Origin of the sequence: Vibrio sp. 10N.247.310.98 (genome assembly GCF_041467395.1) — a bacterium.
GTDB classification, from domain to species: Bacteria; Pseudomonadota; Gammaproteobacteria; order Enterobacterales; family Vibrionaceae; genus Vibrio; species Vibrio crassostreae_C.
The window spans coordinates 1-45,274 of record NZ_JBFSUL010000041.1 but is presented as its reverse complement, the minus strand read 5'-3'; the positions used below and the strand labels follow the sequence as shown (position 1 = coordinate 45,274).

Sequence of the window (45,274 nt, the reverse complement as noted above, 5' to 3'; positions counted from 1 at the left end):
TGAAGCCTTTTTTCTATCTAAATAAACAAGTTAGCTCTTAAGATCCTGTCTATGATGGTCGGCACGGGTTCAAGTATGGGCGCGGTTGGCTTCGGCTACGCAAATGGCTGGGCAGGTGCTCTGTACGGAATTGGCGGTGCTGTGGGCATCCTATTGCTTGCACTTTGGTTTGCTCCGGTTCGTAAACTGAACTTCATGACCATGAGTGAAGAGCTGGCTTATTACGTTGGCGCTAACCGAATCGTAAAAAACGTGGTTGGCCTACTTATCTTTATCGCGTCAATCGGTTGGTTAGGTGCGCACATTCTAGGTGGCGGCATGTACCTAGCGTGGATTGCAGACATCGACCTTAACCTTGCGAAAATTATTATTGCTGCAGCTTTCACTATCTACGTTGTTATCGGTGGTTACACAGCAGTTGTATGGACCGATACGATTCAAGCAATCATCCTTTTTGCTGGCTTCATCCTAATGGCGGTAATGTCTGTTGATCACATTGGTGGCATGGACAACCTTTACGCTGCGATGGACCCTGCTGCTACAAGCTTTTTAGCAATCGATAAACTGGGCATTCTGCCTGCTGTTTCTCTGGCTGTGGTTATCGGTGTGGGCGTACTTGCAACACCTTCATTCCGTCAGCGTATCTACTCTGGTAAAGATGTTTCAACTATCCGTCGCTCATTTGTCGCTTCTGGTGTGTTGTACCTTTTCTTCTCTATTATTCCAGCAATCATTGGTATGGCTGCGCACGCAATCGACCCATCATTGGATAACCCGAACTACTCGTTCCCATACGTAGCTGCAACGGTTCTTCCAGTTGGCGTAGGCATGATTGTTCTTATCGCAGGTCTATCTGCAACCATGTCGAGTGCAAGCTCAGATGCGATTGCCGGTGTATCTATCCTACTGCGTGACGTGTACGTGATGTTCACAGGCCGCGTACCAAACAAAGAATCAATGTTGAACTACTCTCGTCTAGCTTTGGTTGTGGTGATTGGCTTCGCACTACTGTTCGCACTGACGTCAAACGACATCATTGGCTACATCACTAAGATGATTTCAACGGTTATGTCGGGCATGTTTGTGTGCGGTATGTTGGGTAAATTCTGGAAACGCTACAACTGGCAAGGTGCGCTTGCAACACTAGCGGGTGCTTCTGTAGCTTCATTCGTAGTAATGTTAAACGCTGACTACACAGCCTTCTGGGGCAACCCAGTTATCCCATCATGTCTGTTTGCTCTAACGGCAGGTGTGGTTGTGAGCCTAGTGACTCCGGCTAACCAAGTAACACCTGAAATGGCAAAAGCGATTCTTGATGACGAGCGTGCTCTGATGGAGATGGAAATGTCTGAGACTGGCGTACTTGAAGAAGAAGCGGCACCTCAACGTCCTGCAAATCAAACAAGCTAAACCTAGTCTCCACAACTGGTTTGCTTAATTCAGGCCCTGCTTAGTGGCAGGGCCTTCTCCCACATATATCTCTCTATTTTAGGATCGGCTATGCCTGCATCTTCTCATTTCAATATTGCTTTCTTTGGCGAATGTATGGTCGAAATCAGCGGCTCTCCATTAACCAAAAAGTTTGGCGGTGACACACTTAATACCGCACTTTACCTTTCTCGCTTAACTCAACATCAAAACCTCTCTGTGCACTATGCGACAGGGCTTGGCAGTGATGAGCTGTCTCAAAATATGATTGATAGCTGGCAACTAGAAGGCATTCAAACCAATTTCGTCGAACGCATTGCGAACAAGCTTCCTGGACTCTACATGGTTGAAACCGACGAGACAGGCGAGCGACACTTTCATTACTGGCGCAACGACGCGGCAGTCAAATCTTACTTTCAAGCTAGTGATCTGAATAAGCTTGAAATCGCCCTGACCGAGAAACAAGTCGATGCGGTTTACATCAGCGGTATCAGTATCGCGATTTTAGATGACGCCTATCGTGAGCGCTTATTCAAAGCTATTAGCGTGTTCTCAAATCAAGGCGGCAAGCTGATTTTTGATAACAACTATCGCCCGCAACTTTGGACGACTGAACAAGCTCAGCATTGGTACGCCAAGTTACTACCATTGGTCGACATTGCACTGATTACCGAAGACGACGACCTGCTGGTTTGGGGCAATGGCGAGAGCGTTCAACAACGCTGCCTTCGCTTAGGCTGCCAAGAGGTCGTCATCAAACGTGGCTGTGAGCCATGCAAGATTGTTCAAGTTGAACAAGGCGATGTTGTTGAGAGTTATGTATCCGCGACTCGTGTTTCTAACGTGGTCGACACCTGCGCTGCGGGCGATTCATTCGCTGCGGGTTATTTAGCTGCGCGTCTTACTGGCGAGAGCGCCACCGACGCAGCCGAATTTGGCCACCAACTGGCTTCCATCGCTATTCAATACTCTGGCGCAATAATCCCTATGATCGCTATGAGCCAACTGATTAAAAAATAAAAAGCGGAACTATTATGTCTCAAGAAATGATCAACACACTTAAGCAGTTCAAAGTTATCCCTGTTATCCAAATCAACAAGGTGGAACATGCGATTCCACTAGCAAAAGTGTTGGTAGAAAACGGCCTGCCAGTAGCAGAAGTGACGTTCCGTACCGAAGCGGCAGCGGATTCGATTCGTGCGATGCGTGATGCCTACCCAGAGATGTGTATCGGTGCAGGTACAGTACTCACACCTGCGCAGATCGACCTTGCGAAAGAGGCGGGCAGCGAATTCATCGTAGCACCGGGCTTGAATCCCAACACAGTAAAACGTTGCCAAGAGATCGGTATGCCAATCGTTCCTGGCGTAAACAACCCAAGCCAAGTAGAGCAAGCGTTGGAGCTAGGTCTTAACTTTTTGAAGTTCTTCCCAGCAGAAGCGTCTGGTGGGATCAATATGGTGAAATCTCTGTTAGCGCCATACGTTGATGTGTCTTTAATGCCAACGGGCGGTATCGGCAAACACAACGTGAATGATTACTTAGCCGTTGATCGCGTCGTATGTTGCGGTGGCACGTGGATGGTTTCTCCAAAGATGATCGAGAACGAACAGTGGGATGAGATCGCGGTGTTGGTTCGTGAAGCGGTTGAGTTGGTTAGCTAATCATAAGTTTGTGAGCTCATTCGTTTTTCACAGACGATAGGCTTTGAGCTCACGATAAACAACAGCAGTGGTTGATGGTTCTGTTTTGTGAATTGCCTCCGATAAACAAAACAGAACGCCCGTTATATAGGAAAACTAATAATGAAAAAAACTATATTATCCCTATTGATTTCAGGTTCAGTAGTGTCCCCAATGGCGTTAGCAATGGCTCCAAGTACCGATCTAAATTTAATGCCGTACCCGCAAACAGTCGAGCTGAAAGCTGGGCAGGTTAAGGTTGATGGCAACTTCAAGGTTTACATCAAAGGCTTTAACTCTGACCGTGTTGAATACACGGCGAAACGCTTTATTGACCGCCTTGAGCGCCAGACTGGTGTACCTATTCTAAACTGGCAGGTTGATAGCGCCGACCAAGCGAACCTGATCATTGATATCGACGCGGCGCCAAAATCTGAAGTACAAAACATTGATTCTGTGGAGTCCTACAAAATTACGACTCAGGGCGAACAAATCACGCTGAGCTCTCCAAGTCCATACGGCACAATTCACGGCATCGAAACCCTTTTACAGCTCGTTGAAACCACAGCGACTGGCTACCACATTCCTGCTGTCACGATTGTCGATGAGCCTCGCTTCCGCTGGCGTGGTGTCTCTTACGATACCTCTCGTCACTTTATCGAATTCGATGTGCTGATTCGTCAGTTAGATGCGATGGCATCGGCGAAGATGAACGTTTTCCATTGGCACTTCTGGGACGACCAAGGTATTCGCATTCAAACCGAATCATGGCCACGTTTGTGGTCTGAAACCGCTGATGGTAACTACTACACCAAAGACCAAGTCCGTTACTTAGTGGAATACGCGCGTAATCTTGGTATTCGTGTGATTCCAGAGGTGTCTCTTCCGGGTCACTCTTCTGCGGTTGCTTATGCTTACCCGCGCCTGATGTCGGGTGGTGAAGGTCAAAGCTATGAGCAAGAGCGTGGTTGGGGCGTGTTTGAACCATTAATGGACCCATTGAATCCAGAGCTCTATGAAATGCTGGGCGACGTATTTGATGAAGTGACCGAGCTGTTCCCAGACGAGTATTTCCACATCGGTGGCGATGAGCCGAACTATGCGCAGTGGAAAAACAGCGAAAAGCACCAACAGTTCATTGAAGAGAATAATATCGATGGTGAGCGTGGCCTGCAGTCTTACCTCAATGTAAAAGTTGAGAAGATGCTCGAAGAGCGCGGTAAGAAGATGACGGGTTGGGATGAGATCTGGCATAAAGATCTGCCAACTTCTATCGTGATTCAAAGCTGGCAAGGGCACGATAGTATCGGTCGTGCAGCGAAAGAGGGCTACCCAGGTATTCTTTCTACGGGTTACTACCTAGATCAACCTCAGCCAACTAGTTACCATTATCGCAACGATCCAATGCCAAGCGGCATCACGGTTGACGATAAGCTGCACAGTGGCGAAAAATTCGTGACTTACCAATGGCAGAAACCTCGTTCTAAAGGCAGCCCACGTAAGGGAACACTGACCATGATTGAAGCAAAAGACGGCACGTTCCGCGCATTCAGTGATTACAGCGGCAAGTCTCGTGAAGAGATCTACATCCTTGATTACGTGCCGGGCAAAACCTTTGTCGGCCACTTCGATAACTTCATGTCGTACACCGAGTTCAACCTGAACCTAAATCCAAATGGGTTTGCGGAAGGCAGCTATCAGTTAATTGGTAACGTGCGCTGGCCAACCACAGGTGAAGTGATTGCGAGCAGTGATGTTGAAGGCAGCGTGATCCCTGAGCCAAATGGTGGCTACCCTGCAGAGTTAACCGACAAAGAAAAAGAGCTGATTTTAGGCGGCGAGATCACCATGTGGCTAGAAAACAAAGACAGCCTCACGGTTGAAAACTACCTATGGCCACGTAGCTATGCAATTGCAGAGCGTTTCTGGTCGGATGCAGAACTGACCGACGAACGAAGCATGTATAAGCGCATGAAAGCGATGGATACATGGTCGGAAGTGTCGGTTGGGTTACGTCACCACGCCGATGCTGACATGTTGTTGAAGCGCATTGCAAAAGGCCAAGATATTCACGACCTGCGCGTGCTAGCTAAATACACCGAGCCTGCTCAATACTACGCTCGCAACTGGGAGAAGTGGAATTCTACGGAACCTAAGGGCACTTTATACAGCCAATACGAGCGCTTAAACCGCTTCGTTGATGCGCTGCCTGTGGAAAGCTACGCCGTGTATGAGATGCAAGACTTGGTCAATGACATGGCGACAGGCAATCAACAAGTGCTTGAGCAACTTGCTGAGCATTATCAGCAAGCAAAATCGGCTGCACTAGCGGCTAAAACTGTCTTCGTTGGCAACGTATCTTCGGTAGAGACTGTGGTGGTTGCAGAGAAAACCGTTGAAGTGGCAGACTTGGCGTTAACCTTGATTGCTAAAGCACAAGCAGGCGAGAAAGTAAGAGAAGCAGACGTGAATGCCTACCAAGCGATACTGTCTGATTCGGCGAAAATCTATGATGAATCAATCATCGCGATTGTTCGCCCGACTGAGTTACTGTTAAAGCAGCTAGCTGAGTAAGTCGCGAACTGATTAACTGATAAGTCATACGCTAATAAGTGAATCAAAACCGCCCTCTGTGGGCGGTTTTTTAGTTCTGTCTTCTTTATGTGGTGCGATTTAATGCTTTTTGTTAGTAACTACTCACTATCTATATTCTTCAGCGTTAATGTGAATGTCATGCCTTGGTCTGGGTTGTTCTTTGCTATCAAGGTGCCTTGCATATCCCGTACATTGTTGGCTGTAATAGCTAACCCCAGCCCCAAACCTTCGCCCATCTTTTTGTTGGTATGAAATGGTTCGAAAATGGTTTCGAGTTGGTCTTCTGATACACCGCAGCCATTGTCTTGCACCTTGATGATCACACGTTGTTGATCGGTATGTGCACTGATAACAATGGTCGCGGGTGTTTGATTCTGAGTAGCATCGACAGCGTTTCTAAGCAGGTTACCAAGCACTTGACGAAGTCGCGCCTCTTCTCCCATTACCATCGAAATATTGGAAGCGACACGCACGCGAATATCGACGTTTTCCAGTTCGGCTTGATGAATTCGCAGGGTTTCTTGCAGTGCGTCTGTCAGTGAAACTGGGTAAGGCTTTTCAAGTCTTTGGAAGGCGAACGACTTCAATTGGCTGGTCATGTTAGCCATTCTGTCGATCAGGCTCATGACTAAGTCCATGTTCGCTTTCAGCATCTTAGTCTCGCCTCTTTCCATCAATAGCTGGTTACTTGAAAGTAGCGTTTTTAGGCCAGTAAGCGGCTGATTGAGTTCATGAGTAATCGCACTCGACATCCGCCCTAGTGCAGCCAGTTTGCTAGATTCGACAAGTTCTTGCTGCGCATCTTTTAGATCTTGAGTTCGCTCTTCGACCCGCAGTTGTAGCGTTTTATTGGCGTTTTGCACCGCAATTTCGGCTTTCTTACGTTTGCTGATATCGATTACGGTACACAGGTAGTAAGTCGTCGCATGCCAAGGAAAGGCGCTAATAGAGAATAAAACAGGGAAGTAGCTGCCATCGCTGCGTCTTGCCATGGTTTCGACGCTAGTTATCTCGGCCAGCTCTTGATGCTGCTTTAAGTTTTTGAGCAGTTGCAAGGTGGTTGAATTCGGATTACCTGCCTCAAATAACTGCCACGCCTTGATGTTATTGATCATTGAATCAGATAGTGAAAAGTAGTTCTTCGCCATCAGGTTGATATCGTGAATGCGTCCGTGTTTATCGATCAGTATTAACCCAACATGGGTTTTATTGATCATCCCAGACAGTCGTTTCTCAGACTCTTCGATAAGCTTTTGGATTCTCAGATTGCTGAGCTTTTTCTGGCGTCTTTGGTAAAGAATAACCAACAGTAACAGAATGAAAAGACAGCCAACCGCCACACTCCAGCTGATCCAGTTCGTGGTCTGGTTGAGGCTGGTTAATGGCGTTAGGTAGGTTAAACGCCAATTCAGATCGTCTAACTTGATGGACTGAATTAGGTAATCTTTATCTTGCAATCGCCACACGCGAATATGGGTTTGGTCATACAGCTCACGTTTTGTCGCTGTGGGCTGAGAATTGAAGGTGTCATTGAACCAATCGGCACTCAACCTGTTGTCACTGGAGAGAAAGAACTGATCGCGAGGGTTCTGAAACAGTATCGCCTCACCATCGGCAAACCATTGATCGGTTAACAATGACAAATCGATTTGCACCGCGACAATGCCAACCACATCAGAGGCTCGATATACGGGTGCGGCAATGAAGTAATCGGGCGTCACGCCTTTGTTTTTTGTTACCACTGAAATCGCACCACCTTGTTGGTGGATCTTCGAAACAATTGTACTGGCGTTCTTATTGCTCAGTTTGCTTCTTTCAACACTCGATACCAACAAGTCCCCTTCGCCAGAAAGCAGATACCAGCCCTTGGTGTTGGCGGCTTTATCCAATTGAATCAGCTGCTTCTTAATGCGTTTTTCTAGGCGGGCTTCACCATCAATGAAGCGCACACTGGTTTCATCATTGGTTACTAGGTAGGGCAGATAATAGAAACGCTTAAGGGTTCGCCTTGCTTCGGCAATGTAGCCAAGGAAGCGCTGTTCGGCATAGCGTTGGGCTTGTTCAAGCTTCCACTGGCTGATGCCATTCTTGGTGGTGACCTGCACCAAACCAATCAATAAACAGGTACACAGGAATAACCAATATCGATTGTTATTCATCATTGCTGATCAAATCCCTTTAAAATTAGTGGCTTGCCTCTTTGAGCTAGTGGTTTGACAAGGTTTTATGTTTGCTTTTTAAGCGAATGGAGAGTGAGACAAATCGAAGCTAACAAACATTATTAAACTGTTAAAGGAGTGTTATTCAAAGTGGGAGCTAGCTCCTTTTCGTCTGAGGTTTTTTTACATACCGTGGACGATATTAATCAGATGTAGAGTGGCGGAACCAAACTATGCAGCGTATTGCTTTAATTGAAGATGACGCGATTGTGCGTCAAGCAACCAGCCAATGGTTGCAGCTGGCGGGCTTCGATGTCACCGCATTTGAAGTAGGACAAGATGCGTTAAACGCCGTAGAGCAGGGTGATTTTCAAACCATTATCACCGATGTTCGTTTACCTGATATTGATGGTGTTGATCTGCTAGGGCGTTTCAAAGGTCTTGTGCCAGATGTGCCTGTTATTTTGATTACTGGGCATGGTGATGTCGATATGGCGGTGAAAGCCTTACAGCAAGGTGCCTATGACTTCATTGAGAAGCCATTCGACCCAGAGCGTCTGTCTCAAACGGTATCGGAAGCGGTAGATAAACATCAAAGTGGCCAAGACAGAAACAGTCGTCAGAACTATCTGGATAACCTTAAGGGCATTGAACAGGTGCTGATCGGTCGCAGTAAAGTGATGTGTGAACTGCGCGAGCAAATCCAGAAAGTCGCTTCCATAGACACCAACGTGATCATCTATGGTGAAACGGGTTGTGGTAAAGAGCTGGTCGCCTCTTGCTTACATGAATTCAGCCAACGTAAAACCCATCCGTTTGTTCCGCTCAACTGTGGCGCAATCCCAGAAAATCTCTTTGAAAGCGAGCTGTTTGGACACGAAGCCGGAGCGTTTACTGGTGCGGCCAAACGACGCATTGGTAAGCTGGAATTTGCCGACAAAGGCACAGTGTTCCTTGATGAAATAGAGAGTATGCCGCTGTCGATGCAGGTAAAAGTGCTGCGCACCTTGCAAGATAATGTCGTCGAACGCGTGGGGGGGAATCAGCAACAACATGTTGATCTACGAGTGGTCTCTGCCTCGAAAAGCGATCTACTGAATCACCCCGACTTTCGCCAAGATCTATTCTATCGTTTGAATGTTGCCCAGCTGCATTTGCCTCCACTCAGTGAGCGTGAAGAAGATGCCTTACTTTTGTTTGAACACTTCACCCAAGAAGCCAATTCCGAAACACGTATAGCCAGTGAGGCTGATCGCTATGCACTGCTCTCGTATGCGTGGCCGGGCAATGTGCGTGAACTGCGTAATGTTGCGATTCGTTTTGCATTGGATGAAAGCTTGACCGTTGGGGATATTTTGGCGTGTCGTCCCAATTCTGTCACAGAGTCCACAACGGCGGGCATCCCTTTGGCGGTTCAAGTACAGAGCTTTGAAAGGAAAGTGATTCATGATGCCTTAGTTCGTTATAAAGGGCGTATCAATGACGTGATGCAAGATTTGGATTTACCTCGTCGAACATTGAACCAAAAGATGGTGCGTTATGGGTTAAATCGAAGTGACTATGTTGACCCTTAGAGAGCGGCTTCATCGCAGTGCTTGTTGATTTTTAATGAGCAATAAATGGCTCATTGCATATTTATCAATTTACATACATTGATCACACAACTGCAACATGGTGTGACTTGCTTCCCGATCTACAGGTGTTAATTCCGGTAGCCGATAAGCCAAAAATGGCTTACTTAATAACAGGGGAATAAGCAAAAAACGGCTTATTTTGAATAGGTTTTAAAATAAAAGTAAATTAAAACAAATAGTTAAAAACTGGCATTACGCTTGCTATCTATTGTTGTTAACAAAAATATAACGTAAATAACCCTACATGGAGAGTAACAATGAAATACAACAAGCTGGTTAAAACTTTAGCGCTAGCAATGGCTTCTCTTGGCCTTATCAGTAATGCGTCAGCTGAAGAAGATCGCAGCTATATTTTAGCGACGGCTTCAACGGGTGGTACCTATTATCCAGTGGGTGTGGCCTTAGCGACATTGAGTAAAGTTAAGCTTGCGCCTAAGCAGCATTTTTCTTTAGCGGCTATCAGCTCTGCGGGCTCGGGTGAGAACGTAAAGTTGTTGAACGAGAACGAAGCTCAGTTCGCAATTCTACAAGGTTTGTATGGTGCTTGGGCTTGGCAGGGTTTGGGGCCATATGAGAAATCTGGCAGACAAACTCAACTGCGTTCAGTTTCCATGTTATGGCAAAATGTAGAACACTTTATTGTGCGTTCAGATCTAGCAAAAACAGGTACGGTAAGCGATCTAGAGAACCTAAACGGTAAGAAATTCTCTATCGGTAAGAAGAACTCAGGCACTGAGAATTCAGGACGCCAGATCATGCAGGGCCTATCGGTTAACCCAGAACAATTTAAACTCGCCTTTATGGGTTACGGTGGCAGTGCTAGTGCACTACAAAACGGCACGATTGATGGCATGAATACGCCTGCTGGTGTGCCTGTTGGTGCGGTAACACAAGCCTTTGCTGCCTTGGGTGAAGATATTCAAATCCTGTCGTTTACCGATGCGCAGATCAAACAAGCGAATGGCGATTACAATATCTGGACCAAGTACGAGATCCCAGCAAACACTTATCCAGGTGTCGACAAACCAATTACTACGATTGCCCAACCTAACTTCCTAGCGGTTCGTGAAGACATCTCTGAAGAAGATGTGTACCAGCTGACCAAAGCTATCTATGAAAACCTACCTTTCCTACAAGGTATCCATAAAGCAACCAAAGCAATGGCACTCGAGAAAGGGATCGCAGGTCTGCCTGTTCCTCTTCACCCAGGCGCTGCTCGTTATTATCGAGAGATGGGCATCGAGATCCCTTCTGAGTTGATCGTTAACTAGCTTATCTGTTGTCAGGTAACTATTGGTTTATGAGCTGCTGGCCTGTGAACTAAATACTGGCCTATGAACTAACGGTTTGTTACGAACTACTATTTGCCATCAACTAACCCCTTCGTGACTTAATTGCTTGGTGCGCGCTCGCTCAAAAATGTGTTCGTGCACCTCCTCACTTTATGGATTTTCTCTGCGCGTTTGCTGTGGAGAGCAGGAGTTTTCTATGAGCGATTCGCTGCAGCAGGAACTGAAAAAATTTGAATTACCGACCCGGACGGATTTCCCGTGGGTGGGTAAAGCTATAACAACAATGGGCGTGATTCTCTCTTTATTACACATTTGGTTTAACACCTTATCTACCTTACCGGAACTTTGGATCTCGGCGACCCACTTCGCTGGCTTTGCGATCATTTGTGCACTCTGGTATCCCGCTCATATCTCGCTGAAAAATAGCAAGATAGCGCTGGCTGTCGACATCGGAATTGCCTTGGCGGCTCTGGCTTGTCTTATCTATATCCCCTTCGCAGAAGACGCCCTTTATGACCGAGGCGTAAAATTTATCGCCAGTGATTGGTTTTTCTCTATCTTGGCGATTGCCATCGTCATCGAGCTGATTAGACGCACTATGGGCTGGTTCATTCCAGTGCTTATCTTAGTGTGTTTAAGCTATGTAGTGCTTTGGGGACAATGGACCAGCGGTATCTTTCACTTTCCAGGCCTGAGCCTTGAAACATTGCTTTATCGAAGCTTTTATTCATCAGAAGGGATGTTTGGTTCGATCTCAAGAATCAGTTGGACCTTCGTGTTCATGTTCATCTTATTTGGCGCATTTTTAGTTCGATCTGGTGTCGGCGACTACATTATTGATGTATCCCGTGCCGCGGCGGGCAAAGTGATTGGTGGCCCTGGTTTCATTGCCGTTATTGGCTCCGGCTTGATGGGCTCAGTCTCCGGGTCGAGCGTAGCAAACACAGTATCGACGGGCGTGATCAGTATTCCCTTGATGCAAAAGGCAGGTTTCCCTTCGCGCTTCGCGGCAGGTGTTGAAGCGGCTGCATCTACTGGCGGGCAGCTGATGCCACCTGTGATGGGTGCGGGCGCGTTCATCATGGCCTCTTACACGCAAATTCCTTATGTCGATATTATTGCGGTTTCCTTCGTTCCTGCGCTTATCTACTTTTTGTCTGTGGCATTCTTCGTGCGCATCGAAGCAAAACGCAGTGGTGTGCAAAAGGTGACTTCTGGCTGTGAGCCTCTATTGAAAGTATTGCTGTCGGGTTGGCACAACCTGATCCCATTAGCGGTGTTAGTGACTCTGTTGGTGAAGGGCTTTACGCCGACTTACGCTGCGGGCATCTCGATTCTGTCTGTCGTGGTGGCTTCATGGTTCTCTAAAAATCACAAAATGGGTCCAAAGGCGATCATCGAAGCGCTTTCTCAAGGCGCAAAAAACATGGCGACCACGGCTGTGTTGCTAGTGGGCATTGGTCTGGTGATCAACGTGATCAGCACGACTGGTATTGGTAACACCTTCTCGTTGATGATCAATAGCTGGGCGAACGGCGATTTGTTGGTGATGATCGCCTTAATTGCACTGGCGTCTTTGATTCTGGGCATGGGGTTACCAGTAACCGCGGCTTATATCGTGTTGGGTACTCTGTCTGCACCAGCTTTGTATAAACTGATTGCTGAAAGTCAGTTGCTCGACCTGTTGGTTTCGGGACAGTTACCGGAACAGGCGAAAGCTATCTTCATGTTGGCTGCGCCAGATAAGCTTGATTTGCTGAACGCGCCAATGGCACTCGAAACAGCCAAAGAGATGATTGCGTTAGTCCCTGCTGATTTTGTGGAAACTCTGCTTGAGCAAAGCTTGGGGTTAAAAGCGATCAGTCTTGCACTGCTTTCGGCTCACTTAATTATTTTCTGGTTGTCGCAAGACAGTAACGTAACACCGCCTGTTTGTTTAACTGCGTTTGCCGCAGCGACTATCGCTAAAACACCACCAATGAGAACCGGTTTAATGGCTTGGAAGATAGCAAAAGGTTTATACCTAGTGCCGTTGTTGATTGCCTACACTAACTTGGTGAGTTGGGATATTACCTCGGTATTGGTCACTGGTGGTTTTGCTATTATTGGCACTTACGCATTTATCGCGGCGATTGAAGGCTATCTAGAGAGCGAAATTAATGTCATTACTCGAGTAGTGTTGGTAGTAATAGGTGCAGCTTTAGTATGGCCTGATGTTTCAGTCGTGATTCGCTTGGTATGTGTCGCCATTTTTGTTGGCATCTTCATCTACAGCGGTCGTAAATACGATGCAAATCAAGTTAAAAAAGAATCAGAAAGTGAGGAACAAAAGTTACCTCAAACTGGGTCTAACACTGTCGCGTCTTCCCTATAATTAAAAGGATTGAATGTAGGAATATTATGAACTCAACATACGACTATATTATCGTTGGTGGTGGCATTGTTGGTGTGTCGACGGCATGGCAATTACAGCAAGCTCACCCTGATAAAAGTATCCTTTTAGTCGAAAAGGAGCGTGGCTTCGCGCAGCACCAAACTGGCCATAACAGTGGTGTGATTCACGCTGGCGTTTACTACGCTCCGGGCAGTTTAAAGGCGGATTTTTGTAAGCGTGGCGTAGAGCGCACCATCGCCTTTTGCAGTCAACACGATATCCCTGTCGAAAACTGTGGCAAGCTGTTGGTCGCGACCAATGAGCAGGAAGTGGAGCGCATGAACGCGCTCTATCAACGTTGTCATGATAACGATATTGATGTCGACCTCTTAGATCAAGCGCAACTGAAACTTGCAGAGCCTAACATCACCGGTTTGGGCGCGATTTATGTCAAAACCACCAGTATCGTGGACTACAAAAAAGTCACCGAAGTGATGGCTCAAGAGTTTGTTGAAGCGGGTGGTAAGCTCAGTCTAGGCACGGAAGTGATTATGGCGGATGAGCAAGAAGATGAGGTGCAGTTAACGTGCAAAGTCGATGGTCAGACTCTTCAACTAAATAGTCGATTCTTGATCACTTGCTCTGGTTTGATGGCCGACAGAATGACCAGCATGCTTGGCATTGAAACCGACTTCCAAATCGTCCCTTATCGCGGTGAATATTATCAGTTAGACGCTAAGCACAACCAAGTGGTGAATCACCTTATCTATCCTATCCCTGACCCAGAACTGCCTTTCTTGGGCGTGCATTTAACACGCATGATTGATGGCTCCGTAACAGTAGGGCCAAATGCAGTTCAAGGTTGGAAGCGAGAAGGCTATGGCAAGCTTAACTTTAGTTTCAAAGACACTTGGCAGATGCTGAGCTTTGCGGGCTTTTGGAAGGTGACTGCGAATAATCTGAAAACCGGTTTGGTCGAGTTTAAGAACTCGTGGTGGAAACCGGGCTATCTAAAGCTAGTGAATAAATATTGCCCGAGCATTACGGTGTCAGATTTCAAACCTTACCCAGCAGGCATTCGCGCCCAAGCGGTCCTCAAGGATGGCACCTTAGTTCATGATTTTCTGTTTGCCGAAAGCCCAAGAAGCTTGCATGTATGTAACGCGCCATCGCCGGCAGCGACTTCGGCAATGCCGATTGGCGAATACATTTGTGGCAAGGTGATGAAAAAAACGTCTTAACTGTTAATTGAACTAATGGCTTGTTTGTTCGAACAGAGCTTTTCATAGCAAGTGAAGAACGTAGACAATAAAAAATCCGCAAGCTCCAATCTATTTATGATCGTGGGCTTGCGGATTTTTAGTTTTAGCCGTGTTTACTCGGTTAAACGTTAGTCAATTAACTAATCTTACAGCTAATCAGGCACGAAGTTAGCGACGATGGTGACATCGTTAAAGTTACGGTAGCCGCGTACCATGATGTTGAATTCCCCCGCAGGCTTGTTCAATACACACTGTTCGTTGCTGCTGTTCTGGTATGGACGGCAGTCGTAGTTCGCTTTCGATACGGTGCCGTTGTGTTTCACGTAAAGGTCGGCATCGCCACTACGAGGGCCTGTTAATGTGACCGTTAACTGACCTGCACTTTCCGTTGTAAATGTGAAGAACTGCTCTTCACCATATCCTGCAGTAAGTCCTTCAACAGGCACGCCATTTTGCAGCTCTTTAGGGCCTGCAACGGGTGAATCAAGGCTGGTTTCGACAAGGTAAGCAATGGCTAGTTTGGCGAACTTGGTCGCGTGTGTCGCCGTAGGGTCGGAGTTCTCAAGCGTGTCGTGCTGGGTATGAATACTTGGGTTGTAATCATTGAACATGCTCTCGAATGGCATGGCAGCTGGGTAGCCAACATTGTGCCAAGAGGCGTGGTCAGAACAGGCATAGCCACAATCATCGAAACCGTAACTGATCTCACTAGCGTAAGTGTCGATCAGCTCGCTTAAGTAGGTGGTTAAGTTACTGTCGGTATAGTCTGTGATGAAGGTGATATCGTGCGCCGAACCGTTGTAGTTGGTCATGTCTAATTGCAGTACCGATACAACGTTGGCTTGCTCATCTCTTAAAGCGTTAGCGACATCTTGAGAACCACGTAGGCCCACTTCTTCTGCCGCATAACCATAAAACTTGATGGTCTTATCTGGTTGAATACCGCTGGCGATCATCAGGCGAAGCGACTCTGTTACCGTTGCAATGCCAGACGCATCATCATCGGCTCCCGGTGAGATGGTACCTTCGCTTGTCCAAGATCCTACCGTTGAATCAAGGTGTCCACCCACAACGACGATCTCTTCAGGATATTTAGCGCCAAGCAGTGTCACTTCAACGGATTTTTGAGGATACTCGGCATGCGTGATCTGGCGTGCAGACGCATACGGCACATCCTTAATTTCTGTTTCCCAACGTTCTAAAAGCCAATCTGAAGCAGCGACACCAGTAGAAGTAGTATAAAAACGGTTGGTGAAGTTGGTTAGATTTTCAATGGTCGTGACCATGTTGTTTGGCTCGACCTGAGCGAGTAGGTCATTCACCGTATCTTGATGGCTGATCACCGGCTTTTCGAAGCTGCTCATTGTCAATGGCATAGCCGCCGCTTTGAGAGCACTTGCTTTGTCTTCGTGCACCATGTAGCCACCACAACGGTGAGTTTCTTCGTGCATGTGGCTGGATAGTTTCGCCAGCTCTTTCTGGTTGATTTTCGCGACGATGGAATGCTTGTTTCCAGTCACGCTTGGATAAACCGTTGCGCCATGCTGAGTCATTATATGCTGTGCGTCAGCATCGGTGGTGATCCAAACTTCTTGGTTCGCTGGTGGTGTGATGCCTAGGGATGCGTAAGCCGAAGTACTGTTGATTAAGGCTAAAGAACCTCCGAGTACAGCCAAAGCTAGCATGCTTTTTTGAATAGCCATTTGTCGTCCTTTTTATGGTGAGTATTGTTATGTTGATGGGGGTGATTTTTGTGTAATGCGTGGTTTTTTCATGTAGGCGTTTCATTAGCTCATTAGCTCATTAGCTCATTAGCCAAGTAGCTCAATCGCGAAAAGGGCTCCCATAAGGAGCCCTGAATCTACTTTCGATTATTGAGTTTTAATGAAACGGTAGTGCTTGGTTTCTGAACAGATATCGCTTGAGGTACATACTTGGTACTCAACATCTACTGTGCCGTTGTGACGGAACTTGTCGACGTATGAGTTGAAGTCTGTAGCACCAACATTTTTGCCATTACGCTTAATCACGAAGTAGTCGTTGGTGTTGTAATCCCATGCCAGCTTAACGCGAGCTTTGCCATTCGGGTTTTTGTTACCAAACTTCAGTTTTAGTGGGAAGCCTTCCGCTGAGTCACCTTCAATCGTAATAGATTTGCTTGTTGATGTTGCAACGCCTGCATCGTCAGTCACGGTTAGGGTAATCACGTAGTCGCCAGCTTCAGCGTAGGTATAGCGAGTCACTTCACCTGTTTGTGTGTTGCCATTGCCTAGGTTCCATTGGTAAGAGACGATCTGACCATCGCTGTCCGAACTTGTGCTGCGCAGCTCTACTTCTTTGCCTACGACCGTGTGTTCGAAAGAAGAAACTGGCGGTACGTTAGCATTGCCTGATTCGTACGATGCTTTCAGATTCGCACCTGCGTAATCTGAGTAACCCAGAATGTTCACCGTGTAGCGACCGGCCGTTGGGTTTTCAATCACACACACTTCATCGGTTACACTTTCACTCTTACAGATATTCTCTTGAGAGCTTGGCGCATAATCTAGACCGACATACATATCTGGGTCACCAGTAGAGACAGCAAGATCAATTGTTAGCTTGTCTTGGCCTTCTGGTACTTCGATATCGAAGTAAGTTTTTGAGCCGGTTTCACCAGCAACCGCAGCTTCAACACCGTTTTCAAGGCGTTGATATTCCGGTTCTGGCGGCAGTGGTGGCTCGGCACATGGGGTAACACCCACAAGAGCGAACGCAGAAACAACGTCATCGGCATTGTAGCCAAGGTCGGTTGCTGAGTTTTTCACGCCACATGCACCTTGCCAGAAGTCACTGTTTTCCGACCAGTAGATTTGGTTAGATAACACGAAAAGCTCGAATGCTTTTTTGGTATCCCAACCTTGCGTGGTTGCAAGATGGTAGAAGGCTTTGTTAAACACACCAGAGCTGTAGTGAACATTCAAACCATCGTAGTACTCGGATGCATTATTGATTGAAGAACCATCTCGTGATGGATCGTCCATGTAACGCAGAGCGCCGTCGCCTTTAAAGATATTACGGCCGACCATCCAGTCGTTGGTGCCTTTCATGTAGTATTCTGCCGCTTCACCTGCCATATCAGAGAAAGCTTCGTTCATACCACCGGATTGGTTCGCGTAAACCAAACCTGAGTTTTGCTCAGTGAAACCGTGGCTCACTTCGTGGGCTGATACGTCTAGGCTAACAAGTGGATAGAAGAAGCTTTCACCATCGCCAAAGGTCATTGCCTTGCCGTCCCAAAATGCATTCTCGTAGTTGTTACCGTAGTGAACACGCATCATGAGTTTGAAAGAGAGTGGCGCAGTGTCGAACCAGTTCTTATACATGTCGAATACGATGTTACCGAAGTAGTGCGCATCGTTGAGTGGTGAGAATGCGCCGTTGACTTCTTTGTACTCGTTACGAGGACATTCGTAGCTGTAAGTGGTGTCGCCGTCTGTCGCACCGTTTAGGTCAACGGTAACGACATTTTCAGACTCCATCACACACTCTGTGCCATTTTCTACCACATCAAGGTAGTGGTAGTCGGTGCCGTATTCGTACATGCCTGTTTTTTCGTTGCCACCGGGGCCTGTACCGATCTGTGCGTGAGCAATACCTTCCCAGCGGTCGATAACTTCGCCGGTGTGCGCGTCTAGCATGGTGAATGGTCGAGTCGGCTGTTCGCTGCCTTCGACAAGATAAGAGATAACGTACACTAGGCGTGTTTTATCTGCACCTTGTGAGCCAATGCCTTGTTTATCAGCTCCTTGCTTAGATGCGCCCTGATAAATAAACAGCTCATGTTGTACGTTGTCTAAAGATTTGCTGGTTAAGCCCTGAACTTTGAGATCTTTACTCGCAAGCTCAACCGCTTGAGAGCTGTTGATCGATGGCTTAACAAAAGATCGCTCTAGGGTTGTCGTTTTAAGGTAGCTGCCTTGAACAGACTTAAGTGCGCCACCTTGTACACTTTGGGTGGCATTTAGGTAATGCCCCCAAACGGGTGTTCCCCAGATGTTCTGTTGGATCTTAACTTTGTAGACACCACGCTTTTTGAGGTTAACTTCCTTTACCATCTTAAAGCTAGAGGCGTTACTGACACCTAACTGAGAGTTCAACCCAGAAAAGCTAGTAAAGTTGATCGGTTGATCGATGTTAACGGATTCACTTGCATGTACTGATAAAGACATAGCACTCGCTATAGCAACGGCAACTAAACGCTTTTTCATTTTCATTGTTATTTTCTCTTTCCATGTAAAATCCATGAAAAAGTAACAAAATCATCACAACGAATTTACATCATTCGATCTGATTAATTAGTAGCATGGCAATGATCTCTTTTATTCATGAAACTTATATTTCTCGTATTTACAGATAGTTATCGTTTCTGTTTATTTTTGAACGCACTCATAGGTTTTATTTATAAAATTATGACAATTTTATTAGGTGTTGTTTTTTATTGGAAATTAAGATTTCTAGGTAAATAGATCTGTGCCTCAATTAGCGGGCTCTGGGTTGATAGAAGGATCAACGATTTGGAAATGTCAGTTTGAGCGAAAGACGATTATGCGAATTTAAAGGCAATTTTGATAAGAAATTGACGATTTTTGGGCTTATTTTCTGAATTGTTAGTTACAAGAGAGTTAGCCAAATGGGGATTTATTTGGCACAGAGCACAAAAACTGCTGGATGGAAAAAGCCAGCGACGGGTCACTGGCTTAGATTAACTTAGTTTGTGCAGGCTACTGATTAAAGGTACGTAACTAGTACACTTAGCTATGGTTTGCGACTAAAGCGAATTACTGCTTTTTACCGCCAACTTGAACATATTCAATACCAATAATACGGTTGATAACACCCAAAACAGAGGTCGTATCAGAATTTGTTGATGTAACGGTATCGACGGTTGCGCCTTCAGGAACCAATTCCATTGCACGATCTTGAGTGTTGCCCGGAACTTGGAAGCCTACAATGTTGAAGCTCTCAGCGTGCGCTGTGTAAACTTCTTCATTGTGGTTAATACCTGAACAACCTGCTAGAGAAACAATGCCTAAAACAACTAATAACTTTTTCATAAAAATACCTTAAGAATGATTGGAACCGAGATGGCAAGCCACAAAAGCAGTGTCGTGATTATCAAGATTCAATAAGTTCATGGGAGACAGCATCTCCCGACCGATGTTGAACATTATTCCAGAGGTGTTTTGTAGTTACTGTATGGGTTTGTCAGCTGAATCATTACACAGCTGAATGGTAATGGTGAATACCGCACCCTTTAAGGCTTGGCTCTGACCTACCTCCACGGTAGCGCCGTGTTGAGCACAGATCTTCTCGACGATAGACAGCCCTAAACCATGGCCGCTCTTGGCTTTGTTACGCGCTTTGTCGCCAACGTAAAAGGGTTCGAACAGGCGAGCTTGATGTTCTTGAGCCACACCATCACCGTCATCGTGTACCGCAATCTGTAGCTGATCTTGATGCACGGTCGCTGCAATCGACACTTGTGAGCGTGCGAATTTCATTGCGTTACGCACTAGGTTATCTAGTGCTCGGTTAAATAGCGTTTCATTCGCCATTATTGAGCTAGGTTGCTCTGGTAGCGATAGGTCGATGTTGAGCTGAGTGTCTTTGTTCCAACGCGCCATTGCGTGGTCGAGAAAGTCTCGAATCTCTAATGGCTTTTTTAAGTTTTCTAGGTCAGTGCTATCGAGTTTGGCGTAATACAATAGTTCATCGACCATCTTTTCCATCTCTTCCGTGTCTTCGACAATACTCTCAATCGTGCTTTCTTGCTCTGCGTTTAGCTGGGTGTCTTTCAACATTTCAGCTTGCCACTGAATACGGAATATTGGCGTGCGCAGTTCATGAGCGACAGCATTAGTGAGTGAGCGATTACTTTCTACCAAGCGATGAATTCGGTCGGCCATTAGGTTGAAGGATTTGTTCAGTGAACCAATCGCAATACCACTTGAAGTCTCGGCTCGTGTCGAGAGATCGCCCTCCGCAAAACGCAGAGTGGCAGACTCAAGCTTTTTGACTCGGCGGAAGATAATAAATAGATGACACAAGCCATATAAGATAAAGCTCGCTAAAAAGAACAACCAAATGAGGTCATCCTCCAACTCAATTTTTTGCCTAACGAACGCTTCACTGTTGGGAAGGTAGTGATAGGTATTGTCGCTGCTTGCTAAGCGAAACCATAGGTCACGCTCATCATCGTGAAAGATAAAGGTATTCGGATTGGTACTGAAGAACTCTGAAACGGGGCCTGGTATTTCATCGTCTGGGCTGAACGTAACCAGTTTATTTCGTGTGGTTTCTACAAATTGGTTTATCGCTTGATGAGCAGCTTCAAGACCCTGATTTTTAGCGATATTTTCGATCAATTGCTGGTGGGCAGTCGCTTCGTAATCTTCCAGTACATATTCGTAGTCGGTATTGAGCTGATAGACGCTAATCTCGTAGGCGACAAGGCCGGCCATGAAGCAAACTAACAGCCCTAATAGGGACTCCAAAAAGATACGTCGCATAATCGCTCTCTCTATTACGCTCGTATTGAGCGAGGTTAACGCCAGGCGGTCGAAACAAATAAGTAGCCTTTACCGCGAATGGTCTGAATTTTCTCTGCTGGTGTGTGGTCGTCGCCCAAAATCTTCCTTAGACGTACAACCTTGTTGTCAATCGTCCGGTCTATTCCGTCGTACTCAATCCCGCGCAATGTTTGCGTCAAGTAGTCACGAGATAACGGCGTGTCTGGGTTGCTTGCCAATAACCAAAGTAGGTCAAACTCGCTGTCAGTGAGTGATAAAACCGCACCATAAAGTTCACACTTCTTATAAGTGTTTTTCAGAACGAGTTGATCGAACTGAAGGGTGTCTGAGTCATCGACTGAAGCGGTATTGGTGTCTTGGCGGCGTAATAGCGAACGAACTCTGGCCAGCAGAACTCTTGGTTTGATTGGCTTGGTGACATAGTCATCAGCCCCTGTCTCTAAACCAGCGACGTGGTCAAAGTCGTCATCGCTAGCAGTGAGCATCAAGATTTTACCTTTATAGTGCGTACGCGTCTGTCGGCAGATTGTAAGTCCATCAGTTACAGGAAGCATCAAATCCAGCAGTACGATGTCAGGTTGCTCCGTGAGGATGGTGTGTGCGGCATCACTGCCATCGTCCAACACCGTGACATCAAAATCTTGCGCGACGAAGTAGTCCTGCAACATTTTCTGAAGTTTCAAATCGTCTTCCACGATGATCATTTTAGGTTTTGTCATTCCATTATCAGCCTTGTCGTGCGTTTCACTTATTGAGATTAGGTGAGCGAGTCTTCGTCGTGATGAACCATTACGATTATACGCTGTTGCATATAAGTTCAGATGCTTCGCCAAATACCTAAAGCGAATGATTAAACACTTTATAAGTTAGTTCAATGATGAATTGGCATTTATAGGAAAATAAAAAACATCGTTCAAATAGGCTCGACATTCTCATACATTCCCACGACAGATAAATTCAGCGCTAAACAATAGAATTTTCTCATCAAACATTTTGGGAATAACGGTATGAACGACTATAGAAATGCATTACTGGCGTTACCTTTGATTCTGTTAGCGGGCTGTAATTCAAGCTCTAACTCAGGTAAAGCTGCCACCAAAGTGCAAGCAAAACCTCAAGCAGATTACGTATTTTCATCAGCGAAACTGGGTGAGTTGTATAAAGAGCGACAAGAGGTCCAAGAATCCATAAAACTTGATTACAACGGTGTGCAGTATGAAATCGTTCTGTTTGCGGAAGATATTAGTGATAAGCAAAAAGTGGTTAGGCTTGCGGATAGTTTAGGTCAGAGTGTGGATCTGTACCTCCCTGATGCAGGGGCTGACGATTGTGCGATTTACAGTGAGGGTAAGTTTTTTGATTCATTTGATTGTGGTGTTGCTCAACGTTCAATCGGCAATGACACCACGTTAATTAACACGACGACGAATACTCATAAACCCGTCGAGCTTGAGTATCACAATGAACTGGTTCAATACGTGACTAGCCTTGGGTCTACCATTCTGAGTAACACTAAAAGTGGGAACAAGGTAACGATAACCACCTCGTTTGCTTTCAACGCTTTTTACCGTGATGTGCTCAACGAGACTGGCGCTGTTGATCGCATTACTTCCACTCTAGGCGCATCAACCTATTCTCAGCTTTTTGATATCGTGAAATTGTATCAAGGCAGTGAGATGACGTTGAAGTTTACCAACCATATTGGTGGAAGTGCCGACGATGATATCAATATGTACACCGGTCGCATGATCCACAGTAACAACATGACGACGATCGTAACGCCTACGGGGTCGGTGTTCTCTGGCGGCACGGATCTTTTCGCTGCGGGTAACCCACGAGTTTTGCAACGAGCAGATACCACTAAAGCCATTGAGCTTAATAAGCAGGTTGGTGTGCACAGTTGGGCTGAGGATGATAAAACAGCCAAAGACTTCCCATACACCAACGAAAGCCATCGCAAGCAAGCGACCTACTTTAAAAAGGTAATGGGAGACAAAGGAATCGACTTCTATATCTTTACGTTAGATTCTGCTCCGGCTTCTGGTGAACACTGGGTGACTAAGGCTGAGTCAGATAAATACGACTTCATCACTCGCATTGAGTAGCTTAGGCTTGCAATAACATTAGAAACGACTGAGAAGGTTGGTGATGACGCTGTTGTCGCCAACCTTTTTTGTTCATTTTTTGATTCGTTACCTGTGTTGATTGTGGATTTCCTTGTCTTAAATTTCAGTATGAAAATTCCTTGATACTTCCTTTCCACTCCCTCCCCAAAAAGTTTCTACAAGGACTCTCACTGATTGATTCTTGAACTTTCTAAGCAAAAACATTTGACCAATAACTATCACACCTCAAATCTTTAATTGTTTTCGTTAGTGCTCTAAATGATATTTAAGTTGTTGTTCCATAATGATTTTTGTTGTTTTGAATGTTGTGTTGTTACGAGTTTGTTTTAAATAATCATTTGAACCCTAACTAAATTTCTGTCATTTTATATTTAACTGAACGTTCAATATAAAATAAAAGGACTGAGAAATGCCGAAGGTTGGGATGCCTGATATACGTAAACCACAGCTTGTTCAAGCCACCATGACGGTGATTGATCGAGTGGGTTTGCATGCCGCGAGTATTGCGTTGATCAGCAAAGAAGCGGGAGTCTCCACTGGCATTATTAATCACTATTTTGGCGGGAAGCATGGGCTGCTCGAAGAGACCATGCGTGAAATCCTTCGCCAACTTTCTAATACCATCACGACTTCACTAAAAGCGCTTCCTGTTGATGCTCACCAACAGAGAATCAACGCGATCATCGATGGTAACTTCGAAGGTTACCAAGCAGAAAATAAGGTCGCGAAGGCGTGGTTGGCATTTTGGTCATATTCAATGCATGACGAACAGCTGAAAAGACTGCAGCGTGTGAATGAAAAACGTTTGATTTCACACTTACGTCTTGAGTTGAAAGGTATTTTGAATCATGAACAAGCGGATCTCGTTGCTCACGGGATTGCGTCTCTGATTGATGGTTTATGGCTGAGAGGCACACTAAACCCAGATGGTATCGATGCTCAAAAGGCGCGTGCCATTATCAATGATTATCTAGATAAACAACTTACGTTCTATTCGTGTCACAGCAAATAGATCGCAGTGGTAGCGTTAGACCTTGAGCTAGACCTAGAGCAAGAGCAAGAGCTAGAACGACCACTATTCGCACCCAATACTCACATATAGACCAGTAGAGTCTAATAACAATAATTAAGTCAGAATCTCAAATGGAAATGAACTCGTTATACATCGATGGCGCAGCGGTTAAAGCAACCTCTGGTGAAACCTTTGATAGCATTAACCCTGCCAACGGTGAACCTATCGCGACGCTAGGCCAAGCATCTTCAGCGGATGTCGACAGTGCTATTGAATCTGCGAAACGCGGATTTGCGGTATGGTCTGCAATGACCGCTGTGGAACGCAGCCGCATTCTTTTGAAGGCAGTGGAAATACTTAGAGCTCGAAATAATGACCTTGCAAACCTTGAGGTTGTTGATACGGGCAAGCCGCTGCAAGAAGCAATTGAAGTGGATGTGGCGTCTGGTGCTGATGTTATTGAATACTTTGCTGGCTTGGCACCAACGCTACAAGGCGACCAACAGCCGCTGAGTGAATCTCAATTTTTCTACACACGCCGCGAACCGCTAGGTATCTGTGCGGGCATCGGCGCGTGGAACTACCCTATCCAAATTGCGATGTGGAAATCGGCTCCAGCACTCGCTGCGGGTAATGCGATGATTTTCAAGCCTTCAGAAGAGACGCCGCTCACAGCTCTAAAGCTTGCAGAGATCTTTACTGAAGCTGGTCTTCCTGATGGCGTGTTTAACGTGGTTCAGGGCGATTACCGAGTAGGTCAAATGCTAACGGCGCACCCAGATATCGCGAAAGTATCGTTCACGGGCGAAACCGGTACCGGTAAAGCGGTAATGTCGGATAGCGCTAAGACACTGAAATCAGTCACCATGGAACTTGGCGGCAAGTCACCAATGATCGTGTTTGATGATGCGAAATTGGATGATGCAGTTTCGGCTTCGATGGTCGCAAACTTCTACACTCAAGGCGAAGTGTGTACTAACGGTACCCGTGTTTATGTACACAAAAATATCTACAACGCATTCATCGATCAACTTAAAACACGCACTGAGAAGCTGATCATTGGTAACCCAATGGACATGGAGACTCAGATCGGCGCGTTGATTTCTAAAGAACACCTTTCAAAAGTCCTTGAAGCAATTGAGCTAGCAAAACAGTCGGGTGCAACCCTGCTGACGGGCGGCTATCAAGTGACAGATAACGGCCTCGAAAACGGCAACTTTGTTATCCCAACCGTGTTTGTGGATTGCGAAGACAACATGCCTCACGTTCAGCAAGAAATTTTCGGCCCTGTGATGTCAGTGTTGAAGTTTACGGACGAAGACGATGTGATTCGCCGCGCTAACGACACCAAATATGGCCTTGCGGCTGGTGTGTTCACGCAAAACCTTTCTCGTGCGCACCGTGTTATTCATCAAATGCAGGCAGGTATTTGTTGGGTTAATACGTGGGGCGACTCACCAGCAGAAATGCCAGTTGGGGGTTACAAGCTTTCGGGTGTTGGCCGTGAAAATGGACCAGAAACCCTACTTCACTATACGCAGACTAAGAGCATTCTTATTGAACTTGGCGACTACGCCTGCCCTTATGCCTAACGCGTAACACTCAATTTTATGGGTTAGCTTAACAGAGCTAGCCCTACTGACTCATCTCAGGGAAATCAAAACATGGAACAACGCTACGATTATATTATCGTCGGCGCGGGTTCGGCCGGCTGTGTGTTAGCGGATAGGCTAACGGAAAGCGGTGAACATAGCGTTTTATTACTGGAAGCTGGTGGCACGGATAAGAGTATTTTTATCCAGATGCCAACCGCGCTTTCTTACCCAATGAATACTGAAAAGTACGCTTGGCAATTTGAAACAGAGCAAGAACCGGGCCTTGATGGACGCGAACTGCACTGCCCACGTGGCAAAGTGTTAGGCGGCAGCTCATCAATTAACGGCATGGTTTATGTTCGTGGCCACGCGTGTGATTTTGACCAATGGGAAGAAGAGGGCGCAGCGGGTTGGAACTACCAAGCATGCTTACCTTATTTCCGCCGTGCTGAATCATGGAACAAAGGCGGTGATGAATACCGTGGCGACAATGGCCCTGTCGGCACTTGTAACGGTAACGATATGGAGCTCAACCCGCTTTACCAAGCGTTCATCGATGCAGGTAAAGACGCCGGTTATCCAGAAACCAACGATTATAACGGCTACCAGCAAGAAGGCTTCGGCACCATGCACATGACGGTAGACAAGGGTGTTAGAGCCTCAACCTCTAACGCTTATCTACGCCGTGCATTGAAGCGTTCAAACCTGACCTTAAAGAAAGGCATCGTGGCGCGTCGTTTCCTACTTGAAGCACAAGACTCAAATGGCCAATCGGGCTTGAAAGCGGTTGGTGTCGAGTTTGAAAAGTCAGGCAATACCCAGGTGGCTGTGGCGAACAAAGAAGTGATCTCTTCTGCGGGTTCTATTGGCTCGGTTCAACTGCTGCAGCTTTCTGGTATCGGCCCGAAAGCCGTGCTTGAAAAGGCCGGCGTTGAAGTTAAACACGAACTAAGCGGTGTCGGTGAAAACCTTCAAGATCACCTAGAAGTGTACTTCCAATATCACTGCAACGAACCGATCACACTCAACAGCAAGCTTGGCTTGGTGAGCAAAGGCATGATTGGCGCGGAATGGATTCTGACTCGCAAAGGTCTGGGTGCTACTAACCACTTTGAATCGTGTGCGTTCATTCGCTCTCGTAAAGGATTGAAGTGGCCAAACATTCAATATCACTTCCTGCCAGCAGCGATGCGTTACGACGGACAAGCGGCCTTTGATGGTCACGGTTTCCAAGTACACGTTGGGCCTAATAAGCCAGAAAGTCGCGGTACGGTTGCGATCACTTCTGCTGATCCGCATGCCAAGCCAGAGATCATTTTCAACTACATCTCGACTGAGCAAGACCGCCAAGATTGGCGCGATTGTATTCGTCTAACGCGTGAGATTTTGTCTCAACCAGCAATGGATGCTTACCGAGGTGAAGAGATTCAGCCGGGTCTAAGTGTGACTTCCGATGAAGCAATCGACGAATGGGTTAAACAGAACGTGGAAAGTGCGTACCACCCTTCATGTGGCTGCAAAATGGGCGCTGATGATGATCCAATGGCAGTGCTTGATGAAGAGTGTCGCGTTCGCGGCATTGATAATCTGCGCGTTGTTGACTCATCTGTTTTCCCTGTTATTCCGAACGGAAACTTGAACGCCCCGACCATTATGGTGGCTGAGCGTGCTTCCGATTTGATTTTGGGTAAGCCAATGCTCAAAGAGCAGGACGTTCCAGTGTGGATTGCACCTGAATGGCAAGAGAAGCAAAGAATCAATAAACCAGTAAGAGAAGCGTAAGCCTCTGTTATTGAGATAAAAATAATAAAAAGTAACAACCAAAATTAGTCAAAAGTCAGCAAAACTGCCCTGATTAGTATGAGTTAGGGCAGAAAAAGGAAAGATAAAAAGGAATCATTATGACGACTCAACATAAACAAACCGCTACAAAAAAGGTATTAGCAACATTAGCCATCAGTTCATTTGCATTTGGTGCTAACGCTTCTATTGAACCACAGCAATGTGAAAACGTCCGCTTCGCTGATGTAGGCTGGACTGACATTACCGCAACAACCGCCGTTACTTCTGAACTATTAAAAGGCCTTGGTTACAAAACCAAAACCGACCTACTTTCAGTACCGGTGACATACTCTTCAATGGCGAACGGCGATATTGACGTATTCCTAGGCAACTGGATGCCAACCATGGAAGGCGATATTGCTAAGTACCGTGAAGAGGGCACGGTTGAAACCGTTCGTGCCAACCTTGAAGGCGCAAAATACACGCTAGCCGTACCAAAATACGTGTACGACTCAGGTGTAAAAAGCTTCGCCGACCTAGCAAAACATGCCGACAAATTTAAAGACCGCATCTATGGCATCGAGCCGGGTAACGACGGTAACCGCCTAATACAATCAATGATTGATTCAGACGCGTTTGGCTTGAAAGATTTCAGCCTAGTGGAATCAAGCGAAGCGGGCATGGTGTCGCAAGTATCTCGCGCTGCTCGTCGTAGCCAGTGGATCGTTTATCTAGGTTGGGCTCCGCACCCAATGAACAGCAATGTTGAAATGGAATACCTATCAGGTGGTGACGACTTCTTTGGCCCTAACTACGGTGGCGCGAATGTTTACACTAACGTTCGTTCAAACTACCTGTCTGAGTGTGCAAATGTCGGTCAACTTCTACAAAACCTAGAATTCACTCTAGAGATGGAAAACCAGTTGATGGAAGAGATTCTTAACCAAAAAGTGAAGCCAGAAAAAGCGGCTCAACAATGGTTGAACAATAACCCTCAACAAGTTGAAGCTTGGTTAGACAACGTAAAAACGCATAAAGGTGAATCAGCGACTCAAGCGGTTACTGAATACCTAAAACAAGTTAAAGCTTAGTTTTACCTACCTATCGTTCTATTTATCAAAGCTCTATAAATAAAAAAGGTGGGCTTGCCAATTGTCTATTGGTTTGAAGTAGCCCACCCATAATAAAAGGCAATATTGTGAATTTTATTACGGAAAACAAAATCCCTGTTGGTCAATGGATGGAAGCGGGTGTTGATTGGCTAACAATCAATGCAGCAGGACTCTTTGACGCTATTTCGATTTTTCTAGAAACCGTCATTATGTTTTTAGTCGATGTATTTAAGTGGATGCCGCCTGCACTGCCAGTCGTGATGACTGCTGCGATTGCATGGTACTTACACCGTAAACCTTCGCTGGTGATCTTTGTGGTCGCAGCACTGCTGACTATTCTTAACCTCGGCTATTGGCAAGAAATGCTGGAAACCTTTGTTCTCGTCTTTGCGGCGACAACGATTTCCGTATTAATTGGCGTACCGGTTGGCATCATGGCTGCTCACCGTCCTTGGCTCTATACAGTTTTGCGTCCAATTCTTGATTTGATGCAGACAGTCCCAACTTTCGTTTATCTGATTCCAACTCTGGTTCTATTCGGCTTGGGTATTGTTCCTGGCTTAATCTCTACCATTATTTTCGCGATAGCTGCACCGATTCGTTTAACCTACTTAGGCGTCACTAAAGTGCCTGAAGAGTTGATTGAAGCGGGTAAAGCGTTTGGTGCCAGCCGCATGAAATTGCTGATGAAGGTCGAATTACCGGCGGCTCTACCAAGCATCATGGCGGGTGTAACCCAATGTATTATGTTGTCGCTTTCGATGGTGGTTATCGCCGCTCTTGTCGGTGCAGACGGACTTGGTAAACCAGTAGTTCGTGCACTGAACACAGTGAACATCTCACAAGGTTTTGAAGCCGGATTGGCGATTGTATTAGTCGCTATCATTCTTGATCGCTTGTGCAAAACACCAAACCAGAAGGAGGCTTAATCATGTCTAACTCTCAGGAAAAAAAGACAATGGACGCGATTACCATTAAGAATCTCGATGTTGTGTTTGGTAATAAATCGAAACAAGCGCTTGAGCTACTCGACCAAGGTAAAACTCGCCAAGAGATCATCGATGAAACAGGTCAAGTTGTCGGCGTAGACAATGTGTCGCTGACGGTTGAAGAAGGCGAGATCTGTGTATTGATGGGTTTGTCTGGTTCTGGTAAATCATCTTTGCTTCGCGCAGTTAACGGTTTGAATGAGATCAGCCGGGGTTCACTAACAATCAAAGACGGTGACCAACAAGTCGATTTAGCGCAATGTGATGAAGCGACTCTGCGTCATCTTCGTACTCACCGTGTATCCATGGTTTTCCAAAAGTTTGCTTTGATGCCATGGCTTAACGTATTAGACAACGTGGCGTTTGGTCTTGAGATGCAGGGCGTAGCGAAAGATGTTCGTCGTGCAAAAGCGCGTGAACAACTAGAAATGGTCGGCCTAGCCGAATGGGAAACCAAATTCCCTCATGAGCTTTCTGGCGGCATGCAGCAACGTGTTGGTTTGGCGCGTGCGTTTGCAATGGACACCGACATTCTATTGATGGATGAACCGTTCTCGGCGCTTGACCCATTGATTCGTGCTCAACTGCAAGATGAACTGATCACACTGCAAAACAAACTCAACAAAACGATTCTGTTCGTGAGTCACGACCTAGATGAAGCACTGAAGATTGGTAACAACATCGCGATCATGGAGTCAGGGAAATTGATTCAACACGGTAAGCCTGAAGAGATCGTACTGACGCCAAAAACAGAATACGTAAAAGACTTCGTGGCTCACACCAATCCATTGAATGTGCTTAAAGGTCGTTCTTTGATGCAGCCTCTTGATTCACTGACGCAAGAGAATGAAAGCTGGAAGATCTGCGATTCTAAAGATCTCTGGATTGAACAGAGTGAAGGTGCTTTATCAGTAAAAGGTGAATCTGCTTTGGCGCTTGTCGAGTGGAGCGAATCTGACGACCTAACCGCGATCAGCGCGTCGAGTGTGGTTGTGGCAAGCCCTGAAATTGGCATGCGTGATGCGATTAAACTGAAACAGCTAAGTAATCACCCGATTTTGCTGGTGGAAGACAATCAACTGGTTGGTATTTTGGATAACAGCGAGTTTTACAACGCGCTAACGGGTAATTTTCATATGAATACCGCTGCGTAAAATTTCGTTTTCCAGCTTGGCGATTAGGGCTGGTTTTTTATTAGGTGGAGAGGGTTAAGTCTCTCTACCTCTATGATTATTAAAATATATTATTCTTTGAACTTGTATTCTCTGACTCGTTATTTTTGCCTTCATTGAAGCTTTCATTTCCCCTTCATTAAGTAAAAGTGCCGTACCACGCAAGTTTAGTGGTATAGAAAAGATTGAGAATAGTATGAACATCAGTACAATGCGGAAAAATCAATGAAGTAATTTATCAATTTACAGTGTAATTCGAGCTCACCTGACGTAAATAATCAGGACATATCATCGCTTCGACGCTGTAAAACCATTCACAGTATATTAGTACAAAGGTCTGCATCTTGGACAAACATGACGAAATCCTGGTCGCTATTCGCCAAATTATTCGCGCTATCGATTTACACTCGAAAAAGCTGAGTAAAGAGTATGGTTTGACTGGCCCTCAATTAATCTTAATGAGAGCAATCCAAGAAATGGGTAATGTGACGATCAAAGAATTGTCTAATCACACCAATGTAAGCCAAGCCACCACAACCACGATCATCGATCGCTTGGAACTGAATGGCTATGTACAACGTGTTCGCAGCTCGTCAGATCGCCGCAAAGTACACGCAAACCTGACTGAAAAAGGTCAAGAGTTGCTAAACAATGCGCCACCACCGCTGCAAGATAACTTCGTAAAAAAATTCCAAAACCTAGAGCCGTGGGAGCAAAGCTTACTGCTTTCTTCAATGCAGCGAGTATCATCAATGATGAACGCAGAAGACATCGACGCCGCTCCAGTACTTCAGCTTGAAGGCATTGCAAACGTAGCCAAGAGCTAACGTCATTTTTAAATTGTTCATTTAAAACAAAAACTTAAATTATTATCAAATGGTCGCACTAAGCGGCCATTTTTGATCCTGCCATTTAAAATCTCTATTTGCCCTGCGTGTTAGTTACGCCTTCTTATTTTAAATTCCCCTGACTTTTTGCCTCGTTTTAAGCCGCCTCATTGGATTGTAATCAAAACTCCATTGACGATTCTCTGACAATAAAACACTAGACCGACCGGTCTGTTTTGTATTATTGTGTGCTCATCTTAACCACGAGGTGATGTATGAAACACGAATTGACGCCAACACAAATGACCATGACGTTGAACAGCATGCAGGGAGCTTTTGCACAGAAACCGATGCCAGCGATATCGGAGAGAATTGAGCAGCTGCTCGCACTTAAATCTGCGCTAATCGATTACACAGATCGTTTGTGTGCAGCCGTGAGTGAGGACTATGGTCACCGCAGCCGACAAGACACTTTGATGGCTGACATATTGCCTTGTATCGGAAATATTGATCACAGCATTGAATGTTTGCCTCATTGGTCGACATCTTCAATTCGTCATTCCGGTCCATTACTTTCAACCTCTCGTGTGGAGGTGGTTTATCAACCCAAAGGCGTTGTCGGGATTATTGCTCCGTGGAATTTCCCGATCATGTTATCCGTCGGCCCGCTTATTTCTGCTCTGGCTGCTGGCAATCGCGCCATGATCAAGATGAGTGAATTTACCCCAGCGACGAACCAAGTATTAACAGCGCTATTGGCGGAAGTATTCCATGCCGATGAGGTGTGTTTGGTTGAAGGTGAGGTAGAAATCGCAGCCGCATTTTCGGCATTGCCGTTTGATCATCTTCTGTTTACAGGGTCAACCCAAGTGGGCCGCCAAGTGATGAAGTCAGCGGCTGACACGCTAACCCCAGTCACGTTAGAGCTGGGTGGAAAGTCGCCGGTTATCGTGGCAGAAGACATGCCGATCGATATTGCGGTAGAGCGAATCATTTATGGTAAAAGCCTAAACAACGGCCAAGTGTGTGTCGCTCCAGATTACGTGCTACTCCCTGAAGATAAGCTCGAAACCTTCATTCTGGAGTACAAAAAACAATACCAACAGCTGTTTGATGAAGGGATCTACTCTGAGAGTTTAACTTCGATCATTAACCCTCGCCAATGTGATCGTATTGCTGGTCTGTTGAATGAAGAGCAGGAAGCTGGGACACGAATCGTTGCTTGCCATGACGAAGCGATGGACCTAGATACTCATCGCTTGGTGACACATTTGATTGTTGAACCAAGCCTGTCATCCAAGGTGATGAACGAAGAGATTTTCGGCCCATTATTACCTTTGATTACGTATCGCAATGTCGAAGAGGCGTTCCAAGTCATCAATAGCAAACCAAGGCCGTTAGCACTCTACCTGATGAGCTTTGATTTGAGCTTACAGGCTCAGGTTAAGCACCAAGTTCACTCCGGTGGCATGTGCATCAATGACTGTGTGTTCCATTTAGCGGTTGATGATGCGCCGTTTGGTGGCATTGGCGAATCAGGTCAGGGCAACTATCACGGTAAAGAAGGTTTCCTTACTTTCTCTCACGCCAAAACAGTCTTGGAAACGGGTTTAGATCATCGAGTTAAGCATCTGTTTTCAAAAGAAGACAACGAATTAAAAACCGCAGTGATGAGCATGCTTGGCCAGTAAATCACTGTTGGTATGACACTGTTTATTTTTCAAAAAGTTATTTTCACGAAATTATTTTAAGAGGTTACTTTTATGTTGGAACGTTTTTTTGAACGTACGATCAAATCGTATTTGATGATTACAGGTTTCTTAACAGCGACGGCATTTTCCACTTTCCTAGCGCCAGATTGGAGTATGCAGACGCTGTTCTCGTACAACGATACCATGATGGAAAACAAGGAGTACTTGCTCGGTACTTATCAACACTGGGGTGTGATGGTTGGCTGTATTGGTGTGTTGTTGATGTTCTCGGCGAAGTACAAATCGCTGCGTACCTCAACCATGATTTACAGCGCATTTGAGAAGTCGATGTTTGTTGGCATCTTCTTATACAACGTGTGTATCAACGATTATGAGTGGTTCTATGGCTGGAGCGGCGTGTTTGCGCTCGATGGATTTGTGACCGTTTATTCTTTGGTTTATCTGTACTACTACCTCACTAGAGATAAGAGTAAGGTCCCAGCTCACCTTCGTTAATCGTTAACCGTTTGTGAGTTGCTCAGGGTGAGTCAATGACACTTCTTTAATGATCAATAGCTTACTTATGATTACAGCCCGCATTTGCGGGCTTTTTTCGTTTTGGGGCAATGATCCATAAAGATCTTAATTGACATATCTTTGACATTTACGCTCTAGACCGACCGGTTTGTTTTGGTTATTGTTTAGTCATCAACTAGAAATGAGGTAAACACCATGACAACCAATAATTTTAACTTTCAACTTAAAACCATTGTTCATGCTCAAGAGAACGGCATTGAAAATATCCCTTCTCTGTTTGGTCGCTTAGGTGCGCAAAGAGTCGTGCTCTTTTCTGATAAAGGTTTGGAGTCTCTTGGCTTTGTTGAGCAGTTCTCGGCGTTGTTTGTAAACCAGAATGGGAATCAGGCAGCGAACCAACAAGCGGTTCAGCTTGTTGGCGTGTACACCGATATCGCGCCAGACGCGACTTGCGACAACATCAACGCAGCCATTGAGTTTGCAAACAGCGTCAATGCTGATGCGATCTTGTCTGTTGGCGGCGGTAGCGTAATTGATGCTTCTAAAGGTGTGAAATACGCATTTCATAAAAAGATAGATGACATTCGCGCCGTGATTGCGGGCGGCGGTCATATGGATGTGTGGCCAAACAATGAAGATATTCGAGTGCCCCATATTGCTGTTCCGACAACGGCTGGTACGGGCGCAGAAGCTTCTCCTATTGCTGTTTTTTACAACGAACATGAAAACATTAAGGCAAGCCTAGTCGCATCGGGATTGGAAGCCGATATCGCAATTCTTGATCCAACCGTTACCACTAAGCTGCCAGCCCACCTGACTCGTTCTACCGCCATGGATGCGCTAACACACGCTGTTGAAGCAATTGTCTCGCCAATGAGTAATGCATTCACCGACGCTTACGGCATTCAGGCTGCAAAACTGATTGTTGAAAACTTACCCTTGGCACTTAAAGAGCCAGAAAACCTAACAGCACGCGGCAATCTTCTTCAAGCGAGCACCATGGCGATCTCTGCTTTCTATTCGTCTTTGGGCGGTATTCCGATTCATAACTGTGCTCACGCTTTTGGTGCGATTAGTCACATTCCACATGGCGATGCCAACACGGTACTGATGCCGGTTGTGATTGAAGCGCTGCCGGAATTCTATATGCCGAATGCGGCGAAGTTAGCTCAAGCTTTCTCGGTCGACACGACGGGAACCGATGAGATGGTTTACCAGAGAGTGTTGGATTTCTTAAACAACTTCCAAACCAGTGTCGGTGCGATGAAGCGTTTCAGCAGCTGGGACTTTGATGAACAAGAGAAGAGCAACATTGCAGAAGCGATTGAAAAAGACATCTGTTTTCAGTTCTACCCAATCTCGAAACAGACGATTGAAACCATCATTGAGAAAGCGATTTAAGTCTCTGTCTTAATCGACTGAATCTTATGACCATTTAGTTCAGTCCCTGATTCACTCACAACCATTACTCGAGAGCCAATTATGAAAATTGAAAACGTATTGCTATCAAGCTTGTGCATCATCGCGCCATTCCTACTTTTCACCTAACTCATTCAACAGGGACGTTGTGACCTTTATTCCCGAGGAGGAAATAAATGATCAATAAACGTTTAACTACCGTGATTCTGACTGGTGTTTTGGCTGCTCTGTTTTTTGCCAAAGCAAGCGTTGGAAGCGAAAGCTCTAAGAACGCAGCCACCATGGATCAATCGCAGCAGCATCAAGACGTCGTGCAATTGTTGGATGAAGCTTATCAAGGGCAATTGGATGCCCAGCTCTCTGTCGCTTACTTATATCTGAGCGGAGAGGGCGTAGAACAGGATGATGAAAAAGCCGCGGAGTGGTTCGTCACCGCAGCCAATAACGGTAGCCCTGAAGCTCAAACACAGCTTGGGTTGATGTATATCTCTGGAAGTGGCGTTCAATCCAGCCAAGCGGAGGCTGTCACCTGGATTGGCATGGCAGCAGCTCAAGAGTATGACCCTGCGCTCGACTTATTACATTGGATGTCGCAAGCCGCGCACTAATTCAAATCCTGCTCAAAGTTAATTATAGAAAAAGTTATTCACAAAAATTGGAGAACGTCTTATGCAGACATTCAAGAAATCTTTAGTGTTCACGGCAATGGCGGCGGCAAGCAGTGCTGCTCTTGCGGCTGAATCAGAAAAACCGAATATTGTCGTTATCGTCGGTGATGATGTGGGCTTTGCTGATACTCAGCCTTATGGCTCAGAAGTCGATACACCTAACTTGATGGCGTTAGCCGAAGAGGGAGTGAAATTCACTAACTTTCACGCTTCACCAACCTCATCAGTGACTCGCTCAATGATGTTAACCGGAGCAAACAGTCACGAGGTTGGGCTAGGAACCTTTGACTATGCCGTCTATCCGGGTGCGATTGGCAAGCCGGGTTATGAAGGTTACCTCACCAAGAAAGGGGTTACGGTCGCCACGTTGCTTGAAGAGAGCGGCTATAACACTTACCTCTCTGGTAAATGGCATTTGGGGCACGAGGATGGCTTCCTACCTGATGATCGAGGTTTTGGTGAGAGTTACGGTATTTTAGCGGGCGGTTCGAATCACTTTAACCGAGATATGATGTTCCCAGCCAAAAACGCTGCGACAGCGGATGCGCTGCAAAAAGGCGATATTCCCGGTGTTGAGGTTGAGCCAACTTACCGCAACGGTGAAGTGGTTGAGGACAAGTACAAAGGCGAGTATTCAGACCAAGTTTACACCAACGAGATCATCAAGATGATCGACAGCAAAAAAGACGACGGTAAGCCTTTCTTCGCTTACGTCCCATTCACCGGTATTCACCTGCCACTGCAAGCGCCTGAGTCTGCCTATCAAGATAAAGTCGATTACTACGTTGAACATGGTTGGGACTCGGTTCGAGAAGATCGTTTCCAACGTATGAAAGAGATGGGTGTGATTCCAAAAGACGCCGATATTTCAGATCGTAACGCATTAAGCCGACCTTGGGACTCGCTCTCTGAGAAAGAACAAAAGTGGTACGGAAAGAAAATGGCTGTCGCGATGGGCATGATGGAAATGCAGGACCAACAAGTCGGTCAGATAGTCGATCACCTGAAAGAAATCGGGGAATACGATAATACTTACATCATGTACCTAGCGGATAACGGCCCAGAAGCGGCGGATATTACCGGTGAAAATATCAGTGATTTGATCCGAACGTGGACTGCTCATCATTTTGATAATTCGACTGAAAACTTGGGCAAGGCGAACTCCAGTGTGTCACTTGGCCCTGAGTGGGCAAGCGCTTCAACCGGTGGCCTATCTTGGTACAAAGCTTACACAGCAGAGGGCGGTATCCGTGTGCCGTTTATCGTTAAGCCAGCCAAAGCGCTTCTAGAAGGTGAAGATGCGTTACAGCCGGGAACTCAAACAGATGACTTATCACAAGTGAAAGACATTGCAGCCACGATTCTTGAGATTGCAGAGGTAGAGCATCCAGGAACGGAATATCAAGGTCGAGAAGTAGCGCCGATGAGTGGTGTGAGCTTGTTGCCTTACTTCAAAGGGGAAACGGCAGACGTGCACAGTGCCAACAATGCGATTCCATTTGAATTGTTTGGTAGCGGAATTCTGCTTAAAGGTGATCATAAGATCATCCGAATTTCTACGGGAATGGGCGGTGACAGTGAGTGGCACTTATACAACACCAAGAAAGATCCAGCTGAGCAACATGACTTGAGAAATGAAATGCCAGATCTGTTCCTTGAAATGGTCGCTGAATATCAAGAATACGAAAAAGCGCAAAATATCGTCCCGGTTGACGAAGCGTGGAACCCGTTTGAAAACGTGAAATAGAGGAAAAAACCACTCGGCCAACCTAATGCCATCAAGCTTGGTTGGCCGATGAACACCGTGTAAAGGAATTACGAATTGTTTTAACTAATACAATAACTTTTACATCGAGGCACTCTTCATGACGACATTATCGCTATCAAATTTGAGTTCAGTTCCGCAGTTCAATGGCAAAGCACACAGCAAACTTCAGGCGTTAGCAAAACCAATTGGGGCGGTGTGTAATATCAGTTGCACCTACTGTTATTATTTAGAAAAACAACAGCTGCTTGATTACCCAAAAGGCTCTCAATATACGATGGATGAAGTTCTGTTAGAGCGTTATATCAAGCAATATATAGAAGGGCAGAATACGCCTGAAATCATCTTTTCTTGGCATGGTGGAGAGCCTACCTTGTTGGGGATTGAGTACTTTCAAAAGGTCGTCGAGCTGCAGAAAAAATATTGTCCTAGCTACAGTAAGATCAGCAATGACCTTCAAACCAACGGCACGTTACTGAATGATGCGTGGTGTGAGTTCTTCAAAAAGAATGACTTTATCATTGGCGTCAGTATTGATGGCCCAGAGCACTTACATAATCACTACCGAACTAACCGTGCAGGCAAAGGCACTTTTTCTCAAACAATGCGTGGCATTCGCTACTTGAAGCAACATAACGTCGAGTTCGCGACCCTAAGCTGCGTGAATGATGTGACAGGTAAATATCCACTAGAGGTCTATCGCTTTCTACGCGATGAAGTGGGTTCGAAGCAATTGCAGTTTATTCCTGTGGTCGATAAGCGCGAAGCTCACACCAACAATAAATGGTTGAGCAACCAACAAGCGATCATTCCCGTATCAGGCGAGGTTGAAGCTTGGAGTGTTAACTCTGCGCAATGGGGACAATTCCTCACTACCATTTTTGATGAGTGGTTTGAGCACGATTTTGGTCGGGTATTAGTGCCGTACTTTGAAAATTTTGTCGGCGTATGGATGGGCAGAGAAAGCACCATGTGTACCTTGAGTGAGATCTGCGGCAAAGGGTTAGCGGTTGAGCCCAATGGCGATGTGTATTCATGTGACCATTATGTCTTTCCTGAATTTCAGCTGGGTAATATTCAGGGACAAGCACTTTCAACTTTAGCCTTCTCGCCAAAGCAGCAGCGTTTTGGGTTCGCCAAACAAAAGTCTCTGCCGAAACAATGCCAAGCCTGTGAGTTTAAATTTGCATGCCATGGCGAGTGCCCTAAAAACCGCATCATCAAAAGCCAAGATGGTGAGGCGGGGTTAAATTATCTCTGTGAAGGATGGCTAAGCTTCTTCAAGCATGTCGACCCGGTTATTAAGGGCTTACTCAAAGTCAATAATATTCCGTCTCGTCTGGGGTGACGGAGTAGGCGTGAATGGATTCAATCTAGATTTAAAGTTAGATAAAAGGCTCGCTAAATTGTGCGAGCCTCTTGGTATTTGATATTTGATATTTGATATTTGATATTTGGTATTTGGTAACGGGTATATCTAGTCAGCCGATTCTTGTGCCGAGCTCATGGCAAGAATAGTTTCATCCATGGCGTTGTTTAGAATCGAACGGTTACGCTGCATGGCGGCCATGAGCGTTGAGCCTAGCCATAGGCCATAAAGCATTCGAGACAGCGATTCGGGCTCTGCGATAGTGAAATCACCGGCCTCATTACCTTCTTCAAACAGTTTTGCCATACGCAGGATGATCTTTTCAGCGCCTTCTGCCATGGTCGATTGCAACGGGTTAGCAGACCCAGATACTTCTCCCGCCAGTTTTACGACAAGACATTGGATATTGAAGTCTTCAGTCAGTTTCGATGCACACCAAAACTCGAAATAGGCTTTTACGCGGTCACGAAGAGAAAGCGACTCATCACTTAAAAAGTCGTCTAGCTTAGCGAGATGCTCATCAAAGTAGTTAGTAAGAAGGATCTCACCAAAGTGCTCTTTGGATTTAAAGTAGTGGTAAAAAGAACCCTTCGTGCCTTCCGCTTGGTTGATGATCTTCATCAGGCCAACACCAGCAAAACCGTGTTCATTAATAAGGCTAAACCCTGCATCGAGCATAGCTTGTCGCATGTCTTTCATTGTTCTTACTCTTTATGCTGAGAATGAGGAATAGTGTAACCAGCAACATACCAACCGTCCAGTCTAGCGCGTTAGGGCACGGTCAATAATTGACTCGTTTCGTCAAAGTGATTTTTCTCTATGACCCCTTCTAAGCGACAAAACTTTTTTCAAGATAAGCGCATGCTATAAAACGAAAATAACAACCTTAAAGAGCTTGTTTGGTGCCTTAAAATGACCAAATCGGGGTGTTTTAGTTGCTGTTTTTGTTGGTTTTTAATTTGGTGTTTTCTTGAGATCGCAATGGTAGTCTTAGCTTAATTTCTTTAGGGGGCTAAATGGACACCAATAACAGCACTTATCATCACCACAATTTTGCTCAGCAAGACTTATCAGAGCTTACATTTACAGCCTGTACGTTTATCCGTTGTGATTTCAGACGTTCGAACTTACGTGATGCAACGTTTATTAACTGTAAGTTTATCGAACAAGGCGATATTGAGGGATGCCACTTCGATGTTGCAGATTTGCGTGATGCAAGTTTTCAGAACTGTCAGTTGGCGATGGCGAATTTTAGCAACGCGAATTGCTACGGTATTGAGTTACGTGATTGTGACCTGAAAGGGGCGAACTTTACTCGTGCGAATTTTGCCAACCAGGTAAGCAATAGAATGTATTTTTGCTCTGCGTATATTACGGGCTGTAATCTGTCATACGCCAATTTTGAACAAGCTTGTTTAGAGAAGTGTGAGCTGTTTGAGAACCGTTGGATAGGCACTTACCTTGACGGCGCGTCACTGAAAGAGTCTGATCTTAGCCGAGGTGTGTTCTCGGAAGATGTATGGGGGCAATTCAGTATGCAAGGTGCTAATTTATGCCATGCTGAATTAGAAGGGTTAGATCCTCGCAAAGTAGATACAACAGGAATCAAAATTGTCGCGTGGCAACAAGAACAACTGCTTGAAAGCATGGGTATTGTGGTGATGCCTGATTGATAGCTGTAATTTCTAACTACAGGCTATTTGGAATATGTAAGATTTCGCTATAGAAGAAAAGCCCAAAGCTAATAACTTTGGGCTTTTCCGTATTTGGTCGCATGCATTTTATAATGATGTTTAGAAAAGAGAATGCTTGGCGAATATAGGGTTGATTAATGCATACCTGAACGCATTTTGTCGGCTAGCGCAAAGAACACAAACAGTACAAAGCATACAAGCGCGACACACAGTGAGGCGATGATGGTTGTTGCATCTTTGGAAATCAGTGGCACGACGATAGAAGCTAACGCTATCAACATAACAAGGATATGAACGATTCGTCCGGGAACAGGGTTTTTATGACAGAATGAAGCCCATAGGTAACGCATTTTTAACACCAGTATAAAATTAGTGGATTTATTCTATTTTCTTAATGAGTGTTTTGTAAATAAGTTTTCGTTATAGGTGACTGTAAATATGAACTAAGTCATCATTATATAAAATCAGTTAAATAACAGTGGTTTATCTATAGAAAAGAGAGTGCTTATCATTTTTATAAGAAAATATAGTATTCGGTATTTTGTTGGATATTAAGCTAAAATTCGCTCCGTTTTGATTTCTGGGCTTAAGGTCTCACTTATTGAGTGTTTTGTTAAGATACCGTTTGCGTATTGATTTCCGCCCTGTACATGTCAATTAGGCAGGTATCTATTTAGGGGCTGAATTCGTTTAATGTCATTTATCAAAGAGAGTGTTCGAATTGAGAGCGCGGTAATCTTGTCTTAGATTCAGTTTGGTATACTCAAGGTTCAATCTACGAAGATGATGGAGATGATATGTCGAAAACCGCGAAGATCATTAATGAAGATAAGCTGGTTAAGAAGGCTCTAGAAGTCGGTTTTAAAATGGCAAAGTTGCAAGGTTTCGATTTGCCGAACTCATCTCAACCAATCAAGGTTAAGGCTGTTTATCTATTTCTTGTTGAAGTAAATCAAATCACTCCGTTACCAGACAGTAAGTTGGATGGTGCAAATATTAAGAAGCGCCTAGCGTTATGGATACACAACGCTTTGCCTGATAATGATCCTCTGAAGTAAGCAGAGACTAACTCGTTTTTATGTGTGAAACCTAGCGGTCACTCGCTAGGTTTTTTTGTTTTATGATTGCTATTTCGAGTTTAAACCGAGTCAGTAAAGTAATAGCAAACCTTGGTAGCCACCGATCTGTACTTCATCGACATACTCTCCCACTCTGCCGTCAGCACTTACGGGCTTCATTGGTCGGTCTAATCGAATCGAGATTTTCTCTGCAGCATAAAAGTCAGCATTTTTCCCATAAAAATCGGTGCGATAGAGAACTCGTCCATGCTCAAACTCTCTGGCTATCACCATGTCTTCTGGGCCGCCTTCTACAACCTGCTTATCTGATTGATAAAGGAAATAGGTATGAGTCGGTAGCAGTGAAACCTTGCCATTAGGTAAGTCTTGATGAGTGACCTGGGATTGCGAAGTGTTGCCAACAATCGTGTAATCCTCAGATTGTGGAGTACGAGTTGAGAGCATCAATGAGGTAGGTTCAAACCCCGAAGGAATCACACCTGAAGGTTTTCCAAGAGGGATATCGAGCAATGCTGTGGGCTTATAAGCCATGTTTTTGGGTACGCCCGGTTTCCAGAAGTTATCTGTTGTGGTGTTGTTGCTCCCATACACGTAACTGTTGTTCCATTGATTGAAATAGCTGTGTTCAGGGTGGTAGTTGAGGTAATAGACAGCGAGAGTTGAGTACTGGTCTTGTTGCCAATTCTCTTGGTTGTTTCCAAAGAACTGCACTCGTCCATAGCGCGTAGTGGCTTGTTGAATAACCTTCGACCCTGAATAGCCGAGTGCTGAGTTATCCCAAAACTTCGATAGCCCGCCATAGCCGCTAAATCCCGTTGACGGAAATATATAGTGCTCCCTGAAATACAGGTTTCCTGCATCGATAAGGTGCGCTTGCCCATTTCGACCATAGAGGTTAGCCGTTCCAATGTTTAGCCCGATTAATGGTTTGTCATTAACGGCAGTCAATCGTTTGAGAAAGGCGGTGAACTCTTGCTTATAGCGTTCATCCGCTTCAGTTGAGCCTGCGATAGCATCAAGCTCAGCGATGTTTCCCCCAGAGTAAATATCAAATTGATTGCTACCTAAGAGCTTATTGGTGTCATCGTTGTAGGCGCCACGGAGTCCTAGTTTTGTCCAGTGTTGACCATAATAACTGCCCATTGCCATCAATAGCCCGGGATTAGCCAGATTGGTTAGCGACCATGACGAATTTTGGTCCCACATTCGACCAAAAGGAATAACACGGGACTGCCAACGAAATCGAGCTGTGGCAGACTTGTTGCTTCGGTTTTGGTATTCAGCAGGAGATAAATAGTTGTCGTTGTTGAGATCGGCCGACTGGTCGAAACCAAGAATTTTTCTCCAATGCGTTGTTTTATCGGGAGAGCGGTTATTTACTGCTGCTGATGACAAGTCTTTTGGAGCGACGTTCGGAAAGCTATCCCCGAGTTGAACACGGTTTAAACGAGGTCGAATATCATTTGCGCGGCCTTGCCAGCGCACTCTAACAACGTATAAACGCCCACCATCACGGACAAAAGATGAGCCAAAAAATTGGCCGCCACCATAACTTTGGCCACTGCCATCATGAGTGCTTGCTCTTACCCAATCTGCGGGTAATAGCCAGTTTACCGCTTGGTTCTGAGTCATGTTCTTGGTGCCATCTTCCGTTATTTCGATTTGAGACCAATCGGTCACATGATTCTCAGCATTCATCGAAGATGGATATTCAATCCGAAATTTTCCTCCTTGTGCAAAGCGTGAAAATTCAAATTCTAAATGGTCAAACTTTTCAGAGTGATAAATGTAGAGCGCACCCCCTTGTTGGAAATGTTCAAAGACATCGGTATCCCAAGGTGTGGGTTGGTAAAGGGCAAAACCTGCGTGCATTTCGTCTTCGGTATAACCAACGAGCATAGGCTTGCGGTTTAATAGAGTGTTCTCACCATGAGTCGGGTCAGGCTCTGCAAGGATGGTGTCTTCTGAAAAGTGTAGAAAAAAATCTTCGTAATCGATGTCGTATCGTTCAGCGATGTCTCTAATTTCGTTTTCGAACGGGCCTGAATTTAACTCTAACTTTTGGTTGTACATGTAGCCAACGGCCTGGACTTTGTTGTTGAGGCTCGGCTCTGCATTCGCTCCAAACATCAAATCACTATTGTTGAGCTCCCAATCAACCACATCGTGGGCTGATATTTCATTGCCTTGTAAGTCGATCCCTTGCTCATGTTGACCGGGTAGAACGATCGTGTAGTTGGCCCAAATGATATTGGGAAAGGTAAGGCTGGTAAGAAAAATGGCTGAGACTAATCGTGTTGTTTTCATTATGTTTCCTTGCCATTCACTCTTTAAGTGTTATCCCTGTTTGGTAAGTGTAGCCAATCGTAATATCTATGTTCTGTTTCCGGTTATGTCTAATGCTGAGCGGTGCTCACTTTGCTTATATCGGCGTGTTACTTGCATCTTTGGGTAGGGGAAGCACTCTGTTAGTAACAGTAACTTGACAGGTTAGAGCTTGCTAACAAGTATTAAGTTGATGATTTTAAATCCGTAATCCATAGGTTTTCCGAAATTGAATGATTGAGGGCGTAGGTGTGGATATTCATTTTGACGTTCAATATGACCGAACTTGATAAATAGCGAGGAAATACCTCTTATGATGTATTTATTATTTTTGTTGTTACTTGTGGCGATGCTATGCGCCTTTTTCGACAAGAAGACCGCGGCTTATGGTTTTTTTGCGGGCTCTGTGATTCTTGGGTTGTATTGGTTTAATCACCATGCGACCGACTCGTTACCTATCCTATTGTAAGGAGCTCACATGAATCGAAATCAGTTAACGCTCCTAAATACGCTTGGCCTACTCGGCATGACCGTAGTGCTGTTGATAGGCTTTATCCTTCAGTTTGTGCTTCATGAGTTGCCTTGCCCGCTGTGTTTGTTGCAACGTATCGGTTTTGTGATGGTTGCGTTTGGCTTCATGTTGAATGTGGTTTATGGGCCTCAACCTCGTCACTATGGCATTGTTTTGATCGGGGCCTTGTATGGTGTCGCCACCTCACTACGGCAGGTCTCATTGCACGTGATTCCAGGCACGCCTGGCTATTGGAGTCCTATCTTTGGAATGCACTATTACACTTGGGCTTTCGTGTTATTTACTGCGACCATATTAGCGGTTGCTGTCATTCTAATATTGACTAATAAAGAGCCATCGCAAGAAGCGTATAAGATGAGTAATTTGGGGCGTGTGGCGTGCTTATTAGCCATCGTCGTGGTTGCACTCAATGCTATCGCTACCTTTGTTGAGTGTGGTCCTTATCAGTGTCCAGATAACCCAGTGAGCTATTGGTTACTCAACTAACTCACATGGCAGTTATCAGCAAAAAGAGAAAGCCACAGCGTTTTGAACTGACCCCCAATAGTTGGACACCAATTATTGGGGGTCTTTTTATGTCCA

The 45,274-nt window shown here is 45.5% G+C and carries 35 protein-coding genes; 26 read left to right on the top strand and 9 right to left on the bottom strand.

What is annotated here, in order from left to right; genetic code table 11:
* The first annotated feature begins 21 nt into the window (after positions 1-21).
* From AB6E78_RS15760 to AB6E78_RS15745, 4 genes are all read left to right on the top strand, one after another.
* The gene (locus AB6E78_RS15760) at positions 22-1,410 is read left to right on the top strand and encodes a sodium:solute symporter family protein (protein ID WP_372133934.1); all 1,389 of its coding nucleotides are present in this window, start codon (positions 22-24) and stop codon (positions 1,408-1,410) included.
* A gap of 90 nt (positions 1,411-1,500) precedes the next feature.
* Positions 1,501-2,448, top strand: a complete 948-nt coding sequence (locus tag AB6E78_RS15755) for a sugar kinase (RefSeq protein ID WP_372133920.1) — start codon at positions 1,501-1,503, stop codon at positions 2,446-2,448.
* A 14-nt stretch (positions 2,449-2,462) separates the two neighbouring features.
* A complete protein-coding gene (locus AB6E78_RS15750; RefSeq protein ID WP_055319259.1) occupies positions 2,463-3,092 on the top strand; it encodes a bifunctional 4-hydroxy-2-oxoglutarate aldolase/2-dehydro-3-deoxy-phosphogluconate aldolase in 630 nt (209 codons plus the stop codon).
* Positions 3,093-3,233: 141 nt separating this feature from the next.
* Positions 3,234-5,684 (top strand): family 20 glycosylhydrolase, encoded by a 2,451-nt coding sequence (locus AB6E78_RS15745; RefSeq protein WP_372133921.1) that lies wholly within the window; start codon positions 3,234-3,236, stop codon positions 5,682-5,684.
* Positions 5,685-5,803: 119 nt separating this feature from the next.
* Here the strand turns inward: AB6E78_RS15745 and AB6E78_RS15740 are convergent, their stop codons facing one another.
* A complete protein-coding gene (locus AB6E78_RS15740) occupies positions 5,804-7,867 on the bottom strand; it encodes an ATP-binding protein (RefSeq protein ID WP_372133922.1) in 2,064 nt (687 codons plus the stop codon).
* Positions 7,868-8,097: 230 nt separating this feature from the next.
* On the opposite strand from AB6E78_RS15740, the gene AB6E78_RS15735 reads away from it, so the two are divergent.
* From AB6E78_RS15735 to lhgO, 4 genes are all read left to right on the top strand, one after another.
* Positions 8,098-9,438 carry a sigma-54 dependent transcriptional regulator gene (locus AB6E78_RS15735; RefSeq protein WP_102321268.1) on the top strand — a complete coding sequence of 447 codons (1,341 nt, stop codon included), beginning with the start codon at positions 8,098-8,100 and terminating at the stop codon, positions 9,436-9,438.
* 317 nt (positions 9,439-9,755) lie between these two features.
* Complete coding sequence (locus tag AB6E78_RS15730; RefSeq protein WP_137001593.1) at positions 9,756-10,769, top strand: TAXI family TRAP transporter solute-binding subunit; 1,014 nt, start codon at positions 9,756-9,758, stop codon at positions 10,767-10,769.
* A gap of 217 nt (positions 10,770-10,986) precedes the next feature.
* Positions 10,987-13,164: a TRAP transporter permease gene (locus tag AB6E78_RS15725; RefSeq protein WP_372133923.1), complete on the top strand. Its 2,178-nt coding sequence runs from the start codon at positions 10,987-10,989 to the stop codon at positions 13,162-13,164.
* 26 nt (positions 13,165-13,190) lie between these two features.
* Positions 13,191-14,405: an L-2-hydroxyglutarate oxidase gene (lhgO, locus tag AB6E78_RS15720; protein ID WP_017084923.1), complete on the top strand. Its 1,215-nt coding sequence runs from the start codon at positions 13,191-13,193 to the stop codon at positions 14,403-14,405.
* Positions 14,406-14,578: 173 nt separating this feature from the next.
* Here lhgO and AB6E78_RS15715 read toward each other — a convergent pair whose 3' ends face one another.
* The 5 genes from AB6E78_RS15715 to AB6E78_RS15695 all read right to left on the bottom strand — a co-directional run bounded on the left by AB6E78_RS15715 (position 14,579) and on the right by AB6E78_RS15695 (position 21,717).
* Positions 14,579-16,129 carry a M28 family metallopeptidase gene (locus AB6E78_RS15715; protein ID WP_372133924.1) on the bottom strand — a complete coding sequence of 517 codons (1,551 nt, stop codon included), beginning with the start codon at positions 16,127-16,129 and terminating at the stop codon, positions 14,579-14,581.
* A 168-nt stretch (positions 16,130-16,297) separates the two neighbouring features.
* Positions 16,298-18,682, bottom strand: a complete 2,385-nt coding sequence (locus AB6E78_RS15710; RefSeq protein WP_372133925.1) for a M4 family metallopeptidase — start codon at positions 18,680-18,682, stop codon at positions 16,298-16,300.
* Between the two features lie 564 nt (positions 18,683-19,246).
* Positions 19,247-19,522: a hypothetical protein gene (locus tag AB6E78_RS15705; RefSeq protein ID WP_004732471.1), complete on the bottom strand. Its 276-nt coding sequence runs from the start codon at positions 19,520-19,522 to the stop codon at positions 19,247-19,249.
* A gap of 135 nt (positions 19,523-19,657) precedes the next feature.
* Positions 19,658-20,977 carry a sensor histidine kinase gene (locus AB6E78_RS15700; protein WP_372133926.1) on the bottom strand — a complete coding sequence of 440 codons (1,320 nt, stop codon included), beginning with the start codon at positions 20,975-20,977 and terminating at the stop codon, positions 19,658-19,660.
* A gap of 35 nt (positions 20,978-21,012) precedes the next feature.
* On the bottom strand, positions 21,013-21,717 hold the full coding sequence (locus tag AB6E78_RS15695) for a response regulator (RefSeq protein ID WP_017065179.1): 705 nt from the start codon (positions 21,715-21,717) through the stop codon (positions 21,013-21,015).
* Between the two features lie 288 nt (positions 21,718-22,005).
* Here AB6E78_RS15695 and AB6E78_RS15690 point away from each other — a divergent pair, with 288 nt between their 5' ends.
* The 14 genes from AB6E78_RS15690 (at position 22,006) to AB6E78_RS15625 (ending at position 39,041) form a co-directional block, all read left to right on the top strand.
* A complete protein-coding gene (locus tag AB6E78_RS15690; RefSeq protein WP_229647605.1) occupies positions 22,006-23,103 on the top strand; it encodes an alpha/beta hydrolase in 1,098 nt (365 codons plus the stop codon).
* 430 nt (positions 23,104-23,533) lie between these two features.
* A complete protein-coding gene (gene betI, locus AB6E78_RS15685) occupies positions 23,534-24,136 on the top strand; it encodes a transcriptional regulator BetI (protein ID WP_004732441.1) in 603 nt (200 codons plus the stop codon).
* 131 nt (positions 24,137-24,267) lie between these two features.
* The gene (gene betB, locus AB6E78_RS15680) at positions 24,268-25,728 is read left to right on the top strand and encodes a betaine-aldehyde dehydrogenase (protein WP_372112198.1); all 1,461 of its coding nucleotides are present in this window, start codon (positions 24,268-24,270) and stop codon (positions 25,726-25,728) included.
* A gap of 72 nt (positions 25,729-25,800) precedes the next feature.
* Entirely contained in the window at positions 25,801-27,513 is a 1,713-nt protein-coding gene (gene betA / locus AB6E78_RS15675) for a choline dehydrogenase (RefSeq protein WP_048610268.1), read from the top strand.
* Positions 27,514-27,632: 119 nt separating this feature from the next.
* Positions 27,633-28,604 (top strand): choline ABC transporter substrate-binding protein, encoded by a 972-nt coding sequence (locus AB6E78_RS15670; RefSeq protein WP_017070132.1) that lies wholly within the window; start codon positions 27,633-27,635, stop codon positions 28,602-28,604.
* Positions 28,605-28,711: 107 nt separating this feature from the next.
* Positions 28,712-29,554, top strand: coding sequence for a choline ABC transporter permease subunit (gene choW, locus AB6E78_RS15665; protein ID WP_372133927.1), 843 nt, complete (start codon positions 28,712-28,714; stop codon positions 29,552-29,554).
* Positions 29,555-29,556: 2 nt separating this feature from the next.
* The gene (gene choV / locus AB6E78_RS15660; RefSeq protein ID WP_372133928.1) at positions 29,557-30,768 is read left to right on the top strand and encodes a choline ABC transporter ATP-binding protein; all 1,212 of its coding nucleotides are present in this window, start codon (positions 29,557-29,559) and stop codon (positions 30,766-30,768) included.
* A gap of 362 nt (positions 30,769-31,130) precedes the next feature.
* Positions 31,131-31,613, top strand: coding sequence for a MarR family winged helix-turn-helix transcriptional regulator (locus AB6E78_RS15655; RefSeq protein WP_017061075.1), 483 nt, complete (start codon positions 31,131-31,133; stop codon positions 31,611-31,613).
* 275 nt (positions 31,614-31,888) lie between these two features.
* The gene (locus AB6E78_RS15650; protein ID WP_372133929.1) at positions 31,889-33,304 is read left to right on the top strand and encodes a coniferyl aldehyde dehydrogenase; all 1,416 of its coding nucleotides are present in this window, start codon (positions 31,889-31,891) and stop codon (positions 33,302-33,304) included.
* Between the two features lie 72 nt (positions 33,305-33,376).
* Positions 33,377-33,820 carry a hypothetical protein gene (locus tag AB6E78_RS15645; RefSeq protein WP_017070129.1) on the top strand — a complete coding sequence of 148 codons (444 nt, stop codon included), beginning with the start codon at positions 33,377-33,379 and terminating at the stop codon, positions 33,818-33,820.
* A gap of 216 nt (positions 33,821-34,036) precedes the next feature.
* Positions 34,037-35,242 (top strand): iron-containing alcohol dehydrogenase, encoded by a 1,206-nt coding sequence (locus AB6E78_RS15640; protein ID WP_372133930.1) that lies wholly within the window; start codon positions 34,037-34,039, stop codon positions 35,240-35,242.
* 194 nt (positions 35,243-35,436) lie between these two features.
* Entirely contained in the window at positions 35,437-35,868 is a 432-nt protein-coding gene (locus AB6E78_RS15635; RefSeq protein ID WP_372133931.1) for a tetratricopeptide repeat protein, read from the top strand.
* A gap of 61 nt (positions 35,869-35,929) precedes the next feature.
* Positions 35,930-37,675, top strand: a complete 1,746-nt coding sequence (locus AB6E78_RS15630) for an arylsulfatase (RefSeq protein WP_372133932.1) — start codon at positions 35,930-35,932, stop codon at positions 37,673-37,675.
* A 118-nt stretch (positions 37,676-37,793) separates the two neighbouring features.
* Positions 37,794-39,041 (top strand): anaerobic sulfatase maturase, encoded by a 1,248-nt coding sequence (locus tag AB6E78_RS15625; protein ID WP_372112186.1) that lies wholly within the window; start codon positions 37,794-37,796, stop codon positions 39,039-39,041.
* Positions 39,042-39,170: 129 nt separating this feature from the next.
* On the opposite strand, the gene AB6E78_RS15620 is transcribed toward AB6E78_RS15625, so the two are convergent.
* Entirely contained in the window at positions 39,171-39,761 is a 591-nt protein-coding gene (locus AB6E78_RS15620; protein ID WP_102556057.1) for a TetR/AcrR family transcriptional regulator, read from the bottom strand.
* A 317-nt stretch (positions 39,762-40,078) separates the two neighbouring features.
* On the opposite strand from AB6E78_RS15620, the gene AB6E78_RS15615 reads away from it, so the two are divergent.
* Positions 40,079-40,735, top strand: coding sequence for a Qnr family pentapeptide repeat protein (locus AB6E78_RS15615; protein WP_372112184.1), 657 nt, complete (start codon positions 40,079-40,081; stop codon positions 40,733-40,735).
* A 155-nt stretch (positions 40,736-40,890) separates the two neighbouring features.
* On the opposite strand, the gene AB6E78_RS15610 is transcribed toward AB6E78_RS15615, so the two are convergent.
* Entirely contained in the window at positions 40,891-41,106 is a 216-nt protein-coding gene (locus tag AB6E78_RS15610) for a hypothetical protein (protein ID WP_017072476.1), read from the bottom strand.
* 447 nt (positions 41,107-41,553) lie between these two features.
* Between AB6E78_RS15610 and AB6E78_RS15605 the strand changes: the two genes are divergently transcribed.
* On the top strand, positions 41,554-41,814 hold the full coding sequence (locus AB6E78_RS15605) for a DUF5062 family protein (protein ID WP_372112183.1): 261 nt from the start codon (positions 41,554-41,556) through the stop codon (positions 41,812-41,814).
* 90 nt (positions 41,815-41,904) lie between these two features.
* On the opposite strand, the gene AB6E78_RS15600 is transcribed toward AB6E78_RS15605, so the two are convergent.
* Positions 41,905-44,142, bottom strand: a complete 2,238-nt coding sequence (locus AB6E78_RS15600) for a hypothetical protein (protein ID WP_372112181.1) — start codon at positions 44,140-44,142, stop codon at positions 41,905-41,907.
* Between the two features lie 331 nt (positions 44,143-44,473).
* Here AB6E78_RS15600 and AB6E78_RS15595 point away from each other — a divergent pair, with 331 nt between their 5' ends.
* Positions 44,474-44,629 (top strand): DUF5993 family protein, encoded by a 156-nt coding sequence (locus AB6E78_RS15595; protein WP_017072479.1) that lies wholly within the window; start codon positions 44,474-44,476, stop codon positions 44,627-44,629.
* 9 nt (positions 44,630-44,638) lie between these two features.
* Positions 44,639-45,178, top strand: a complete 540-nt coding sequence (locus tag AB6E78_RS15590) for a disulfide bond formation protein B (RefSeq protein ID WP_372133933.1) — start codon at positions 44,639-44,641, stop codon at positions 45,176-45,178.
* Positions 45,179-45,274 lie beyond the last annotated feature (96 nt).

Bases quoted from the DNA above. Each gene is read 5' to 3' on its own strand.
- AB6E78_RS15755 (WP_372133920.1), top strand. From the start codon at position 1,501: ATGCCTGCATCTTCTCATTTCAATATTGCTTTCTTTGGCGAATGTATG.
- AB6E78_RS15750 (WP_055319259.1), top strand. From the start codon at position 2,463: ATGTCTCAAGAAATGATCAACACACTTAAGCAGTTCAAAGTTATCCCT.
- AB6E78_RS15745 (WP_372133921.1), top strand. From the start codon at position 3,234: ATGAAAAAAACTATATTATCCCTATTGATTTCAGGTTCAGTAGTGTCC.
- AB6E78_RS15740 (WP_372133922.1), bottom strand. From the start codon at position 7,867: ATGATGAATAACAATCGATATTGGTTATTCCTGTGTACCTGTTTATTG.
- AB6E78_RS15735 (WP_102321268.1), top strand. From the start codon at position 8,098: ATGCAGCGTATTGCTTTAATTGAAGATGACGCGATTGTGCGTCAAGCA.
- AB6E78_RS15730 (WP_137001593.1), top strand. From the start codon at position 9,756: ATGAAATACAACAAGCTGGTTAAAACTTTAGCGCTAGCAATGGCTTCT.
- AB6E78_RS15725 (WP_372133923.1), top strand. From the start codon at position 10,987: ATGAGCGATTCGCTGCAGCAGGAACTGAAAAAATTTGAATTACCGACC.
- lhgO (WP_017084923.1), top strand. From the start codon at position 13,191: ATGAACTCAACATACGACTATATTATCGTTGGTGGTGGCATTGTTGGT.
- AB6E78_RS15715 (WP_372133924.1), bottom strand. From the start codon at position 16,129: ATGGCTATTCAAAAAAGCATGCTAGCTTTGGCTGTACTCGGAGGTTCT.
- AB6E78_RS15710 (WP_372133925.1), bottom strand. From the start codon at position 18,682: ATGAAAATGAAAAAGCGTTTAGTTGCCGTTGCTATAGCGAGTGCTATG.
- AB6E78_RS15705 (WP_004732471.1), bottom strand. From the start codon at position 19,522: ATGAAAAAGTTATTAGTTGTTTTAGGCATTGTTTCTCTAGCAGGTTGT.
- AB6E78_RS15700 (WP_372133926.1), bottom strand. From the start codon at position 20,977: ATGCGACGTATCTTTTTGGAGTCCCTATTAGGGCTGTTAGTTTGCTTC.
- AB6E78_RS15695 (WP_017065179.1), bottom strand. From the start codon at position 21,717: ATGACAAAACCTAAAATGATCATCGTGGAAGACGATTTGAAACTTCAG.
- AB6E78_RS15690 (WP_229647605.1), top strand. From the start codon at position 22,006: ATGAACGACTATAGAAATGCATTACTGGCGTTACCTTTGATTCTGTTA.
- betI (WP_004732441.1), top strand. From the start codon at position 23,534: ATGCCGAAGGTTGGGATGCCTGATATACGTAAACCACAGCTTGTTCAA.
- betB (WP_372112198.1), top strand. From the start codon at position 24,268: ATGGAAATGAACTCGTTATACATCGATGGCGCAGCGGTTAAAGCAACC.
- betA (WP_048610268.1), top strand. From the start codon at position 25,801: ATGGAACAACGCTACGATTATATTATCGTCGGCGCGGGTTCGGCCGGC.
- AB6E78_RS15670 (WP_017070132.1), top strand. From the start codon at position 27,633: ATGACGACTCAACATAAACAAACCGCTACAAAAAAGGTATTAGCAACA.
- choV (WP_372133928.1), top strand. From the start codon at position 29,557: ATGTCTAACTCTCAGGAAAAAAAGACAATGGACGCGATTACCATTAAG.
- AB6E78_RS15650 (WP_372133929.1), top strand. From the start codon at position 31,889: ATGAAACACGAATTGACGCCAACACAAATGACCATGACGTTGAACAGC.
- AB6E78_RS15645 (WP_017070129.1), top strand. From the start codon at position 33,377: ATGTTGGAACGTTTTTTTGAACGTACGATCAAATCGTATTTGATGATT.
- AB6E78_RS15640 (WP_372133930.1), top strand. From the start codon at position 34,037: ATGACAACCAATAATTTTAACTTTCAACTTAAAACCATTGTTCATGCT.
- AB6E78_RS15635 (WP_372133931.1), top strand. From the start codon at position 35,437: ATGATCAATAAACGTTTAACTACCGTGATTCTGACTGGTGTTTTGGCT.
- AB6E78_RS15630 (WP_372133932.1), top strand. From the start codon at position 35,930: ATGCAGACATTCAAGAAATCTTTAGTGTTCACGGCAATGGCGGCGGCA.
- AB6E78_RS15625 (WP_372112186.1), top strand. From the start codon at position 37,794: ATGACGACATTATCGCTATCAAATTTGAGTTCAGTTCCGCAGTTCAAT.
- AB6E78_RS15620 (WP_102556057.1), bottom strand. From the start codon at position 39,761: ATGAAAGACATGCGACAAGCTATGCTCGATGCAGGGTTTAGCCTTATT.
- AB6E78_RS15615 (WP_372112184.1), top strand. From the start codon at position 40,079: ATGGACACCAATAACAGCACTTATCATCACCACAATTTTGCTCAGCAA.
- AB6E78_RS15610 (WP_017072476.1), bottom strand. From the start codon at position 41,106: ATGCGTTACCTATGGGCTTCATTCTGTCATAAAAACCCTGTTCCCGGA.
- AB6E78_RS15605 (WP_372112183.1), top strand. From the start codon at position 41,554: ATGTCGAAAACCGCGAAGATCATTAATGAAGATAAGCTGGTTAAGAAG.
- AB6E78_RS15600 (WP_372112181.1), bottom strand. From the start codon at position 44,142: ATGAAAACAACACGATTAGTCTCAGCCATTTTTCTTACCAGCCTTACC.
- AB6E78_RS15595 (WP_017072479.1), top strand. From the start codon at position 44,474: ATGATGTATTTATTATTTTTGTTGTTACTTGTGGCGATGCTATGCGCC.
- AB6E78_RS15590 (WP_372133933.1), top strand. From the start codon at position 44,639: ATGAATCGAAATCAGTTAACGCTCCTAAATACGCTTGGCCTACTCGGC.